A 57416-nucleotide genomic window follows, 5' to 3' on the forward strand; every position below is an offset into this window, starting at 1 on the left:
ATCATTAAAAAACAGGTCGATTCGCTCGCCCGGATTGGGCGATCGCATCGCTCGCGTGTCGACGCGCAGATGCACGCGGTAGAAAGTGAGGTCGCCGCCTTCGCGCTGCTCGGTCATCGTGTCCGGGCTGACGAAGATGACGCTGCCCTCGCCCGACCCATAGACCGCGCTGTCATAGGCGTCGAACTTCACCGACGCGAATTGGCCGGTGCGGATGAAGGCGATGTCGGCCGGCGGTACCTTCGCCTCGACGATCAGTTCGTCGTCGGTGGGCACGATCTGCATCGCCTCGTCGCCGGGGCGCAGCACGCCGCCCACGGTGGTGATGCGGACGTTCTTGACGATGCCTGCGGTCGGCGCACGCAGCTCGGTGTCGCCAAGTTGCGCGCCGCGCTGCGTGAGCTGCTGCTGCGCCGATGCCAGCTCCTCCTTGGCGCGAGTGTATTCGGCCTGAAGATCGCGCACATATTCGTTCTGCAGATTGGTGATCTGGCTCTCGATATCGCTAACGGCGCGCTCCATCCGGAGAATCTCCGAGCGCGCCACGTCGCCGGTCTTCACCAGCGGCAGGTTGAGCGAGAGTTCCTCGCGCGCCAGCCCGGCGGTCTGGCGAAGCGATGCGACCTGTGCGTTGAGCGCCGCACGCCGCCGCCCCAGCAACGCGGTTTCGTTGGCGACATATTCGGGATAGCTGCGCGTCACCGCACTGAAGCGAAGCGGCCGGTTGAACAGCTCGGCCTCGACGCGCGCGATCGTCGCCTCGAGGCTGGCGACGCGCGAGCGCGCCTCCTCCACCCCTGCCCCGACACGCACCGTCTCGAGCGTGATGAGCGACTGGCCGCGCTCGACGCGATCGCCCTCGCGGACATGGATACGCGCGATCTGGCCGCCATCGGTCGACTGGATGACCTGGACGCGGCCCGAGGGGATGACCTGCCCCGGCGCGCGCGTGATCTGGTCGAGCTCGGCCCAGAGCGACCAGGCGACGAAGCCGAACACGAACATGGCGGCGAGACCGACGACGATCGCCGCCGAACGATTCTTGGTACGACGCGCCATCTCAGGCGGCACCCCGGAAGCCGGCGCCGCCGGCGGTGATGCCGCCAGCGGTGATCCCGCTCGCACGCGGCGCCTGCACCGCCCCCGAAGGCGCCACGCGCGCAGCGCCCTGCGCCTGCAACCGGGCGATCACTTCGTCGCGCGGTCCATCGTCAAGCACGCGCCCGCCAGCCATCACGATCACCCGGTCCACCATCGACAACAACGCCATCTTGTGTGTGACGAGGACCAGCGTGCTCTCGGCGCTGAGCCGCGCGGCGAGCGCCTTCATCACCGCCGCCTCGGTGCCGGTATCTAGATTGGCGGTCGGCTCGTCGAGCAGCCACAGGCTCGGTTCGGCAAGCAGCATTCGCGTCAGCCCGGTGAGCGTGCGCTGCCCGCCCGACAGCCCCTTGCCGCCCTCTGCGATCATCAGATCGAGCCCCAGCGGATGCGCGGCGATAAGATCGTTGAGGCCGGTGCGGGCGGCGATCTTGAGCACGGTCTCGTCGCCCGGATCGGCGAGGCCCATCAGCAGATTGTCGCGCAGCGTGCCGTTCACCAGCCGTACGTCCTGCGGAAGATACGCAACATGCGCGCGCAGCACGTCCTCGGCCACCTGCCCCATGTCGAGCCCGCCGAGCGTGACGATGCCGCGCTGCGGCGCGTACAGGCCCGCCATCATCCGCAGCAGCGTCGACTTGCCCGATCCGATACCGCCGATCAGCCCCACGCGCTCGCCCGCCGAGATTTCCAGTGCGGGGATATGCAGCGTCTCCTTGATGCCGCCATAGGCAAAGTCGACGCGGTCGAACCGCAGTGCCGGCTTGAGATGGTCGGGACGCAGCCCCGCGCTGCCCGCCGGATGATCGAGCGGCGATTGCAGGATGCCGTCGAGCACCCGCAGCGACGAGCGCGCATAGCCCCATTGCACGATGAGCGAGGGCAGCTGGGCGATCAGCGGCCCGTTGACGCGCCCGGCGATGATCGCCACCGCCACCAGCCCGCCCGTCGTCAGGTCGCCTTCGGCGACGCGTACCGCGCCTAGCGCGATGATCGCGACATAGGCCATCTGCTGGAGCGTCGCGAACACTGACTGCGCGATCGCCGACCAGCGCCGGACCGGCTGCTCGCTCGCGAGCACGGCCTCGATCAGGCCGTTCCAGCGCGCCAGCATGTACCAGCCGCCGCGATTGGCCTTCACCGTCTCGGCAGCGTCGAAGCTCTCGACGAGCAGGCCGTTCTTGCGGTTGCCCGTCGCCTGCGCTGCCTCTGTCGCAGTACGGATGCCGCGCGCGAGGAAGAAGGCAAGCAGCAGCGATATCGGAAACAGGATGAGCGGCACCAGCACGACATAACCGCCGAGCAGATAGATCACGACGAGGAACAGCAGCGCAAAGGGTAGATCGGCGAGCAGGAACAGCGATGCCGACGAATAGAGCGCGCGCACCTGTTCGAGCCCGCGCATCTGCGCCGCCATCGTCCCCACGCCGCCCGGTCGCGCATCGAGCCTTACCGCCTGCGCGCGCGCGAAGAAGAACTCGCTCACCTCGGTGTCGATGTCGCCCGCCTCGCGCTCCATCAGCAGCGCGCGCGTCATGCGGAGCAGGAAGTCGAGCAGCAGCGCGAACAGCACGCCGACGGTGAGCACCCACAGCGTGGAAAAGCCCGCACGCGGGATCACGCGATCATAGACCTGCATCGAATAGAGCGAAGTTGCCAGCGCGATCAGGTTGACCACCGCGGTCGCGACGAGCGCCGTCGCGATCGCGCCGCGGCGTTGCAGCAGCGCATCGCGGAAGATGCGGCTGGCCGAACGCTCGTGCCCGCGGCGCATCGCATCGGGGAATTGCAGGCGGAAGAAGCGCATGCCCTCGTCCCAGGGCCGCGTTTCGACAGCCCCCGTCGCGCGGATGCGCAGCAGATCCGGGCCTTCCCAGCTTTCGGCGATGCCCCAGCCGCTGTCCTCGCTGTAGACGATCGCGGGCAGCGCATGCGCGCGCGGGCGCCGGTCGAGCACCTGCGGCGGTTCCCAGCCGAGATCGCCGCACATCCGCGCCAGCGCCTCGCGGTCGCTGCCGGTGGCGCCGCCCAGCCGGTCGCGCCAGCCCGGCGCGAGCTGCACGCCCAGCAGCCGCGCGAACTCGGCGACGATATCGGTCAGTCGTTCGGCCATTCGACCTGCCCTCCAAGCCGTCCCTGCGGCTGCCACTGGCATGTGCGCAGCAGCAGCCGCGCCGTCGACGCCATTGCCGAGATTTCGGCATCGGCCTCGCCGAGCCGCGCCTGCGCCGCCTCGCGCACGGCGTTCATCACGTCGAGCCACGTCCGCCGGCCCGCGACGAACTGGCGGTAGAAGCTCGCGGTCACCTGATCGGCGGTATCGGCGGCATCGGCGCTGGCGACGATGCGCGCGCGCGCCGCCTCGTTCTCGACGAGATCGGCACTCACCGCCTCGTTGATCTCGCGCACCGCGGTCTGCACGTCGAGCTGCGCGGCACCCGCGCGCAGCCGCGCGGCATCGGCGCGGCGCAGGTCGGACAGCCCGCCGCTCGTCTGCGCGGTAACGGCAAGGCCGGCACGCGTGCCCACGATGTCGTTGTACGAAAGCTGCGCCGACAATTGCGGGTAGATCGAAGCACGCGCAATGCGCGCATCCTCGCGTGCCACCAGCGCCTCGGCGCTCAGGCGATCGCGCTGCGGGCTGCACGTCGCCGCCGTCTCGACCGGATCCGTCAAATTGGGATGGTGCACGCGCGCGTCATATTCTGGCACGGTGCCGGGATCGTAGCTCGCATCGCCCACCAGCTGGCGGATGCGGGCGATCGCGGCACGCTGCTGGGCGCGCGTCTGCGCGACCTCCTGCTGCGTCTGCGCTGTGCGCGAGCGCGCGAGTGCGAGGTCGGTGGCCGGACTGATCTCGGCATCGACACGGTTCTCGATCGAACCGACCAGTGTCCCCAGATTCGTGAGATTGGCCTCGAGAATCTCGGCCCGCCGCGCGAGCCGCGCGATATCGTAATAGGCTTCGGTCACCTGCAACGCGATCTCGAACACCGTCTCGTCGACCTGCGCGGCGCGCGCGAGCCGCTCGGCGCGCGCACGGTCGATCGTCGCGCCCAACCGCCCGAAGGTATAGACGGGCTGGTCGGCGACAAGCTGCGCGCCGAGGCCGGGCCCCGTGCCGAGCGCCACGCCCTGCACGCCGAAGCTCGGCAGCCGCAGGTTGCGCGCGGCGCTCACCTCGGCATCGGCGGCGCGCACCGATGCGCGGCCGGCGCTCACCGCCGGATAGGTGTCGGTCGCGCGCTGGACCGAAGCGAACAGCGCCGGGCCGATGCCGGGCGGCCGCGGCAGCGCCACCTCGGCGACGGGCGCCTCGGTATCGGGCGGGCCGGCGGCTCCGCGCGGCGCATCCTGTGCGAGCGCGGCGCCGCCGGCCGTGACGAGGCCGGCGGCGAGCATCGCCCGCCGCAACGCAATCCTCATTCGCGGAAAGCCCGCTGTTGCAGCCGCGTGATCGGCGTCAGCACATAGGAAAGCACCGAACGCTTGTCACCGAGCAGGCTGACGTCGACGGTCATGCCTGATCCCAGATCGAGCGGCCGGCCATCGGGCCCGGTCAGCGTCTCCGAATTGGCGCGCACGCGCACGATGTAATGGCTCTCGCCCGTCCGCTCGTCGATCACCGCGTCGGGCGAGATCGTCTCGACCTCGCCGTCCATCGATCCGTAGATCGCCGAATCATAGGCCGAAACGTTGATCTTGGCGGGCTGGCGGATGCGTACGAAGCCGATGTCCTTGGGTGCCACCTGCGCCTCGACGAGCAGCTGGTCCTCGCTCGGCACCAGCTCGACCAGCGGCGCGCCGGGGGCGACGGTGCCACCCACCGTCGACACCAGCACGCGGTTGATGCGCCCGTCCATCGGCGCGGTAAGCGTCGAGCGGCGCACGGCATCGGCAAGCGCCGGCAGCACGCGGCGCTTGGCGGCCATTTCGGCCTGGGCGGCCGCCAGTTCGCTCGCGGCGCGCGCGCGCCAGTCCTGCCGCAGCTGGTTGAGCGACGACTGCGCCTCGGCGACGCCGGCCTGCGCGCGCGCGATCGCCGCCTGCGCGGCCGCCATGTCGCTGCGCGCGACGCTGGCGTTATTTTCGAGCTGCACCAGCGTGAGACGCGGCTCGATGCCGCGTTCGACCAGCGGGCGCATCAGATCGGCCTGCTGCTCGAGCGAGCGTAGCGACGATGCGCGCGATTCATACGCAGCCTGCGCCTCGCCCACCGCGCGCTGCGTCTGGGTGATGCGCGACTGCGCCGCGGCGGTCGAGCTCGCCAGATCGGCCATGCGCGACATGTGCAGCGAGCGTTCGATCGCGATCTGCTCGTTGACCGCGGCGTCCTGCGACACCGGGTAGCGCGGTGCGCGACCCTGCACCTCGGCCTCGAGCCGCGCGATCTTCGCGGTCAGCGCCGACACGCTGAGTTCGCTGCTGCCCAGCTCGGCGCCGGTGCGCGTGGGATCGAGGCGGATGAGCGGCTGGCCGCGCTTCACTTCCTCGCCCGCACGCGCGAGGATCGCCTCGACCACGCCGCCTTCGAGGTTCGATACCACCTGCAATCGCGAGCCGGGGATGATGCGCCCCGTCGCGCGCACGGTACGGTCGATCTCGGTCAGCGCCGCCCAAGCCACGAACGCCACGAAGAAGGCCGTGATGAGCCACAGCAGCAGGTTCGACGCCGCCTTGGGCTTGATCGGAACGGCATCCTCGATACGGCCCTGTTCGCGCGGGGCGATGGTGGTTTCCATGTTCATGCGATGCGAATCCTCAAGCCGCCGCGCGCGGGCGCTGGAGCTGCTGGAGCACCTGGTCGCGCGGGCCGTCGGCAATGATCTTGCCGCCCTCGACGATCACCACGCGGTCGGCCAGCCGCAGCAGCGCGGTGCGGTGCGTGATCATCACCAGCGTCCGCCCCTTCAGCTCTTCCTGCAGCCGGTCGATCAGCTGGTTCTCGGTCTGCGAGTCCATCGCGCTGGTCGGTTCGTCGAAGATCATGATCGGCGGGCTGCCCGCCAGCGCGCGCGCCAGCGTGATCGACTGGCGTTGGCCGCCTGACAGCCCCTCGCCGCGATCCGCCAGGATCAGGTCGTACCCGTTGGTGATGCGGCCCATGAAGCCGTGTGCGCCCGATAGCTCGGATGCGCGCAGCATCTCGGTATCGTCGATATGCGGCCGGTCGAGCGCGATGTTCTCGCGCACGCTGCCCGAAAGCAGCACCGTCTCCTGCAACGCCGTGCCGATATTGGCGCGCAGGCCGACGGTGTCGTACTGGCGGATGTCGGTGCCGTCGATCAGCACCAGCCCGTCCTGCGGCTCGTACAGCCCAAGCATCAGCCGCGCGACGGTCGACTTGCCCGATCCCACGCGACCGATCAGCGCGACGCGCTGCCCCGGCTCGATCGTGAGATTGAAATTGTCGAGCGTCTTCTCGCTGGCGCCGGGATATTTGAACGCGACGCTCTTGAGCTCGATCTTGCCATTGAAGCGGCCCGGAATCAGCGGCTGGCCCGCCGGCCCCTCCGACGGCACCTCCATCAGCCCGTTGAGCTGGCGATAGGCAGTGCGCGTCGCCGAGATGCGGCTCATCAGCTGCGCGATCTGCCCCAGTGGCTGCACCGCACGGCCGGCGAGGATCGAGCAGGCGACGAGCCCGCCGGTGGTCAGCTCGCGCTCGGCGATCAGGAACACGCCGGCGATCACGACGCCCATATACGCTGCTGAATTGGCCGAGGTGGCGATCGTCACCGCGATCGTCGAGATCAGCCGCTGCCGCATCGAGCTGTCGGCATGCTCCTCGATCGCCGCCAGCCAGCGCTTCTGCATCAGCCCGCCGGCGCCCGAGGTCTTGACCATCTCGAGGCTGCCGATCGATTCGACGAGCACCGACTGCTTGTAGAGCCCGCCACTCATCGACTTGGCCGACAGCCGGTCGAGCGCGGGCTGCGTGAGCAGCCCCGCCCCGATCACCAGCGGCACCAGCAGCAGCGGCACCCACACGATCGGCCCGCCGATGATGCCGATGAAGATGAGCGTGATGAAGATGAACGGCACATCGACCACAGCGGTGAGCGTGGCCGAGGCGAAGAAGTCGCGCAGCGTCTCGAGCTCGCGCATCAGGCCCGAAAGCTGGCCGACCGAGCCCTTCTTCATGTCGAGCCGGATGCGCATCAGCCGGTCGAACACGCTCGATCCGATTTCGCGGTCGATGTCGGCGCCGGCGATGTCGACGAAATAGGCGCGCAGGATGCGCAATGCGAAATCGAAGATGAGGACGATGCCGATGCCGATCGACAGCGCCGTCAGCGAATCGAACGCCAGATTGGGGACGACGCGATCATAGACCGTCATCGTGAACAGCGAGATGACGAGCCCGAACAGGTTTATCATCGCCGCCGCCAGCGCGACCTTCAGATACACGCTCTTGTTGCGGAACATCGGCTCGGCGAGCCAGCGCGCGAAACGGGGCGGACGGGCCTCGACCAGTTCTTTGTCGCTCATTTCGTTTCCACCCGTGCCGGCGCGATGCCGAAGCTGTCGAGGAGTTTGCCCGTTCGCGCGAGCAAAGCATAGCGCGCGATGTCGAGTTCGGTCACGGTCTCGATATAGCGCGTCGCGACGTTGAAATAGTTGGTCTCTGCGCCCAGCACGTCAAACAGCGTCCCGCGCGCGACGCGGAATCGCTCGACCAGCACGTCGCGCGACTGGCGCGTGGCGACGTAGTTGGCTTCGATCGCCTCGGCCGATTCGGCGAGCGCCTGCACGTCGGACCAGGCGATCGCGGCATCGCGCGCGGCTTCCTCGCGCACGCGCGAATAGGTCGCCTCGGCACCGCGCGCGCGCGCCGCCGACTGGTCGATCCGCTGCTTGGCGCCGCCGAAGAAGCGGTGGCTGAGCGTGACGCTGCCGCGCACGTCATAGTCGCCGCTATTCTCGAAAAAGCCGTAGCGGCCGGTATCGACGCCCACCGACACGCCGGGGAGCGAGTCGCCCTTGGCCGCCTTGAGATCGAACCGCGCCGCCTCGGCCTGGCGCCGCGCGGCTTCAACCGCGGGGATCGTCTCGGCATCGGCCATCGCGCGTTCGCGCGTGATCGCCGGCCCTTGCGCGGCGGGTGCGCGACCGAGCTGCGGCGGTGGCGGATTTCCGGTGATCTGCGTGAACTGCGCCTCGGCGGTGGCGAGGCTGCGCTTGAAGCCGGCAAGCTGCGTCTGCGCCGCGGCGATGTAGCTCTCGACCTGCGCCTTGTCGCCGGGCGCCGACACGCCCTGCGCGATGCGATCGTCGATCGCGGCGCGCAGATCGGTCTGGTTGGCGAGGAACGCCTCCGACAGTCCCACCAGCGCGCGGAAGCCGAACACCTGATACCATGCCTGCACGCCGCGCAGCGCGAGTTGCGCCGACACGTCGTCGATCGTGCTCGTCGCCGCCGCCAGCCGCTGGTTGCCTGCCTCGATGCGCGCGTTCGACGTGCCGAAGTCGAGAATCGGCTGCTGGATGCGCAGCAACTGGTCGGTGCGCTCGCGCGGCCGCGAACGCTCGAGCACGTTCTGCGGATCGTTCGAGAAGTTGCGGGTAAGGATGTTAAAATAGGTCATCGAGACATCGACGACCGGATATTGCAGCGTACGCGCCTCGTTGCGCGCGGCCAGCGCCTCGTCCTGCCGTGCCACGACCTCGTCGACCGAGGGATGCCGCGAGACCGCTGCCTGGATCGCCGCCTGGAAACCCGCAAGGTCGCCGCTCGCGCGCGCCAGCCGCAAAATCGGGTCGGCTTCGGGATCGATCGCCATCGGATCGTTGCTGGGAGCCGGCAGCACGCCGTCACGCGTGCGTGCGCCATCCTGGAAGCGCGGATCGACGGGCGCGTCGGGCAGTTCGCCACGCAGCGGCTGAATCGCGAGCGGTGCGGGACGCGGCACGGCAGGAGCCGATGGCGGAGCCACGGGCTGCACCGGCGTCGGCGCCGGCAACGCGCGTGGCGCGGGCGGCGGCGGCGTGGCGCCCGCCTGCGGATTGACGACGAGCGATCCCTGCGGCCCCGGCGCGACCTGCGCGGCGGCAGCCTCGGCGCGCATGGCAACCATCGGCAGCGCCATGGCGGAAGCGCCCAGCATCAACGACTGGCAGAGTGATCGAAAACGCAAACCCGCCCGCTCCCTCGGTCCCGCTTCCGCCCGGACCGGCCGACCTCGACACAGCCCGCCGCGTCGCCCGACAGTCCGGTACAGAAAAATGGCGCCTGCCGCGGCGTGCGGCCCCGTCGCCGCGCCACGACACCCCGCCCCCAGGGCCCGCCGCAACGCCGCGCCGCATTAACGATCGGGAAACAAGGTGTAAAGCGTGGTGGCCCGGCGCTGCGTGCGGCGATCAGGCGAATTCGAGGATGGCGGCATCGACCGCGAGGCTCGCGCCGGCCTCGAAATGCACCTTCTCGACCACGCCCGGCCGCTCGGCGCGCAGGATGTTCTCCATCTTCATCGCCTCGACGGTGGCGAGCGGTTGCCCCGCCTCGACGCGATCGCCCTCGCTCACATGCAGCGCGGTGAGCAGTCCCGGCATCGGGCACAGCAGCAGCTTCGAGGTATCGGGCGGCACCTTCTCGATCATGTGGCGCGCGAGCGGCGCGACATGCGCGGGCAGCACGCGCGCGACATGGCTCGCGCCGCGCGTGGTGATGCGCCAGCCGGCGCGCACCGGCCGCACCATTGCCGACAGCGGTTCGCCATCGATCTCGGCCTCGACGAGCGCGCGGCCGGGTGCGTAATCGTGGCGCAGCGCCATCGGCGCGCCATCGACGCGCACCTCGCCATCGGCCGCGATATCGATGGCGAAGGTCTCGCCGGCGATCGTCACCGACCAGCCGGCGGGCGCATCGAGCGGCTTGCCCAGTTGCCCGCCGATATGCCGCGCGCGCAGCCGTGGCGTGTCCGACGACCGCCGACAATGCCGCCAGCCGCCGAAGCAGCGCGGCATCGGCGGGCGCGCCGGCGAACCCCTCGGGATATTCCTCGGCGATGAAGCCGGTGGTCAGTTCCCCCGAGCGGAAGCGCGGATGCTGCATCAGCGCCGACAGGAAATCGATGTTGTTGCCGACGCCTTCGACCACGAAGCGATCGAGCGCCGCGATCTGGAGATCGGCCGCTTCGTCGCGCGTCGGCGCCCAGGTGACGAGCTTGGCGATCATCGGATCGTAGAACATGCTGACTTCGCCGCCCTCGGCGACGCCATCATCGACGCGGGTGTAGCTGTCCTTCGATACGCGGCCTTCGCCTTCGCTCAGTCCGCTACTCAGGACGAACGGGTCTCCCTCCCGCCGTTCGCCCTGAGTAGCCACTGAGCTTGTCGAAGCGGCGTATCGAAGGGTCGCGTATGGCGTTTCCTGCGACGCAGGCGGTGCATACCGCACCAGCCGCCCGGTCGACGGCAGGAAGCCGCGATAGGGGTCTTCGGCATAGACGCGGTTCTCGATCGCCCAGCCGTCGAGCCTGACATCATCCTGCGTGAACGCAAGGCGTTCGCCGGCGGCTACGCGGATCATCTGCTCGACCAGATCGATGCCGGTGATCGCCTCGGTCACCGGATGCTCGACCTGAAGCCGCGTGTTCATCTCGAGGAAGTAGAAGGCGTCGCCCGTGGTATCGGCGCCCGAGACGATCAACTCGACGGTGCCCGCCGAGTGATAGTCCACCGCACGCGCGAGCGCTACCGCCTGCTCGCCCATCTTCTTGCGCATCGCGGGGCTGACGAAGGGCGACGGCGCTTCCTCGACCACTTTCTGGTGACGACGCTGGATCGAGCATTCGCGCTCGCCGAGATAGACGATGTTGCCGTGCCGGTCGCCCAGCACCTGAATCTCGATATGGCGCGGGCTCTCGATGAACTTCTCGATGAACACGCGATCGTCGCCGAAGCTCGCCAGCCCCTCGCGCTTGGTCGCCTCGAACCCCTCGCGCACGTCCTGCTCGCTGTAGGCGAGGCGCATTCCCTTGCCGCCACCGCCGGCCGAGGCCTTCATCATCACCGGATAGCCGATGTCCGAGGCGATCCGCACCGCCTCGTCGGTGTCGGCGATCTCGCCGAGGAAGCCGGGCACGACGTTGACGCCCGCCGCCTTGGCTAGCTTCTTCGATTCGATCTTGTCGCCCATCGCCGCGATGGCGCCCGGCGGCGGACCGACGAAAGCGATGCCCGCCTCGGCGCACGCGCGCGCGAATCTCTCGCGCTCGGAGAGGAAGCCGTAGCCCGGATGGATGCAGTCGGCGCCCGTCTCCTTGGCGGCGAGCAGGATCAGGTCGGCCTTCAGATAACTTTCCGCCGCCGGCGCCGGGCCGAGGCGCACGGCCTCGTCCGCCATGAGGACGTGCGGGGAGCGCGCATCGGCATCCGAATAGACCGCGACGGTCTTCAGCCCCATGCGCTTGGCAGTGCGAAACACCCGGCACGCGATTTCGCCGCGATTGGCGACGAGGATTTTCTTGAACATCAATGCACTCCCGGCGCCGGCGCGCCGCGTAGCAGACCCTCGGTACTCAGGTCTTCGTCGATATCGGGCCAATGGATACCGTATCCAGCGCCCGCGCGCTCCCAATGGCTGCGTTCTTCGGCCGTGGCCGCAAGCAGCCGTGGATACCAGGCAAGCGGCGCGGCGATGGTGCGGCCATCCATCAGGTCTACGATGACGCTGGCGTCGTCGAACCGCACGTCGAGCACGCGCTCGTCGGTCACTCTAGCCGAAATATTCATGCCATGCCTCCAGCAACAGCGCGTGGTTCGCCTCGACCATCGCCAGCATTTCATTGATCTCGTGCGCGCGAAACCCCCGGCTCTTCGCGACTCCGACCGGCTCCAGCCAGACCTTGATCGTCGCCTCGCCGCGGTCGATATGGACGTGCGGCGGCTCGTTCGGCTCATGGCTGTAGAAGTAAAAACGGAACGCGCCAATCCGTAGCACCGTGGGCATCAGGCGGCCGCCATCGCCGTAAGCCCCAGCTTCGCGAACAGCGCGCTATCCGCATCATCGCCGGCATTGCCCGTCGTCAGCAGCTTGTCGCCGGTGAAGATCGAGTTCGCGCCGGCGAGGAAGCAGAGCGCCTGCGTCGCCTCGCTCATGCTCTCGCGGCCCGCGCTCAGGCGCACCATGCTCGACGGCATGGTGATGCGCGCTACCGCGACCGTCCGCACGAACTCGATATCGTCGATCTTGGCCATCGGCGTGTCCGCCAGCATGTCGCCCAGCGGCGTGCCCTTCACCGGCACCAGCGCGTTGACCGGCACGCTTTCGGGCGGCGTGGGCAGGTTGGCGAGCGCGTGGATGAAGCCCACGCGATCGCTGCGCGCCTCGCCCATCCCGACGATGCCACCCGAACAAACGTTGATCCCCGCCGCGCGCACCGCGTCGAGCGTATCGAGCCGGTCCCCGAACGTCCGGGTGGTGATGACTTTCGCGTAATGCTCGGGAGAGGTGTCGATATTGTGGTTGTAGTAATCTAGCCCCGCCTCGGCGAGCTGCTCCGCTTGGCGCGGCGTCAGCATGCCCAAGGTCATGCAGGTCTCCATGCCCATCTGGCGCACCCCCTGCACCATCTGGACGATCGCGGGCATGTCGCGGTCCTTGGGATTGCGCCACGCCGCGCCCATGCAGAAGCGCGTCGAGCCATTGTCCTTGGCCTCGGCCGCCGCCTGCATCACCGCGCGCACGTCCATCAGCTTGGTGGCCTTGAGGCCCGTCTCGGCACCGGCTGCCTGGTTGCAATATCCGCAATCCTCGGGGCAGCCGCCGGTCTTGATTGACAGCAGCGTCGAGCGCTGAACCTGATTGGCCGGGTGGTTCGCACGGTGCACCTCGGCGGCGCGGAACACGAGTTCGGTGAACGGCAGGTCGTACAGCTCGGCGATTGCCGCGCGCGGCCAGCGCTCGATCACCTGCGGCTCGATCGGCATCACCGTGTTCACTCGGCGGCCTCCTCGGCGGGCGGCATGTTGTGGCCGAGCAGGCGCAGCACTTCCTCGGCCGCTGCGATCAGGTTGGTGCCGGGGCCGAAGATCGCCTGCACGCCGGCATCGCGCAGGGTCTGATAGTCCTGCGCGGGGATCACGCCGCCGGCGATCACCTTGATGTCGGCGCGGCCGGCATCCTTTAGGTGGCCGATGAGCTCAGGAATCAGCGTCTTGTGCCCGGCGGCGAGGCTCGAGGCGCCGACCACGTCGACATCCCGCTCGACCGCGAGCTTTGCGGCTTCCTCGGGCGTCTGGAACAGCGGGCCGGGCACTACCTCGAACCCCAGATCGCCGAACATGCTCGATACCAGATTGGCGCCGCGATCATGGCCGTCCTGTCCCATCTTGGCGACGAGCATGCGCGGGCGGCGGCCGAGCCGGCGCTCGGTGGCGGCAACGCCCTCGGTCAGGCGGTCCCAGCGCGCGTCATCGGCATAGGCGCCGCCATAGATGCCGCTGACGGGCGTCGGCTGCGTGCCGTAGCGGCCGAACACCACCTCCATCGCCGCCGATATCTCGCCGAGCGTCGCGCGGGCACGCGCGCAATCCACTGCCAGCGCGAGGAGGTTGGCGTCGCCCGCAGCACCCTCGCGCAGCCGGCCGAGCGCCGCCTGGCATGCCGCCTCGTCGCGCGCGGCGCGCACGCGCTCGATCCGCGCGATCTGGCCCGCGCGGACCGCGTGATTGTCGATGTCGAGAATCTCGACGGGGTCCTCGTCCTTCAGCCGGTACTTGTTGACGCCGACGATCACGTCCTCGCCGCGATCGACGCGCGCGGCACGCGCGGCCGATGCCTGCTCGATCATCGCCTTGGGCCAGCCGGCGGCGACTGCGCTCGCCATGCCGCCCTCGGCATCGATGCGGTCGAGCAATTCGGTCGCGCGATCGACCAGCTCCTGCGTTAGCGCCTCGACATAATAGCTGCCGCCCAGCGGATCGACGACCTTGGTGATCCCCGTTTCCTCGGCGAGCACGATCTGCGTGTTGCGCGCGATGCGGGCGGAGAAATCGGTGGGTAGCGCGATCGCCTCGTCGAGCGCGTTGGTGTGCAGGCTTTGCGTGCCGCCGAGCACCGCCGCCATCGCTTCCACCGTGGTGCGGATGACGTTGTTGTAGGGGTCCTGCTCCTGCAACGACACGCCCGAGGTCTGGCAGTGCGTGCGCAGCATCTTCGAACGCTCGTCCTTCGCACCCAGATCGGTCATGGCGCGATGCCAAAGCGTGCGCGCGGCGCGGAGCTTCGCGACTTCCATGAAGAAGTTCATGCCGATCGCGAAGAAGAAGCTGAGCCGCCCGGCGAACCGGTCGATGTCGAGCCCCGTCGCCATTGCGGCCCGCGCATATTCCTTGCCGTCGGCGATGGTGAAGGCGAGCTCCTGCACCTGCGTCGCCCCGGCTTCCTGCATGTGATAGCCCGAGATCGAGATCGAGTTGAACCGGGGCATGTGCTCGGAGGTGTAGGCGATGATGTCCGCGATGATCCGCATCGAGGGTTCGGGCGGATAGATATAGGTGTTGCGGACCATGAACTCCTTGAGAATGTCGTTCTGGATCGTGCCGTCGAGCTGCGCCTGCGCGACACCCTGCTCCTCGCCCGCGACGATGAAGAAGGCGAGGATCGGGATCACCGCGCCGTTCATCGTCATGCTGACGCTCATCTGATCGAGCGGGATGCCGTCGAACAGGATCTTCATGTCCTCGACGGTGTCGATCGCGACGCCCGCCTTGCCGACATCGCCCGTCACGCGCGAATGATCGCTGTCATAGCCGCGATGCGTCGCGAGATCGAACGCGACTGACAGGCCCTTCTGCCCCGCCGCCAGATTACGGCGATAGAAGGCGTTCGATTCCTCGGCGGTCGAGAAGCCGGCATATTGCCGGATCGTCCACGGGCGGCCGGCATACATCGACGCGCGCACGCCACGCGTGAACGGCGCCAGGCCGGGCAGGCCGGGGTCCCAGCCTTCATTATCCTCGGCAGTATAGAGCGGCTTGACCGCAATGCCCTCGGGCGTCTGCCAGTTGAGGTCGCGGTCCTTCACTTCCTTGTCAGCGAGCGCGCGCCAGGCCTCCATCGTCGCTTGGCGCGGCGGTTCGGCCTGGGCGGCGGCGTCGCGCACCGTACCCGGATCCTCGCCCCTATTATTCTCGATCTCGGCCATCAAACGCCCCTGAACTGCGGCTTTCGCTTCTGGAGAAAGGCCATGCCGCCTTCCATCGAATCGCCGCTGCCGCGCGCATCGCGCTGCGCTTCGGCTTCGCGCTGCATCGCATCGGCATAGGAAAGCTCGAACGCGGCGTGCAGGTTGCGCCGCATCAGGCCAAGCGCCACCGTCGGCCCCGCCGCGAGCCGCTCGGCTAGCGCGAAGGCGGTGGCGTCGAGCGTCTCGTCGGCGACGACCTTGTGGATCATGCCCCAAGCCAGCGCCGTGTCGGCGAGCACGCGCTCGCCGAGCATCATCATCTCGGTCGCGCGCGCGCGACCGATGAGGCGCGGCAGCATCCACGACGCGCCGCCATCGGGGACGAGGCCGATATTGACGAACGCCTGGAGGAAATAGGCAGTGTCGCTGGCGACGCAGAAATCGGCGGCGAGCGCGAGGCTGCATCCGATCCCCGCCGCCGGCCCGCGCACCGCGCTGACGAGGGGCACCGGCAGGTCAGCGAGCGCCAGCAGCGCGCGATTGTAATGGCCGGTAAGTGCCGCGAACGTCGCCTCACCCGGATTGTCGCTGCCGAGTGCCCCGCCCGCAACATCGGCGCCCGAGCAGAAGCCGCGCCCCGCCCCGCCGATCAGCACCGCGCGCGCGCCGTCGAGCGTGTCGATCGCCGCACGCAACTCGTCGAACATCGCCGGCGGCGCGGCATTGAGGCGATCGGGCCGGTTGAGCGTAAGCACCAGCACGTCGCCGCGCCGTTCGGCCAGGATATGCTCGAACGCCATCAATGCGCCTCCTTCGGCGTTTCCATGATCTCGGTGAGCACGCCGCCCATGTCGCGCGGATGGACGAAGAAGATCGGCGTGCCGTGCGCACCGATCCGCGGCTCGCCGAGCACACGCGCGCCCTTGGCCTCGAACCAAGCCTTCGCTTCGTGGATGTCGGGCACCTCGTAGCAGACGTGATGCTGCCCGCCCGCCGGGCTCTTCGCGAGGAAGGCGCGGATCGGGGAGGTGTCGCCCAGCGGCTCGATCAGCTCGATCTGCGTATTGGGCGTGTCGACGAAGCACACGCGCACGCCCTGCGTGGGCAGGTCGAACGGCTCGCCGATCGCGGTCGCTCCCATCACGTCACGATAGAAGGCGATGCTGGCGTCGATCGACGGCGTGGCGACGCCGACATGGTTGAGGCGGCCGAGGATCATCCTTCGATCCGCGGGGTCTGCGCGCTGCGCTGGGTCATTTCGATCATCGTCTCGATCCGGATCACACGCTTGTCGAGCCCGAGCACGTCGCCCGTCAGCCGACCAAGCGCCTCGCTCTGCTTCTCGCCCACCTTTTCGAGCTGGCGCACCTGTTCCTGAAGCAGCAGCAATTGCTTGATGCCCTTCACCGCGTCACCGAGCGTACTCACTGGCGCAGCCCCGCTTCGCGAAGCCGGCGATCCGAATCCTCGATCGCCGACTCGATCATCGATGCCGTCCGCTCCAGCCGCGCCTTCATGTCCGGTATCGCCTCGACCAGTTCGCCGACGATCGCGGCAAGCTCGGCCGCGGCTTCGGCTTCGGCGGGATCGTCCGCCTCCACCTTGCTTCGGATATACTCACCGATCGACACCCCACCCGCCGCCGCACGGGCCGCGAGCGTCGCCTTGAGCGCTGGGGTCGCGAGGAAAGTCACACGCTCAGTATGCATAATTCGGCCCTTGTCATTGCAAGGACATTATAAGGCTACCCACGGCAGCTCACAACGGGATGTTGTCATGCTTCTTCCATGGATTCTCGAGCGCCTTCCCCCGCAGCTTGCGCAGGCCAAGCGCGATGCGCCGCCGTGTCGAATGTGGCTGGATCACCTCGTCAATGAAGCCCTTGCTCGCCGCCACGAACGGGTTGGCGAAGCGCGCCTCGTACTCCGCGGTCCGCTCGGCGATCTCCTCGGGCGTGCGGCCGCGGAAGATGATCTCGACCGCGCCCTTGGCGCCCATCACCGCGATCTCGGCGGTGGGCCAGGCATAGTTCAGGTCGCCGCGCAGATGCTTGCTCGCCATCACGTCGTACGCGCCGCCATAGGCCTTGCGCGTGATGACGGTGATCTTGGGCACCGTCGCCTCGCCATAGGCGAACAGCAGCTTGGCGCCGTGCTTGATGATGCCCGAATGCTCCTGCCCCACGCCCGGAAGGAAGCCCGGCACATCGACGAAGGTGACGATCGGAATCTCGAACGCATCGCAGAAGCGCACGAAGCGCGCGGCCTTTTTCGATGAATTGATGTCGAGCACGCCTGCCAGCACCATCGGCTGGTTGGCGACGATGCCTACGGTGCGCCCCTCGATCCGCCCGAAGCCGGTGAGGATGTTGCCGGCATGGGCGGGCTGCACTTCGAAGAAATCGCCCTCGTCGACCACTTTCGCGATCAGTTCGTGCATGTCGTACGGCATGTTCGCCGATGGCGGGATCAGCGTATCGAGGCTGGGCTCGATCCGGTCCCATGGATCGTCGCTCGGCCGCTCGGGCGGCGCCTCGCGGTTCGACAGCGGAAGGAAGTCCACGAAGTCGCGGGCGCCAAGCAGCGCCTCGATATCGTTTTCGAAGGCCAGATCGGCGACCCCCGACTTCGTGGTATGCGTCACCGCTCCACCCAGTTCCTCCTGCGTGACGATCTCGTTGGTAACGGTCTTCACTACATCCGGGCCGGTGACGAACATGTACGACGAATCCTTCACCATGAAGATGAAGTCGGTCATCGCGGGAGAATAGACCGCGCCGCCCGCGCACGGCCCCATGACGAGGCTCAATTGCGGCACCACGCCGCTCGCGAGCACGTTGCGCTGGAACACCTCGGCATAGCCGCCCAACGACGCCACGCCTTCCTGAATGCGCGCGCCGCCCGAATCGTTGAGGCCGATGACGGGCGCGCCGACCTTCATCGCCATGTCCATGATCTTGCAGATCTTCTGCGCGTGGCGCTCGGAGAGCGATCCGCCGAACACGGTGAAGTCCTGGCTGAACACGAAGACGAGGCGGCCGTTGATCGTGCCCGATCCGGTGACGACGCCGTCGCCGGGGACGATCTGATCCTGCATGCCGAAATCGGTGCAGTTATGCTCGACATACATGTCGAGCTCCTCGAACGAGCCCTGGTCGAGCAGCACGTCGAGCCGCTCGCGCGCGGTGAGCTTGCCCTTGGCATGCTGCGCGTCGATGCGCTTCTGTCCGCCGCCCAGTCGTGCGGCGGCGCGCTTGGTCTCGAGTTCGGCGATCGTCGAGGACATGGGCACTCCCGTCTTGCGCTGCCGGCGTCCTTCCACGCGCAGCGCCGAAAGGCAAATGTGATGTTGCAAACCGGCCGACCCTGTGTTTGCAAACTGCAATGCCCTCGCCTCGCCTGTTCGCCGGCCATCAGTTGCGCGCGTTGCGCCGCCGTCACGCGCTGACGCAGGCGGCAGCGGCCACCCGGCTGGGCATCTCGACGAGCTATCTGTCGCAGATCGAGAATGGCGACCGGCCGCTCACTGGCCTCGTGCAGGCGGCGCTCGCCCGCGCCTTTCCGCACGAATGGGGCGAGATTGGTGAGGATGCCGGGCTGACCGCCGCCGCGCTCGCCGCCGCGACCGATCCAGCGGTCGACGGCCCCGCCGCGCCCGATCCCGGCCTGCACAAGGCGCTGCGCCAGCAGCCGCAGCTCGCGCGCCGGCTGGTCGCGCTGCACGCCGCCTATGCCCGCGTCGAGGCGCAGGTGCGCGTGCTCGACGACCGTGTCGAATCGGGCGAGAGCCTGCGCCGCCAGCCCTGGGAAGCGGTGCGCGACTGGTTTCATCACGCCGGCAACTACATCGATCCGCTCGATCGCGCCGCCGAGGCGCTTGCCGCGCGCTTTCCCGCCGATGCTACGCCGCGCCGTGCGATCGCCGAGCGGCTGCAAGCACGTCACCGGGTCACGATCGAGGGTGGCGGCGGGCAGCATGGCAGGGCGCTTCGGCTCTATGATCCGCAGCGGCGCACGCTCACGATCGACCGGACGCTGCCGCCCGAAAGCGCGCTGTTCCAGCTGGCGCACCAGCTCGTACGCCTCGAGCTTGAAGCGGCGATCGAGGCGATCGTCACACAATCGGGCCTCGCCGACGAAGCGGCGCGCGCGCTACTTTCGGTAGGGCTCGCCAACTACGCCGCGGGCGCGCTGCTGATGCCCTATGCCGCGTTTCGCGATGCCGCGCGCGGCGTGCGGCACGATATCGATCGGCTGCGCCAGCAATTCGGCGTCAGCTTCGAGCAGGCCTGCCATCGCCTTTCCACGCTGCAACGGCCGGGCGCCGAGGGCATTCCCTTCTTCTTCTGCCGCGTCGACATGGCGGGCAACATCACCAAGCGCCATTCGGCGACGCCGCTCGAGTTCGCGCGCTTCGGCGGCGCGTGCCCCTTGTGGATCGTCCACGAGGCGGTCGCGATTCCCGATCGCATCCTGGTGCAGCGCGCCGAAACGCCCGATGGCGTGCGCTACGTCACCATGGCCAAGGGACTGGTGAAGCCATCGGGGAGCTTTGCGCGATCGCCGCGCCGCTATGCCGTGACGATCGGCTGCGAGACGCGCCACGCGGCCGATTTCGTATATGCCGACGAACTGCGCCCCGACGGTCCGGCAACGCCAATCGGCAGCTCGTGCCGCATCTGCCCGCGCACCGCCTGTGACCAGCGCGCCTTCCCGCCCGCCGCCTCGATCATCGAGATCGACCCGAACGCGCGCGCGATAGTGCCCTATGGCTTTCGCTGATCGCTAGCTGTTCAGCCAGCCGCGCAGCAGCATCGCCACCACCCCCAGCACGCCGACGCTCGCCCCCCAGATCGCCGCCATCCAGCCCAGCCGCTTCCACAAGGGCTGGCCTTCGGCGCGCTCGCCGGGGCGCATCAGTGATAGCCCTCGGTGCCCACCTTGCCGCGGAACACCCAATAGGCCCAGCCGGTGTAGACGAGGATCACCGGGATCAGCACCGATGCACCCACGAGCATGAACCACTGGCTGGAGGCGGGCGCTGCCGCCTGCCAGATCGTCACGCTGTCGGGCACGATATAGGGGAACATGCTGATGCCGAGGCCGATGAAGCTCATCAGGAACAAGGCGAGCGCCAGCAGAAAAGGGCGCAGCTCGCGCTTCTTCGCCAGCGACCGCCAGAAGGCGAAGGCGATGATCGCGGTGAGCAGCGGCACCTGCGACGTCAGGTAGATCGCAGGCGCGTTGAGCCACTTGGCGCGATATTCATAGTCGAGCCCGAGCGTCGCCAGGCTGACGAGGCCGATCGCGAGCAATGTGGCGATGCCGAAGCGGCCCGCTAGCCGATAGGCATGCGCCTGCGTGCCGCCCTCGGTCTTCCAGATGAGCCAGGTAGCCCCGAGCAGCGCATAGCCCGCCACCACCGCCAGCCCGCACAGTATGCTGAACGCGCTCAGCCAGTCGAGCCAGGCGCCGCCATAGGCGCGACCGTCGACGGTAATGCCCTGCAACAGCGCGCCGAGCGTCACGCCCTGCGCGAACGCAGCGGTGAACGAGCCCAGCGTGAACGCCAGATCCCACCAGCGCCGGTGCCCCGGATCGCGCCAGCGCGCCTCGAACGCCACCCCGCGGAACACCAGCCCCAGCAGCATCGCGATAATCGGCGGGTAGAGCGCCGGGAGGATGATGGCATAGGCAAGCGGAAACGCCGCGAACAGCCCGCCGCCGCCCAGCACCAGCCACGTCTCGTTGCCGTCCCATACGGGCGCGATCGCGTTCATCGCCTGATCGCGCTCCTCGCCCACGTCGAAGATCGGAAACAGGATGCCGATGCCGAGATCGAAGCCGTCCATCACCACATAGGCGAACACCGCAAAGGCGATGATGAATGCCCAGACGGTAGTGAGATCAAGGTCGACGCCGCTCATTCGGCGGGACTCAGCACGGGCGCCTGGCCTTTGGCCTGTTGCGCGGGGCCGGGCGTGATGCCCGCCGAGCGGATCGGCGCCTCGTCGTCGATCCCGTGCTCGCCCACCAGCACGCCCTTCGACATCAGCCGCAGGATGTACCAGGTGCCGAAACCGAACACGATGAAATAGACGATGACGAATGCCATCAGCGATGCTCCCACCGCGGGTGCGGCGAGCGGCGAGGCGCTTTCGGCGGTGCGCATGAGGTTGTAGACGGTGAAGGGCTGGCGCCCCACTTCGGTCGTGATCCATCCGGCGATCACCGCGATGAAGCCCGACGGCCCCATGCCGATCGCCGCACGGTGCAGCCACGGCCAGTCGTACAGCTGGCGGCGCCAGCGCGCGACGAGGCTCCACAGCCCCAGCCCCAGCATCGCAAAGCCGATGCCCACCATGATGCGGAACGACCAGAACAGGATGGTGACGGGCGGCTCGCGATCGTCGGGCACGCTGTCGAGCCCGGCGAGCGGCGCGTTGGGATCGTGCTTTAGGATCAGCGACGACGCCTTGGGTATCTCGATCGCATAGTCGACGCGCTTTTCCGCAGGGTTCGGAACGCCGAACAGGATGAGCGGCGCGCCGTCGGGATGGCTGTCGTAATGGCCTTCCATCGCCATCACCTTGGCGGGCTGATGCTCGAGCGTGTTGAGGCCGTGGAAATCGCCCGCGACGATCTGGATCGGCGCAACGATCGCGGCCATCCACATCGCCATCGAGAACATCTTGCGTGCCGCCGCGGTCGAGCGAGCGACGCCGGCATCGTCGCCCGCCTCGGCGGGATCGCCGTCATCGGCATCGACATGCCGGTCTCCACCGCGCGCCTTGAGCAGCTGGAACGCGCCGACCGCGCCCACCACAAGCGCGGTCGTGAGATAGGCGGCGATGACGGTGTGCACTAGTCGATAAGGAAAGCTGGGGTTGAACACGATCGCCCACCACGAGCCCGCCGGCACGAACTGCCCCGCTTCGTTGATCGCGAAGCCCGTGGGCGTCTGCATCCAGCTGTTGACGCTCAGGATCCAGAATGCCGAGATGAAGGTGCCGAGCGCCACCATGCAGGTGGCGGTGAAGTGCAGCTTGCGCCCTACCCGGTCCATGCCGAACAGCATGACACCCAGGAAACCGGCTTCGAGGAAGAAGGCGGTCAGCACCTCATAGGCCATCAACGGCCCCAGGATCGGCCCCGTACGGTCCGAAAAGACCGACCAGTTGGTGCCGAACTGGTACGACATCACGATGCCCGAGACGACGCCCATCGCGAAGGCGACGGCGAAGATCTTGACCCAGAACTGGAATAGGTCGTGATACACGTCGCGGCCCGTCTTGAGCCACAGCCCTTCGAGCACCGCCAGGTAGCTCGCCAGCCCGATCGAGAAGGCGGGAAAGATGAAATGGAAGCTGACGGTGAAGGCGAATTGGATGCGCGCGAGCAACAGCGCGTCGGCCTGATCGAACACGGGGTGCGGACTCCGGTTGCTTGACGGGTGCAACGTCGCTGCGCCCGGCAGGGTCCGACCTTTTCTTCCGCGCTATCGATCGCGCCCCGCGTACGGTCCCGCGCGGCTCCTATAGTCGCGCGATCATGCGAGGTTCAAGCGCGTCGTCGGCCCACCCGATTGCACGGGGTGCAACCACAATGCAGCTGTCCGCGGTTACTCGCCCGCGGGCGGTGCCGGCGGTGCGCCGGGGGCGCCGGGTGCGCCCTGCATCATCATTTGCTGCTGCTGCATCTGCCGCACCACCGCCTCGGGCACGAAATCGATCATCTCGACGTCGAAGATCAGCAGCGAATCGGCCGGGATCACCTCGGCGCCAGTGCGCGGATCGGTACGCGCCTCGGCACCGTACGCGAGCTCGGGCTTGATCCAGAAGCGGTACTTGGCGCCCTTGGGCATCAGCTTGAGCCCCTCGCCGAAGCCCGGGACGACACCGGTGGGCGACATCGGCGTGGGCTGCTCGCTCTCGTCAAAGGTTTCGCCGCTGCGCATCTTGCCGACATAGTTGACGAGCACGAGGTCGGTGTCGGTCGGCGTCGGGCCCTCGCCGGCCTCGAGCACGCGATATTGCAGGCCGCTCGCGGTCTGCACCACGCCCGGCTGACTGGCGTTGTAGGCAAGGAACTCGGCATTGCCGCCGGTCTGCGCCACCACCTGCGCCGTGCCCTTCCACGCCAGCAGGCCCGATGCCAGCACCGCGACGGCGATGCCGATGACGAGCCACAGCACATAGCCGCGCTTCACGGGACGAATCGGTACGGCGGTGTTCGACATCGAAGCGTTTCCGGTAAGGGTATGAGAGGCGATCCGCCCGCCCCGGCCGCACGTTAAAGCGCGAACCGGGCGAGCCGATCAGCCGAAACGGCGACGGTCAGGCACCAGAGGTGCCGGCCGGCTTACCGCGCGCCGTCGCGCTCCATGCGCTTGCGCTCGAGCTTGCGGGCGCGGCGCACAGCGGCGGCACGCTCGCGCGCGCGCTTCTCGCTCGGCTTCTCGTAGTGCCGGCGCAGCTTCATCTCGCGATACACGCCTTCCCGCTGCAGCTTCTTCTTGAGCGCCCGCAAAGCCTGGTCGACGTTGTTGTCGCGAACGATGATCTGCATAAAGTCCGTAGCTCCGATCAATAGAATCAGGTTCGCCGGAAACGCGGTTTCCGGGCGTTGGGCGGGCCTCTACGCCGAATGCCCACCGATTTCAAGGCAATTGCGGCGCTTGATGCAGCGCCGCCGATGCGCCACGCCATGACGATGCACAGCGACACCCCCGCGCCGCTCACGCGCGAACGGCTGCGATCGATCCTCGGCGGATCGGCGGGCAATCTGGTCGAATGGTACGACTGGTATGCCTATGCCGCGTTCACGCTCTATTTCGCGCCGCGATTCTTTCCCGGCGACGATCCGACGGTCGAGTTGCTCCAGGCCGCCGCCGTATTCGCGCTCGGCTTCTTCATGCGGCCGATCGGCGGCTGGCTGATGGGCGTCTATTCGGACCGCCATGGGCGCAAGGCGGGGCTGACGCTGTCGGTCACGCTGATGTGCGCCGGCTCGCTGCTGATCGCGGTGACGCCCAGCTATGCGAGCATCGGCGTTGCCGCGCCTGCGCTGCTGCTCACCGCGCGGCTGATGCAGGGGCTTTCGGTAGGCGGCGAATATGGCGCGAGCGCCACCTATCTCTCCGAAATCGCCGGCCGCAACCGCCGCGGCTTCTTCGCGAGCTTCCAATATGTCACGCTGATCGGCGGGCAGTTGCTGGCGCTGGGCGTGCTGCTGGCATTGCAGGCGACGATGAGCGAAGCGGCGCTCGAGGCATGGGGCTGGCGCATTCCCTTCGCGATCGGCGGGGTGCTCGCGGTCAGCGTGTTCTGGCTGCGGCGCGGCCTCCTCGAAACCGAGAGCTTCGAGAACGCCCGTACTGCCGATCGCCGATCAGGTCTGTGGGCGCTGTGTCGCGAGCATCCGCGCGAGAGCCTGACGGTGCTGGCGCTGACCGCGGGCGGCACGCTCGCCTTCTATGCCTATTCGATCTACATGCAGAAGTTCCTCGTCAACACCTCGGGTTTCGATCGCGAGACGGCATCGGCGATCAACGCCGCCAGCCTGTTCGGCTTCATGCTGCTGCAACCGCTGGTGGGCGCGCTTTCGGATCGCGTCGGCCGCAAGCCGCTGATGGTGGGGTTCGGCGTGCTGGGCGTCGCGTTCACCTACCCCATCTTCACGACGCTGGAGGATGTGCGCGACCCGTGGACGGCGTTCGCCATCTGCTTCGGCGCACTCGCGATCGTTTCGGGCTACAGCGCGATCTCGGGCGTGGTGAAGGCCGAGATGTATCCCGCGCACATCCGCACGCTGGGCGTGGCGCTGCCTTATGCGCTGGCAAATGCCGTGTTCGGCGGCACCGCCGAATATATCGCGCTGTGGTTCAAGAATGCCGGCATCGAGCGCGGCTTCTACTGGTATGTGACGGCGATGATCGGCGTATCGCTGGTGACCTATCTGCGCATGCGCGACACGCGGCGGCACAGCTTGATCCTCGAAGATTGACGCCAGAACATGCGGCGGCCTTCGGCCGCACCACTCCACCATCCTGCGGATGGTCCCCCTCCCCGTGCCGGGGAGGTGCCGCAGGATCGCAACCCCGATCCTAGAGCAGCATCCCGCCTTCGTCGGACTTGCGCGCGAAGATGCGTCCGATGGCGTCGAACAGCGCGTCCATCGCGACGGGCTTAAACAGCACCTCGTCGGCGCCGGCACTCAGGCAGCGCTCGGTGAGGCCCGGCGCGGTGTCGGCGGTCACGACGATGATCGGTATCGCCGCCTTGGCATCGTCGCGCGCGCGGATGCGCTCGATCGCCTCGAACCCGTCCATTCCCGGCATGCGCAGATCGACCAGCACGATATCGAATGCCTCGGCATCAATGCGGCGCAACCCCTCCTCGGCGCGATCGGCCTCGGCCATCGTCGCGCCCGCCACGTCGAGCATATCGCGGACGACCCTGCGGTTCATGGGATCGTCTTCAATGAAGAGAATGTTCACCGCCGGTGTTCCGACTGATGCACTGAAGTTGGTTTCGCGACCATATCGAAATGCTATCTGCTCATGCGGCATTCGAAACAAGTGAAGTTTCACTCGTTTCACCGAAGAGTTTCGCCAGCAGCGCGGCACCTGCGACGGGCTTTGCCACCACCATCGTCGCGCCCGCGGCTTCGATCGCCGCGCAGACCGCGGCGTCGGGGGCGCGCCAGAGCACGGTCAGGCTGGCGCCATGCGCGCCGGCAGCCCCAGTGATGCGGGCCAGCGTTGCAATGCGCGCATCATCATCGTCCCCTGCGAGCGACGCATCATCGACGAGCACGCAATGCGGATGATCGCTCGCGATGGCTGCGATCGCCGCATCGGCATCGCCTGCGAACGCGACGCCCGCGACATGCGGCGCCACCAGCGTGCGCAGCATCGCGCGGGTGATGGGATTGCGATCGACGATCAGCATGTCGCTGCACGCCCCCTGTTCGACAATGGCGGGCGCGCTCGCTTCGATCAGCGGCAGGTCGACGGTGAAGGTGGAGCCCTCGCCTACCACGCTCTCGACGCGCACGTCGCCGCCCAGCGCGCGGGCAAGATTGCGGCATATCGCCAGGCCGAGCCCGGTGCCGCCATATTCGCGTGTCGTGGTCGAATCGGCCTGACGGAACGTCTCGAACACCTCCTCGATACGATCGGCCGGAATGCCGATGCCCGAATCGCGTATCGAGATCAGCAACCGGCCCTTCGCCGCGTCGGCGCGTGCCGAGAGGCACACGCCGCCCGATGCGGTGAACTTGATCGCGTTCGACAGCAGGTTCGACACGATCTGGCGCAGGCGGCCGGCATCGGTTTCGATCCAGCCCGGCGCGGCATCGAAATCGGCCTTGAACCCCAGACCCTTTGCGCGCGCCTGATCGCCCCACATGCGTGACAGCTCTTCAAGCGCGGGCAGGAGATCGACCGGCGCCGGCGCGATCTCCAGATGGCCTGTCTCCATCTTGGCCACATCGAGAATGTCGTCGACCAGCGCGCGCATCGCGACGCCCGCGTCGTGCACCACCGATACGCGGTCGCGATGTGCCGGCGGCAGATCACGCGCGGCGAGCATTACCTGCGCCATGCCCAAGATGCCGTTGAGCGGGGTGCGGATCTCGTGGCTCGTCGTCGCCAGGAATTCGGTCTTGGCAGCGAGCGCCTTGCCCAATGCGACGTTGGTCGTCGCCAGCTCGGCATTGGCGTCGCGCACCTGATTGCGGCTGCGGCGGATGGTGAACAGCCCGATGCTCAGCAGCAGGACGATCACCAGCGCGCCGCCGCCCAGCCCGGTAAACAGCGTCTGCTGGAAGCGCGCATTCGATCGCTCGAGCGCGATGCCCGCACGCAGTTCGTCGGCCTTGAGCCGCGCGATGCGCAGTTCCTGGTTGGCGAAATCGAACCGCGCCGCCATCAGCGCGGTGTTGGTCGATGCCGCCAGCCGCGTTTCCTCGTCGGTCAGCCGCCGCAGCGCGGTGAGGTGTGCCAGCGCAAGCGGTGCGTCGCCGAGCGCCTCGTAGATATTGTAGGCCGCGACATGCGCGTCGCGATAGGGCAGCGTCGTCGTTTCGATCTCGACGCCTTCGAAGGCGCGGTCGATCAGCCGGCGCGCCTCGTCCATGCGCCCGCCGGCGAACCGCGCCTCGGCCTCGATCACGTCGATATGCGGCCGGAAGCTCGCTGCCTCGGGACTGGCAGTGATGGCACGCGCCTGCGCGATGCGGATGTCGGCAGCCGCAAGCCTGCCCGCCTCGACATCGGCCTTGGCGAGATTGTGCAGGATGCGCGCTGTGAACGGCTCGCTTTCAAGCTCGCGCGCGATCGCCAGCGCCTTGCGATATTCGGCAATCGCCGCGTCGAACCGGTCGAGCGCGAGCAGGCTGGTGGCGCGGTTGTTGGAAAGCGTGAGCGACAGGATGGGATCGCCCGAGAATACCTCTTCGGACTGGCGATAGTAGCGATCGGCCGTCGCGTGATCGCCACCCATCACGTACAGTCCGGCAATGCCCTGCAAGGCAATCGCCTGGCCGCGCGGATGACCAGCTGCACGATAGCTCTCGAACGCCTGCTGATAGCTTTGCAGCGCATCGGCGGCGCGCAACGTATCGGATTCGGCATTGGCCTTCGTGAGCAGCACGTCGCCCAGAAGGCGCGCGTCGCCCGCTGATCGCGCCAGCGCCACCGCGCTTGCGATGAGCGGTGCTGCCCGATCCGACCGATCGATGCGCACCAGCGCCTCGGCCGCGAGACCGCGTGTGTTGGCAAGCGTTGCGCGCTTGCCCGGCGGCGCCATCGTCACCGCGCGCCGCTCGAGCGCCATGGCGAGACGGAAGGCAGCGGCGGGATCGGTGAGCATCGCCTCGCGAACGCGCTTGATGTCGGCGTCATACTGATGCGGGATAGGCTCATCGGGTGCCGCCAGCGCCGGCATGGCGCAGACGCCAAGCATCAGCACGGCGACCAGGCTGGTGCCCCAATTTACGCGATCAGGCACGCTTCCAGAAGCTTTCCGGCCGCCCGAAGCTCGGTCGTGCCGCGTTGGTGACCGCGAGATGGCGTTGCTCGGCAACGAACTGGCGCAGCGCGCCGATGGCGATCGGCCGGCTGATGAGGAAGCCCTGCGCCATGTCACAGCCCATCACGCTCAAGAGCGCCAGCGCCGCCGGCGTCTCCACGCCCTCGGCGGTCACTTCCATGTCGAGCGCGTGCGCCAAGTCGATGGTCGAGCGCACGATCAGCGGATCGCGGTTGCTGCTCGTCAATTCGAGCACGAACATCTTGTCGATCTTGAGCTCGGATGCCGGCATCTGCTTGAGATAGGCGAGCGACGAGAGCCCGGCGCCGTAATCGTCGATCGCCAGTGCCACCCCGATATCGGCGAATTGCCGCAAATGCCGGATCGCGCTTTCGGGATCGCGAATGACGGCAGTCTCGGTGATCTCGAAGCCGATCCGCGCGGGCACGCCGCGCACCATGGTGCAGACCTGCTCGACGAACGCCGAATCGGCGAGCAGCACGCCCGAGATGTTGACGAAGATCGGGATGTCATGGCCATCGGCAGCGAGCATTTGCTGGTCGGCGATGACCTGCCGGATCGTCCACAGCGTCAGCGCGCCGATCTTGCCGCATTCCTCGGCGAGCTGGATGAAATCGCCGGGAAAGATCAGCCCACGCTCGGGATGCTGCCAGCGCACCAGCGCTTCGGCACTGACGATCTCCTGCCGGCGAAGATGCACCTTGGGCTGATATTGCAGGAACATCTGCCCCTCGCTCACCGCCGAGCCGAGATCGCGGATGAGCGCCAGACGATCATAGGCATGTTCGATGCGCGTGAGATCGCGCACGACGTCGCGCTGGTCGGCATGTGCCTGCGCAAGCGCCGATTCGGCCGCCTCGACCAGCCGCACGTCGTCATCGTCGTGCACCGGCATTGCCGCGCCGGCGAACAGCATCTCGAGCGTGTGCAGTTCGCCATCGATGTCGAAAGGTTGCGCGAAACGCGTGCGCAGCCGCGCGATCACTTGATCGGCTTCGGTAGGGACGGAGCCTTCGAAACAGACTTCCACCGCCGCGCGGCCCACTGGCGCGATGCGCGCACCGGGCAGGACTTTGGCGATCTCGGCCGCGATCTCCGCGATGAGTCGCTCGGCGCGAAGCCGGCCAAGCAGCCTTCGCAGCGTGCTGAAGTTGCCAACTTCGGCAAGGATCAGCATCCGCCAGGCCAGCCCGGCGACCGTCGCCAGACCGGGATCACAGGCCGCCGGTGCCGCAGCGCCGCCATCGTCAAGGGGACGGGGATCAGACATCTCCTCCGGCATCTAGGCCGCGCGCCTTGCCATCCCGTTAACTTGCGGTCCCGCAGTGGCACATTGGGCGCGGCGGACCAAGCTTGCCTGCCTTGTGCGAAGCTTAACTTTCGATTAAGTATTTTCTCGCGTGCACGTCGCAACGCTGGGAGATACGGCATGTTCGATCTGTTTTTTGGTGAGAAGTACGGCCACCTGCTTCGGCCGTTCTGATTGAATTTTGTCGGGCCGGGGGCGCGGATCGCGCATCTCGGCCCGATCGACTGAAGGTTGCCGCGTCCAGCGGCGAGGTTCGGCTCCTTGCGGAGCCTTTTTTTATGCCGTTAACAAAGCGCCACGCCGTATCGCGACGATACGCGCCGGCGCATCGGCGGCGATGCGCGTTGACCGTACCGCCCGATCTTGGCAAGCGCGCGCATGCAAGCGCAGCGCATCGAAGCTCAGCTCCGCGCCGCACCATTATTCGGGAGTAGATCGGCGCCATGCGCATCGTGATGATCGGATCGGGCTATGTCGGCCTAGTCTCGGGGGCGTGCTTCGCCGACTTCGGCCACGACGTCGTCTGCGTCGACAAGGACGCGGCCAAGATCGAGAAGCTCAACGCCGGCGGAATTCCCATCTTCGAGCCGGGCCTTGATGCGCTGGTGGCGAAGAACGTCGCTGCCGGCCGGCTTTCGTTCACCACCGACCTTGCCGGCCCGGTCGGCGAAGCCGAGGTCGTGTTCATCGGCGTCGGCACGCCGACGCGGCGCGGCGATGGCCATGCCGACCTCTCCTACGTCCACGGCGCCGCGCGCGAGATCGCGGCCGCGATCCGCGGTTTCACCGTCATCGTCACCAAATCGACCGTGCCCGTGGGCACCGGCGACGAAGTCGAGCGGATCATCCGCGAGACCAATCCGCAAGCCGATTTCGCCGTTGCCTCGAACCCCGAATTCCTGCGCGAGGGCGCCGCGATCGAGGATTTCAAGCGCCCTGACCGCATCGTCGTCGGCATCGAGGACGAGCGCGCGCGCGCGCCGATGGAGCAGGTCTATCGCCCGCTTTATCTCAACAAGTCGCCGATTCTGTTCACGCGCCGGCGCACCAGCGAACTCATCAAATACGCCGCCAACGCCTTCCTCGCGATGAAGATCACCTTCATCAACGAGATCGCCGACCTGTGCGAGAAGGTGGGCGCCGACGTGCAGGAAGTGTCGCGCGGCATCGGGCTCGACAATCGCATCGGGTCGAAGTTCCTGCACGCCGGCCCCGGCTATGGCGGATCGTGCTTCCCCAAGGACACGCTGGCACTGGTCAAGACCGCGCAGGACCATGACAGCCCGCTCCGGCTGATCGAGACGACCGTGGCGATCAACGACACGCGCAAGCGCGCGATGGCGCGCAAGGTGATCGCGGCGATGGGCGGCGACGTGCGCGGGCGCACCGTCGCGATCCTAGGCCTCACCTTCAAGCCCAATACCGACGACATGCGCGAGGCGCCTTCGATCTCGATCATCCAGGCGTTGCAGGATGCCGGCGCGACGATCCGCGCCTACGACCCCGAAGGCATCGATGCGGCGCGCCCGCTGCTCGATGAAGTGACCTACGCCACTTCGGCCTATGACGCAGCGCAGGGCGCGGCGGCGACGGTGATCGTCACCGAATGGGACGCGTTCCGCGCGCTCGACCTTGGCCGCCTGCGCGATGTGATGGCAGCACCGGTGCTGGTCGATCTGCGCAACATCTATGTTCCGGCCGATGTCGAGGCGGCGGGGCTGCGCTATGCCGGTATCGGCCGGGCGAGCGAGCGCGACCCGGCGGACGTGCGCGAAGCTGCCGAATGACCAGCGGACGCGGCCGCCGGCTATTCTTGCCGGCTGCCGCGCGCGACGTGCAGATCGACGTCGAGCGCCTCGCTCCCGGCGCCGAGACGCGAGCCGGCCACCGGCGCGGCATCATGCGCATCGAGACCGACGCACATGCGCACATGGCGTTCGTCGGCCGTCCCGCCGCGCGACGGGTCGATGGCGATCCAACCCGCGCCGGCGCGCGATGCGATCTCGACCCAGCCGTGCGGCGCGCCATGGTTCTCCTCGCCGAGCAGATAGCCGCTGACATAGCGCGCGGGCGTGCCGAGCGAGCGCATCGCCGCGATCATCACCTGTGCCGCCTCGCGCACGCTCGGGTCGCCCGCGGCGAACGCCTCCGCCGCATCGCGCAGCGTCTCGCCCGATCCGTCAGCCGGCCGGGCCATCACGCCAAGCGCGCCGGCAATCGCCAGCGGATCGCCATGCTCCCGTGCGAAGGCGGCGATCGCGGCGTCGGCGCGCGTCGCCGGCGTATCGCGCGCGTAGAAGGCCGCGGGCAGCGTCTCGATCACGCCGCTGACGTGCCCGTCGCGCATGCTGGTCAGCACTTCGCCCTGCACGCTGATCTCGATCGCGTCGATCGGACCATCGGCATAGAGCATCGTCACCTGATTCCCCAACCCGTCGCGATGCCGCCGCAATCGCGCATCGCAATCGACGTCGATGCGCCAGTCGACCACCGTCTGGCTGTCGCTGTCGTCGGGCCATAACCGCAACAACTGCACGATGCGCGACTGCGGTTCGGAAAACACGTAGCGAGTGCGGTGATCGACCGAGATGCGCATCAGATGAACCGGAACTGCCGGGCGATCGCCGCATCGAGCGCGGCATTGTCGCCGATGAACCCGTCGAGCCATTCGTGCAGGCCCTTGACGATGACCTCGTGCGTACGCGTGCGGTGCATCCGCGACATGCGCGCGCGCGCCAGCCGGTCGGCCTCGCCCTGCAATCCCGTGCGCCGGCCGAGCAGGCTGAGCATCTCGACCGTTTCCTCGGCGCAGGCGGCAAGGCTGCGTGGAAGTTCGGGGCGCGCCAGCAGCAGGTCGATGACCAGATTGGGCCGCAGCCCTTCGCTGTAGAGCCAGCGGTAGGCCGTGACCGCCGATACGGTCTGGAGGATCGTCGTCCACTGGTCGCGGTCGACGACGCCGCCCACTTGCTCGCCCTCGGGCAGCAGCAGGTGATATTTCACGTCGATCAGCCGCGCGGTGTTGTCGGCGCGCTCGATCGCGGCGCCCAGCCTGATGAACCACACCGCCTCGTTGCGCATCATGCGCATCACCGCGCCTTCGAAGCCGCGCGTCTCGGCCTTGACCGCCTCGACGAGGCCGAGCGCCGACATCGCATCGCCCGGCCGCAGCCTGCCGTTGAAGATCAGCCATGCCCGGTTGATCGCCGTCCACGATTCGCGCGTGAGCGCGGTGCGAACGGCACGTGCATTGTTGCGCGCCATATCGAGGCAGCGCACGACCGATCCGGCATGGTCGGTATCGACGGTTAGGAAGCGCACGACACTGGCCTGATCGATCGCGCGGCCGGTCTCGGCAAAGGCGTCGGCGCCGTAGGTGACGCTCAGCGCACTGCCCCATGCCGCCTCGCCCGCCGGCGTGGGCGACAGCGCATCGAGCCGCACCGTCGCCTCCACCAGCCGCGCGATGAAGTCGGCGCGCTCGACATAGCGACCCAGCCAGTAGAGCGAGGCGGCGGTGCGCGAGAGCATCAGCATGGACGCGGCTCCCTCACAGCCCCAGTTCCTGCTGCTGCACCATGTCTCCCATCGTCTGCGATTGGGCGAGCGTGCGCGCATCGGGCATCAGCACGAAACTGTCCTTGGTGCCGCCGCCCTGGCTCGAATTGACGACGAGCGAGCCTTCGCGCAGCGCCACGCGCGTGAGCCCGCCGGGCACCACCTGCACGCCGCCGCTGCCCGAGAGCACGAAGGGGCGGAAATCGACATGCCGGGGCGCCAGCCCCGCCTCCGCCAGTGTCGGCACCGTCGACAAGGCGAGCGTTGGCTGCGCGATATAGCGATGCGGCTCGGCGACCAGCGCGGCGCGAAACGCCTCGATCTCGGCGCTGCTCGCGGTCGGCCCCACCAGCATCCCGTAGCCGCCCGATCCGTCGACGAGCTTGACCACCAGCTCGGGCAGGTGATCGAGAACATATTTGAGCGCCTGCGGCTCGCGGCAGCGCCATGTCTCGACATTGGGCAGCCGCGCCTCGCCGCCCGAATAGAAGCGCACGATCTCGGGCATGTAACTGTAGATCGCCTTGTCGTCGGCGATGCCGTTGCCCGGCGCGTTGATGAGCGCGACATTGCCCGCGCGGTACGCCGCCATGATGCCGGGCACGCCGAGCAGCGAATCAGGGCGGAACACGATGGGATCGAGAAAATCGTCGTCGATGCGGCGATAGATGACGTCGACCTTCACGCGGCCGGCGATCGTCTGCATCCAGACGACATCGTCGTCGACGACCAGATCAGCGGGCTCGACGAGTTCGATGCCCATCGAATCGGCGAGAAAGCTGTGCTCGTAATAGGCGCTGTTGAAATGCCCCGGCGTCAGCACGACGCACACGGGGCGGCTGCCAGCACCGGTGGGGGCGACCGAGCGCATCGTCTCGAGCAGCCGGTCGGGATAGCTGTCGACCGCCGCCACGCGAAACTTGCGGAACAGCTCGGGACACAGGCGGATCATCGCCTCGCGATTCTCGAGCATGTACGACACGCCCGAGGGCGTGCGCGCATTGTCCTCAAGCACGAAGAAATCATCGGGCCCGGTGCGCACCAGATCGATACCGCAGATATGTGCCCAGATGCCGTGCGGCGGCGCGATGCCCACGACCTCGTGGCGGAATTGCGGGTTGCCGAGGATCAGCTCGGGCGGCAGCACACCTTCGGCGAGGATGCGCTGCTCGCCATAGATGTCGTTCAGAAAAGCATTGATCGCGTCGACGCGCTGAATGAGCCCTTCGGAAAGCCGTGCCCATTCGTCGGCCAAGAAAACGCGCGGCACGATATCGAAGGGGATGATGCGTTCGGACGCCTCGCTCTCGCCATAGACGGCGAAGGTGATGCCGAGTTGCCGGAACGTCGCCTCGGCGGCTTCGGAACGGCGCGCAAGATCGTCGGAAGGGGTCTCGTCGATCCAGCGGGCGAGCTCGGTCAGCGCGGCACGCGGCCTGGCGGGGCCGTCATGCCCCCATATCTCGTCGAACGCGCGGCGATCCCCCATCTACCCTCAAAGCCCGAAGCGACAATTCGTTGCATCGTGTCAGGCTTTGTTGCACCGCACAAGGGCCGGGCGATCGCCGCGCCGCGCGTCAGGCCACTTCGGGATATTTGACCGAGCAGCCATAGGGCCGCGTTTCGGCCTGCGAGACGGGACGGCCCGCCTTTAGCTCGCCCAGCGCCGCGGTCACGTGATTGCGTGCCGATGCGATGTCGGCGACGTTGGCGGTGGGCTTGTCGTCGATGCCGCCCTGATAGACGAGCGTGCCCTGGGGATCGATGACGTAGAGGTGCGGCGTCGTCTTGGCGCCATAGCCCTTGCCGACGACGCCCTTCGGGTCGAGCAGATAGTTGGTCGACCTGAGCTTCTGCTCGGCAAACAGGCTTCGCGCTTCGGCTGGCGCCATATGCCCCTGCTTGCCCGGAGCGCCCGAATTGATCGTCAGCCAGACCGCGCCGCCCGCCACCGCGGCAGCCTGCGTTTTCTGCATGTTGCCGCTGTCATAATGCTTCTTGACGAACGGACAGCCCGGATTGTGCCATTCGAGCACAACCGTCTTGCCCTTGAAGTCGGAGAGGCGGACGGTGCGGCCGTTCATGTCGGTGAGCGCGAAATTGCCCGCCTTCTGTCCCGTCGTCTGCTGCGCCGCGAGCGGCACGGTAGCAGGCAGCGCGAAGGCGGCGATCGCCGCGAGGCCGGGGAGCATCCAGTGCTTGGCTTTCATGACATCTCTCCTCTTCATCCGCCCACTGCCGCCGCTTGCGGCGCGGGCAATCGGGTCAGCATCGATGTGGTGAGCAGTTGCGGCAGCACCTGCGGCGTTGCGCTGCCCGGCGCATACCAAAGATAGAGCGGTACGCCGGCGCGATTGTGCTTCTCGATGAAGCGGCCGAGTTCGGGATTGCCATCGGTCCAGTCGCCCACCAGCACCTGCACCCCGCCGCTCTTGAACGCCTCGGCGACGGCGGCGGTCTCGATCGCGGTCTTTTCGTTGACCTTGCAGGTCACGCACCAGTCGGCGGTAAAATAGGCGAATACGGGTCGCCCCTCGCCCTGCATCCGCGCCAGCGTCGCCTCGGTGAAGGGCTGCGCGCCGAGTGCAGCGACGCGCGGTGCCGCATCGGCAGGTGCGCGCTCGACCAGCACGATCGCGGCGAGCGCCAGCGCGCCGGCCGCCGCGCCCGGCACCCAGGCGCGCGATGAACCGCGCGTCTGCCGGCTACCCGTCCACCACAAGGCGAGCGCGAGCAGCAGCGCCGCCGCCAGTCCCAGCGTCATGCCGTCGACGCCGGCCTGCCGGCCGAGCACCCAGGCGAGCGCCAGCGCGGTCAGGAACATCGGCACCGACAGGATATGGCGGAAGCGCTCCATCCACGGCCCCGGTCGCGGCAGCCGTCGGCGCAGCGCGGGCGAGAGGCCGATGGCGAGGAAGGGCAGCGCCAGCCCGAGCCCCAGCCCCGCGAACACCAGCATCGCCGCCCACCAGGGCAGCACCAGCGCGGTGCCGAGTGCAGCGCCCATGAACGGCCCGGTGCACGGCGTCGCGACGAACGCCGCGAGCGCGCCCGTGGCGAACGCGCCGCCGCTGCCGCGCGCGCTCAGCCGATTGACCGCGCCGGGCGCCGGCAGCTCGAACACGCCCGCCAGATTGAGCGCGATCGCCGTCACCAGCAGCAGCAGGACGAGGATGATGCGCGGATCGGTGAGCTGGAACGCCCAGCCCACCGCCTCGCCGCCCGCGCGCAGCAGCAGCAGCACGCCGCCCAGCGCCGCGCAGGCGAGGATGGCGCCGGCGGTATAGGCCAGCCCTTCGGCGCGCGCGGCGCCCGCGTCTTCGCCCGCGCGCGCGAGGCTCAGCGCCTTGAGGCTCAGGATCGGGAATACGCAGGGCATGATGTTGAGCAGCAGCCCGCCGAGCACCGCGCCGGCGAACGCCGTCAGCGCCAGCGCGACATCGAAGCCCGCAGTTTGCGGCGCATCGCCTGCCGGCACCGCGCCCGGCATGGCGGTCAGCGCAAAGCCGTTGCCGTCGCCGACCGAGAGCACGCCCTCGATACGCGGCGGCCCGGCGCCCTGCGCACTGGTTTCGAGGATCAGCAGGTCGCCCGCGCGCCGCACCGTCTGCGGCGCCGAGAAGCTTGGGCCGCTCGCGGCAAGCGGGAAGAAATAGGGGTCGGCAGCGGCGGCATCGGCAGGCCAGGGTATCGCGATGCGGAACATGCCATCGGCCACCGCATAGCGCGCGGGCGAGCCGAGAGGCTTGGGCATCGCCGCGCGCCAGCGGTCGAAATCGGCACGGCGCGCAGGGTCGATCGCGCCGTCGCCCACCGTCAACCGCGTCTCGAGCTCGCGCGTCTCAGGCACGCAGATCTCGTTGGTGCAGACCAGATAGTCGGCGCGCACCTTGATCGGCAGCGCCGTGCCCGGCGCAAGACCGGCGGGAATGCCGAGCGTGACGAACTGTGTGAAGGGGCCTTGATACACATAGTTCATCAGTCCGCCGATGAGCAGGCGGTGCGGCACGGGATATTCGAGCGGCCCCGCTGTGACGCCGGCGGGGAGCGTCCAAGCAAGCGTGGTCTCGATCCCCGCGTCGCCGGGGTTCTTCCAATAGCCATGCCAGCCGGCATCGGGCTTCGACACCAAGGCGAGCGTCACCTCACTGCCGGGGGCGGGCCGATCGCTCTCGGCGACGAGGTCGATGGCGATATGGCGCTCGCCGGCGGGCGCGAGCTGCGCCGACGCCACAGGCGCGAGCAGCGCGGCCGTCAACAACGCCAGCAGGAGTCGAACCAACGTCATGCTCCGGTGATATCGGAACGGCTGACGCGATGCACTCAAATACTACACCCCATCAATCGCGCGGCGACAGGCCCAGCATGTTGATGATGCCCGAGAAATCGCGCCCCGCGCCGCCCTCGTCGGAGAAGCGCTGGTAGAGCTCGGCGGCGCGCGCGCCCATCGGCGTGTCGGCCGACACGCCCGATGCCGCCTCCATCGCGAGGCGGAGATCCTTGAGCATCAGCGCCGCGGCGAAACCGCCCTGCCAGTCGCGATCGGCGGGCGTCTCGGGGCCGACGCCGGGCACCGGGCAATAGCTCGTCATCGACCAGCTCTGGCCCGACGACACGCTGGCGATATCGTAGAAGCGCGAGAGATCGAGCCCCAGCTTCTCCGCCAGCACGAACGCCTCGCAGGTCGCGATCATCGTCGCCCCTAGCAGCATGTTGTTGCAGATCTTGGCGCCCTGCCCCGCACCGCTGGCACCGGCATGGATCACCGCCTTGCCCATGTCGGCGAGGAAGGGCTCGGCGCGGCGGAACGCCTCGTCGCTGCCGCCGACCATGAAGGTCAGCGTGCCCGCATTGGCCGCCGCGATGCCGCCCGATACCGGCGCGTCAACGAGCGTCAGGCCACGCGCGGCAGCGTCGGCGGCAACGCGGCGCGCGGTTTCGACGTCGATCGTCGAGCAGTCCATCAGGATCGCATTGGCGGGTACGGTATCGAATACCGCGCCGGCGTAGACTTCCTCGACATGCCGGCCCGCGGGCAGCATCGTCACCACCGCCTCGGCTTCGGCACAAGCGGCGGCGGCGCTTTCCGCCGGCAGGCATCCGGCGTCCTTCGCGCGCGCCAGCGCCTCGTCGGAAAGGTCGAAGGCACGCACGTCATGCCCGTTCTTCGCCAGGTTGGCGGCCATGCCGCCGCCCATATTGCCCAGCCCGATGAATGCGATGCGTGCCATGGTCAGCGCCCCTTCCAGTCGCCGGCGCGCTTCTCGACGAACGCCGCCATGCCTTCCTTCTGATCCTCGCTGCCGAAGATGCCGTTGAACAGCCGGCGCTCGAACTGCACGCCCTGCGCCAGCGGCATCTCGAACGCGGCGTTGACCATCTCCTTGTTCGCCAGCACCGCGAGCGGCGCCATGCCGGCGATCGTCGCGGCGGTCTTCATCGCATCGTCGAGCAGGTCGGCGGCGGGTACGATGCGCGCCACCAGCCCCGCGCGCTCGGCTTCCTCGGCATCCATCATCCGGCCGGTCAGGCACATCTCCATCGCCTTGGCCTTGCCCACGGCATGCGCGAGCCGCTGCGATCCGCCCATGCCCGGCGTCACCGCCAGCTTGATCTCGGGCTGGCCGAACTTCGCGCTATCGGCGGCGAGGATGAAATCACACATCATCGCCAGCTCGCAGCCGCCGCCCAACGCATAGCCCGCCACCGCCGCGATCACGGGCTTGCGCGTGCGCGCGAACACTTCCCAGCCGGCGAAATGATTAGTGCCGTACATATCGGCAAAGCCCATCGCCTGCATTTCCTTGATGTCGGCGCCGGCGGCGAACGCCTTTTCGCTGCCGGTGACGACCGCGCAGCCCTGCCCCGCATCGGCATCGAACGCCGCCATCGCGGCATTGAGATCGGCGAGCACCTGCGCGTTCAGCGCGTTGAGCGCCTTGGGCCGGTTGAGCGTGACCAAAGTCACGCGGCCACGCTGCTCGACGAGGATGGTTTCGTAGGTCATGCTTCCCTCAGTTCGTCACCCCAGCGCAGGCTGGGGTCTCGGGCCACCGGCGGACCCCTGGCAAAAGTCCCCAGCCTTCGCTGGGGCGACGGCTATTGCGGCGACCATTCGTGATCGGCGGGCAGCGGCGCGAAGATCTGGTCGATCAGATGTTCGGTCACGTCCTCGCCGCGTTCGGGCTGCCAGCGCGGCGTATTGTCCTTGTCGACGATCAGCGCGCGCACGCCTTCGATGAAATCGGCGCGCTGCACGACATGGCAGGCGACGGCATATTCCTGGCGCATCTCGTCCTCGAAGGTCGGCATCGTGCGCCCGTCGAGCAGCAGCTTGAGGCTGACCTTCATCGCCTGTGGCGACTTGGTAGCGAGCGTCGCGAGCGTGCCGCGCGCCCACTCGCTGCCATCACCAGCAAGCGCCGCCTCGATCTCCGCCAGCCGGTCGCTCGCGAACAGCCGGTCGATCGCGCCCCGGTGCGCTAGGATGCGCGCATCGGGCGCGGGCGTCGCCACCGCATCCAGAATGGCCTCGATCGCCTGCGGATCGCTGGCGATGCGGCGCTTGGCCTCCTCAAGCGCGTCGGCGGGGAGGTAGTGCGTCGCCAGCCCCAGCGCGACGCACTCGGCGCCGTCGAGCCGGTGGCCCGTCAGCGCCAGATACTGCCCCATGCGCCCCGGCAGGCGCGAGAGATACCAGCCCGCGCCGACATCGGGGAACAGCCCGATCCCCGTCTCGGGCATCGCGAACTTCGTGTTCTCGGTCGCCACGCGGTAGCGCGCGGGCTGCGAGATGCCGACACCGCCACCCATCGTGATCCCGTCCATGAACGCGGCGATCGGCTTGGTGAAGGTGAACAGCCGGTGGTTCATGCGATATTCGGTGCGGAAGAAGGCGCGTGCCTCGGCACCGTCGCCCGCACCGCTCACCGCGAGCATGCGAATGTCGCCGCCCGCGCAGAAGCCACGCCCCTCGAGATGGTCGAGCAGCACCGCCTCGATCGCCGGATCGGCCGCCCAGCCGTCGAGCGCGTCGATGACGGCCGCGCACATCGGCTCGGTCAGCGCATGGATCGCCTTGGGGCGATTGAGCCGGATGCGACCGATACGGCCGGCAGTCTCGATCAGCACATGGTCGGTCATCGCGTTCAGCCCTGTCGCACCAGATCGCGCCCGACGATCATCCGCATGACCTGGTTGGTGCCCTCGAGGATCGAATGGACGCGCAGGTCGCGCCAGAAGCGCTCGATCGGATAGTCCATCAGATAGCCATAGCCGCCGTGCAGCTGCAGCGCATCGTTGACGATCTTCGATCCCGAATCGGTCGCCAGCCGCTTCGCCATCGCCGCGAAGCGCGTCTTGTCGGGCGCGTTCGCCGTCACCTTGGCGGCGGCGACATAAAGGAGCGCGCGTGCCGCCTCGAGGTCGGTCGCCATGTCGGCGAGCATGAACTGCGTGTTCTGGAACTCGGCGATTGGCTGGCCAAATTGCTGGCGGTCCTTCACATAGGCGATGCTCTCGTCGAGGCAGCGCTGCGCACCGCCCAAGGAGCATGCGCCGATGTTGAGGCGCCCGCCGTCCAACCCCATCATCGCGATGCGGAAGCCCTCACCCTCGCCGCCCACCAGATTGCCCGCGGGCACGCGCACATCCTCGAGGATGAGCTGGCGCGTCGGCTGCGAATGCCAGCCGAGCTTGCGCTCGTTGGCGCCGAAGCTGACGCCGGGCATGTCCTTCTCGATCGCCAGGCACGAGATGCCCTTCGGCCCGTCCTCGCCGGTGCGCACCATCACCAGATACAGCTCGTTCTCGCCCGCGCCCGAGATGAACTGCTTGCTGCCGTTGACGACATAATGATCGCCGTCCCGTACAGCGCGCGTCTTGAGCGCGGCGGCATCGGAGCCCGAGGAAGGCTCGGTGAGTGCGTAGGAGGCGATCCAGTCCATTCCGGTCAGCTTCGGCAGATAGCGCTCTTTCAGCTCGGCGCTGCCGAAGCGGTCGAGCATCCATGCCGCCATGTTGTGGATGCTGATGAACGCACTGGTCGACGGGCAGCCATAGGCCATCGCTTCCATGATGAGCGCCGCCTCGAGCCGGCCGAGCCCGATGCCGCCGGCTTCCTCGCTGACATAGATCGCGCCGAAGCCGAGCTCGGCCGCCGCCTTGATCGTGTCGCGCGGGAAGATGTGCTTCTCGTCCCACTCGCCGGCGAAGGGCGTGATGCGATCGGCGGTGAACTTGCGCGCCAGATCCTGGATTTCGCGCTGGTCGTCGGTGAGCGAGAACTGGTCGGTCATAGATCCTCTTCGGTATCGCACCGCGAATATGCGAGCGTGCCGCGCTCGTGGCGGCGTTGCAGCGTGCGGTTGTCTTCGCCGAGCGTGAGCGTCTGGCGTTCGCGCCAGACCTCGCCCTCGCCCGAGAGTTCGAGCTCGACGTCGATCGCGCGGCCGGCCGCGCGCGTGATCGCGATCGGCCTGGCGAAGCTCTCGTAGAAGGTCAGGCCATTGGCGGCGACTTCGAGCCGCAGGTCCGACGAACGGGCGCAGCGTGTGCCGTCGCCCGCCCAGACACCGTGAAAGGCGACGGGAATTTCGGCAAGCCGTGCGCCGGGACTGCCTGGCAACGCCGTCACGGGCTCGGGGCTTGCCGAGGGGCCGGGCGAAGGCATGGGGCTCGGTTGCGGCGTCGCGACAGGCGCGGGCTGTGGCATCGTAGCGGTCGGTGCAATGTCGCCGCGATTGGTGGCCGGCACTTCGGCGGCACGCTCGGGCTCGCCGCCGCACGCTGCCAGCATCGTCAGTGCCGCGAGCATCGCGGCCTTGCGCGTCGTCGTCATCATCGCCCGACCAACGCGCCGTCACCGCTCGACGATCCAAGCTCGGCTTCGGCCTCGATCTCGACGCGCCATTCGGGGCGCAGCAGCGCCTGCACCGCCACCATCGTCGAGGCGGGGCGGATGGCGGCGAACACACGGCCATGCGCGCGACCCACCGCTTCGCCATCGGCAGGATCGATCAGCAGCATCCGCGTGCGCACCACGTCGCGCGCGCTGCCGCCTAGCGCCTCGATCGCCGCGACGATGATCGCGAGGCAGCGGTCGGCCTGCGCCTCGGCATCGCCGGGCGTGGATGTGCCGTCCTCCTCGACCGGCGCGGTGCCCGACACGAGGATGCGTGTCCCGACGCGCACCGCGCGCGCAAAGCCGATCGTCGCCTCATAGGGCGAGCCCGACTGCACCGAGCGGCGAGCACCGGGATCGGCGGCCGTCATCGGCTCACCCCATCGTCGGGATGACGAAGGCGTTGCCGCCGTCGGGCGAGCTGTCGGGCCAGCGCTGCGTCACCGTCTTGACGCGCGTCCAGAAACGCAGGCCTTCCATGCCGTGCTGATTGTGGTCGCCGAAGCCGGAGCGCTTCCAGCCGCCGAAGCTGTGATAGGCCACGGGCACGGGAATCGGCACGTTGATGCCCACCATGCCCACCTGCACGCGTGCGGCGAATTCGCGCGCCGCATGGCCGTTGCGCGTGAAAATCGCGACGCCGTTGCCGTACTGGTGCTCGCTGGGCAGCCGCAGCGCGGTCTCGAAATCGGGCGCACGCACCATCTGGAGCACCGGACCGAATATCTCCTCCTTATAGGCCTGCATGTCGGGCGTCACGTGATCGAACAGGCTGGGGCCGATGAAGAAGCCCTGCTCATGGCCCTGAAGACTAAACCCGCGCCCGTCGACCACTAGCTCGGCGCCCTCGTCGACACCGGTCTGGATCCAGTTCTCGACACGCTGCTTGTGCGCGGCGTTCACTACCGGGCCGTAATGCGCCTCGGCATCGGTCGATACGCCGACGCGCAGCGCGGCGATCGCGGGAAGGAGCTTCTCGCGCAGCCGGTCGGCGGTGTCGTCGCCCACCGGCACCACCACCGGCAGCGCCATGCAGCGCTCGCCCGCCGAACCGAAGGCGGCACCCGACAGATCGTTGACCACCTGGTCGAGATCGGCGTCGGGCATGACGATGCCGTGGTTCTTGGCGCCGCCCATCGCCTGCACGCGCTTGCCCGCCGCGACGCCGCGCGAATAGACATACTGCGCGATGTCCGACGAGCCGACGAAGCTCACCGCGCCGATCGCGGGATGATCGAGGATCGCATCGACCATCGCCTTGTCGCCATGCACCACCTGGAGGATGCCCTCGGGCAGCCCCGCTTCGCGGAACAGCTCGGCGAGCCGCACGGGCACCGAGGGATCGCGCTCGCTGGGCTTGAGGATGAAGGCGTTGCCGCACGCGATCGCCACGCCCGACATCCACAAGGGGATCATCGCGGGGAAGTTGAACGGCGTGATGCCCGCGCCGATGCCGAGCGGCACGCGCATCGAATAGACGTCGATCCCGGGCCCCGCGCCCTGCGTATATTCGCCCTTCAGCGCGTGCGGGATGCCACAGGCGAACTCGATGACCTCGAGCCCGCGCTGGATGTCGCCCTTGGCGTCGGCGATCACCTTGCCGTGCTCGGAACTTAGCAGCTGCGCCAGCTCGTCCATATGCGCCTCGACGAGTTCCTTGAAGCGGAACATCACGCGCGCGCGGCGCTGCGGATTGGTCGCGGCCCAGGCGGGCTGGGCGGCCTGTGCGGCGGCGACCGCATGATCGAGCAGCGCCACATCGCCCAGCGCCACCTGCGCCTGCACCGCGCCGCTATTGGGATCGAACACGTCGCCATGGCGCGGCTGCTGCGGAGCCGACGCGCCGCCGGCCACCACATGATCGATCATCCGCATCATCACTCTCCTGCATATCGCTTTGCGGCTGCCCTTTTCATGCATCGCCGTGCGTTGCAACCGCGGGCGTCGCGCACCGGGGCAAGTCGAGCGCCTTTGGCCGGCGAGTGGCCGCACGAAAAAAAGGCCGCCCGCGCAGTGCGCGGACGGCCCCTTGATGGCGACGCCCCGTCGGGGAGGGGGGCTGACAGGGGCGTCGCTGCGTAGGCTCAGCCGCTGGCGGCGCTGCTGCGGATGTTGCCGTTGACGCCGGCGGGGAAGAAGCCGCCCATCGTCGCCGCCGCTGGATTGAGATAGACGATGTTGAGCACCTGGCCGGGCGTGCGCGAGAAGGCGATGCCACTCGCATCCGTGGGCACGATGTTCGACACGTTGCCGTTCGGCCGCACGCCCTGATCGAGATCGGAGGCGCCATCGAGGCTGTCACGCGCGGTCGAGATCGCCTCGGTCGCGTCGATCAGGCTCGGCGTGGTCAGGCCCTTGCGATACAGCACCGTGCGGACGAGACCAGCGTGATAGGCTTCGGCGGCATGAATGCCCGCCGCGGCCTCGAGGAACGTCTTGTTGTTGATGAAGCGAACGGCACCCTTGTACGCCGTCACGCCGACATCCTCGAACAGGAAGGCGCCGAGCAGGAAGTTCTCGTCATTGGCATAGGGATCGAACGACGCACCGTCGCCGATCAGCCCCGCCGCGCGTGCCGCCGCCGAGAAGGCGCTGTTGGGCCCCGAGCCGATGTCGATCGCGGGTTGCGCCACGCGCGCATTGCCCAGCGCGTTGCGCAGGAAGTTGACGTGCTCGCGCTCGTCATTGGCGATCTCGCGCGCATAGGCCGCCACCAGCGGATCGGTGAAGGTCACGCGCCGGCCGCCGCTCACCGCGCCCTGCGTTCCCGTACCCGTCAGCTGGCTGGCGGGCAGGCCCGATCCGGTGGCGGCGAACAGATAGAATTGCGCCTCGAGATATTCGAGGTTGAGCGCGAAGTTGAGCACATCGGCATCGGTCGGCGCCGCGCCCTGCGTGGGGGTAGGCGTAGGCGTCGGTGTCGGCGTGGGGGTAGGCGTCGGTGCCGGCGTGGGCGTCGGCGTGACGGTGATGTCGTCGTCGTCGTCGCACGCTGCGAGCATCGATGCGCCGGCCATCGCGACGCCGGCGGTCCCTGCCATCTTGAGCAGGCGGCGGCGGCTTTCCCGACGTTCCTCGCCCGAGGCGAGAATGTCGAGGATGAGATTCTGGTCCTTCATGATATCCTCCCTCGCCTCAGTTTGCCGCGCTCATGCGGATGGTGCCGTTGACGCCGTTCGGGAAGAACCCGCCGCCGGTCACCGCCATGTTGTTGAGGTAGACGATGTTGAGCGTCTGCCCCGCCGAGCGCGAATAGGCGATGCCATTGGGGTCGAGCGGCGCAATGTTCGACAACTGGCCGATCGGGCGGACGCCCTGATCGATGTCATCGGCACCGTCGAGGCTGTCACGCGCATCGGAGATCGCCTCGGTCGCCGCGATGAGCGACGGCGTGGCGATGCCCTTGGCGTACAGCGTCGTCCGCACGATCGCGGCGTGATACGCCTCGACCGCGAGGATGCCGGCGGCCGCCTCGAGAAAGTTCTTGTCGGTAATGAGCGGCGAAGCGCCCTTGTAGGCCGTGACGCCCACATCCTCGAAGATGAACGCGCCGAGCAGGAAATTCTCGTCATTGGCGTAGGGATCGAAGGTCTGGCCCGCGCCGATGAGGCCGGCCGCACGCGCGGCTGCCGAGAATGCGGTGTTGGGTCCCACACCCACGTCGATCGTGGGCTGCGCGACGGCCGCGTTGCCCAAAGCGGTGCGCAGGAACTCGACATGCGCGCGCTCGTCGGCCGCGATCTCGCGGGCATAGGCTGCAACCGCAGGATCGGTGAAGTTTACCTGGCGTCCGCCGTTGACGGCACCCTGAGTACCCGTACCGCCGAGCAGGCTGGCCGGCAGGCCCGCACCCGTCGCCGCATAGACGTAGAACTGCGCCTCGAGATATTCGAGGTTGAGCGCGAAGTTGAGGATATCGGCATCGGTCAGCGCCGGAGCCGACTGCGCGTTCACCGGTGCCGTCTTCGACACCAGCGTAATACCACCGGCCATCACTGCCGCAGCGCCGAATGCGCGGAAGAAGTCGCGCCGCCCCTCGCGCCGCTTAGCGCGCTCGTCGAAAGCCTCGACCAGCCGTTCGCTGTCCATCATGCCATCCTCCCTACTTCACTGTCAGAGATCGGGCAGCGGGTGAGCGAACCGAGGGTTCCATTTAAGTTGTTAACCGTACGGCAACGTACGCATGGATGATTTTTTTCAAGGCGGCGTGCATCCATATCGCCCGACAACTCGAAGCTTGTGCAGAGATTGTCGTATCGAAGAGCGATTATATTGCTGCGCCAGATCGAACCGTCCGTCGCCCGCCTGGCTAGGCGCGCGGGAAACCAGCTGATCGACCTTCTGGGGCGCGACGAACGCGATGCGCTCGCCGGATCGCTGCGCCGCATGACGATCCGAAGCGGCGAGGATGCCGATGCGCTTGCGGGCGAGCCGTGCTTCTGGCTGCCCGAAACCGCGATTCTGAGCTTCGGCGTCCTGCTCGATGCTCGGCAGGTCGAATGCGGCATCGTCGGGCGCGAGGGTGCGCTTGGATGGGAGCCGCTGCTGGGGCTCGGCGTCCGCGAACAGCGGATCGCCGCGCTGACCGGCGGGACGCTGCTCGGCGCGCCGGTCGGCGTGCTGGCTGCGTTCGCGCAGACGCATGGATCGCTTGCCGCAACGCTGCTGCGGTTCCGCGAGGCGCTCGACGCGCAGATGCGCTGGACGATCGCGGCGCGACTGCAGTGTGGTCCCGAGGCGCGGCTCGCGCGGTGGCTGTGCATGCTGCACGATCGCGTCGACGGCGACACGCTCGATATCACGCATCTGCGGCTGGCGGCATTCCTCAACGCGCGCCGCGCGAGCATTACCGACGCGCTGCACATCCTCGAGGGTAATCACGTGCTGCGCTGCACGCGCGGCCGCATCACCGTGCGTGATCGCGGCGCGCTCGAAGCGGCGGCAGCGGGGTCCTACGGCGCGCCCGAGGCGCTGTATCGGCAGCTTTTCACACGGTCGCGCGCACTGCGCGGCTGACGATCAGAGTTGCGTCAGGCGCGTGGTGGCGAGGATGTCGCCGCTGGGCGCGGCATGCGGAGCGCCGCTCGCGGGTTCGAGCGTGAGCGCCAGCGTATTACCGTCGCGCAGCAGCCGGCCGAGATCACCGCCAAGCCGTACCGACGTCTCGCCGTCGCGCGCGACCAGCCCCAGCGAGCGCGGCGCCCCGCCATCGGGGATCACCCACAATTCGGGCTCGCCGGCACCGTCGGGAATGGCAGTGGCGCGCACGAGCAGCCGCTCGCCGACCGGATCGAGCCGCAGCGCGAGGATCGAGGCGCCGTCGCTGCCCTGCAACTGCGCGACGATCACGTCGTCGGGCGTCTGGATGACGACGCGCGGTGGGGCGGGCGGCGGCGGTTCGGGTTGCAGCACCAACGCCAGCGCCAGCCCGGCAGCGAGCGACCCGAATGCGCCGGTGGCGATCTTCCATTTGCGGGCCGGATCGTGCGCCGGCATGTCGTCATTGGCCGGTGGTGCCGGAACGGCGGCGGGCGCGATGCGTGCATCGATGCGCTCCCACACCGATGCGCCGGGCACGGCTTCCTCCACCTCGTCGAACAACATCGCCAGGCGCTGTTCCCAGCGTGCGTGATCGCGCGCGAATGCAGCGTCGCCGGCGATCAGCGCTTCGGCGTCGGCGCGTTCGTCGCTGTCGAGAAGCCCGAGCGCAAGCTCGGCAGCGAGCAGATCGCGATCGTCGGGACCGGCGGGATCAGCCATGATCGAGACACTTTCGCAGCCGCTCGAGTCCCCGCCGTATCCAGCTTTTCATCGTCGCCAACGGCACTGCGGCGCGATCGGCGAGCTCGGCATAGGTATAACCGTCGAAAAACGCCGAGCGGATCGACGCGTGCTGCCGCTCGTCAAGCTGGTCCATGCACTGGCGTAGCAAAATGTCGGCATCGGTATCGCCGCCCACCTGTGGCGTACCGTCGTGCAACGCTGCTGCATGGACGGCGCCGCGTTCGCTGCCGCGCCGCCAGTCGATCGCGGTGTTGCGCGCCACCGCGCACATCCAGGTGATCGGGCTCGCCCGTTCGCGATCGAACGCGCGCGCGTGGTGCCACACCTTCAGATACACTTCCTGCAACGCGTCCTCGGCGGCTTCGCGATCGTGCAGCACGCGCAGGCAAATGCCGAACAGCTTGCCCGAGGTGCGATCGTACACCCGCTTCATCGCCGCGCAGTCGCCCGCACCGACCCGCGCGAGTTCGTCGCTCAGTTCGTGACGCGCGGCGTCGGCGTGCTGCATGGGCTCTCCCTACCGCCCTGACGGCGCGCAAGGGTAAGCAACCGAGGGTGGCAAAGGTTCCCCTGCGGTGCAGCGCCTAGCGTGGTGCGCTCGCGATCGCGGGCGCGGCGGGGCGCGCGCGATCGGTGCGATAGCGGTCGAACCAGGCGAGGATCGCCGCTGCCTTGGCTGCGGATTGGCTCGGCCGCGCGGTGAAGCCGCCATGGCTTGCACCCGGCACCTTGACGAGCGCCGTCGGCACGCCGCGAATCTGGAGCGCCGCGTAATATTGCTCGCTCTCGCTCACCGGCGTGCGATAATCCTCGGCGCCGACCACCACCAGCGTCGGCGTCTTGACGTTGCCGACGAGGCTGAGCGGCGAGCGGTTCCAGTAGCTCATCGGGTCTTCCCAGGGCTGCTTGGCGAACCAGTAGCGCGAGGTGAAGCCGGTGCCGTCCATCGTCAGCGCCTCGCTGATCCAGTTGATGACGGGCTTCTGCGTCGCCGCCGCCTTGAAGCGATCGGTCTTGCCGACGATCCAGCTTGTCAGCACGCCGCCGCCCGATCCGCCGGTGACGAACAGATTGTCGGGATCGGCGACGCCTGCAGCGATCGCGGCGTCCACCGCGGCGATCAGGTCGTCATAATCCTCGCTCGGGTAATTCTTGTCGATCAGGTTGGCGAATTCGCTGCCGTACGAGGTACTGCCGCGCGGATTGGTGTAGAGCACCGCATAGCCGGCCGCGGCATAGAGCTGGTTGTCGGTCGCGAATACGGGGCCATAGGCGGTGTGCGGACCGCCATGGATTTCGAGGATCAACGGCACGCGCGTGCCGGGCTGGTGGCCGGGCGGCAGCACCAGCCACGAGGCGATCTTGCGCCCGTCCTTCGCCGTCACGTCGAGCGGCTCGACGCGGCCCATCGTCTTGGCCGCCATCAGCGTGTCGTTGAGCCGCGTCACCTGCCGCCCCCCGACGAACAGGTCGGCGGGGCGCATGCCGCCGCTCGCATCGCCGGTATAGGCGATCGTGCCGCCGTCCGACACGCTGAACGCGCCGCCGGTATAGGGCCGGTCGAGCCCGCCACCGGCAAGATTCTCGTGTAGCACGGTGCGCCGCCCGTCGAGGCCGATGCGCGCGACCTTCTTGCGCGCATCGTCGTCGTAGGAGACATAGAGGCTGCGGCCGTCATCGGCCCATTCGACGGTATCGATGCCGCGATCGAGATCGGCGGTAAGCGGGCGGACGTTCGACCCGTCGCGGTCCATCACATAGAGCTGCGACGGCGTGTAGCTCACATATTTGTCGTCGAAGCCCAGATACGCGATCTTGGATCCATCGGGCGAAAGCACCGGCGCCTCGTCGGGACCGTAGCGGCTGGTGAGCTTGGTGAGCGAGCCGCTGGCGATGTCGACGGCATAGACGTCGCTGTCATTGGGTTCGCGCTCCCAGTCGGGCCGGCGATTGGCCGAGAGGACGAGCGTGCGGCCGTCGCGCGACCAGGAAAGCGGGCCGCCATGGTTGAACTTGCCGAACGTCACCTGCCGCGGCGCGCCGCCATCGGCCGAAACCACGAACACATGGTCGAAACCGGGCTTCAGATAGCCCGCGCCATCGGCGCGATAGGTCACACGATCGATGATCTCGAGCGGCTCGGCCCATTTGGCGCCTTCGGGCTTCTTGGGGGCTTCGCCGAGCTTCATCGGCTCGCCGGGCACGCGCATCACATAGGCGATCTGGCGGCCATCGGGCGACCATGCCACTGCCGAAGGGCTGTCGGGCAAGCCGGTGATGCGCGCGGTCTCGCCCGATGCCATCCAGCGGACATGGAGCTGCGGCGACTGGCCCTCGACCGCCGATACATAGGTTAGCCGGCTGCCGTCGGGCGACCAGCGCGGGCTCAAGTGTGATCCGGGCGTCGCGGCGAGCGGGCTCTGCTGGCCGGTTCGAACATCGACGAGCCAGATCGCCGAGCGCATGCGATCGGTCATCACGTCGCCCGAGCGGCGGACATAGGCGACGCGGCTGCCATCGGGGCTGATCTGCGGATCGGCGGCCTGTTCGAGCCCGAACAGATCGGCGCCGGTGAAGCGCCGGTCGGGCGCCTCCATCTGCTGCGCAAACGCGATCGGCGCGGCAATCGGCAGCGCGGCAGCGCAGAGCAGCGCGGCGACGGTGGTGCGGAACATCGGCATCTTCTCCCCTTCGGATGCCGGTTTGTGCCACGATCTGCGGGCGTCGCAAGCAGGAACCGTCAGCGCACGGCGCGCAGTTCGTCGGTGGCGGCAGCCATATTGGCTTTGATGCCCGCATGTTGCGGCGCGATACGCGCCGCCTTTGCGAACAGCTGCGCCGCGCCGGCCAAGTCGCCGCCCGCGCGCCGCGCCTGCCCATAGGCATCGCCGATCGCCGCGTTCTGCGGCGCCAGCGCATAGGCCGCCGCGCCAAGCCGAACCGCCCGATCGGCCTCGTCGACCGCGACATAGGCGATGGCCAGTTCGGCCAGCAGCGCCGCATCGCGGTTGCCCAGCCGCAGCCGCAACCGCTCGAGCGCGTCGATCGCCGCGTCATACTCCCCCGCGGCAAGCTGCCAGCGTGCGCTGAGGCGGAGCGCGACGACATCCTCGGGGTTCTGCGAAAGATAGGTGGCGAGTACCTGTGCGGCCTGCGCGCGATTGCCGGCAGCCTCGAGCGCCTCGACCAGCCGGAGCATCACCGGCTGATCGTAGCGCAGGTTCGCAGCGCGGGCATAGACGATGGCGGCGTCGGCGGGCCGCCGGCCGATCATCAGCACGTCGCCTACCAAGAGATGCGCGGCAGGCACGCCCGGATGCGCCGCTGCGAGCGCATCGGCCTCGCGATAGGCGCGTTGCAGATCGCCCGCCTGTGCCAGCCCGCGGATGAACGCGATGATGCGGTCGGGCGCGCCGCCGCTCGTCGCGGCCTCGGCCTGCAACGACGCGAGCGAGCGGCCGCCCATGAAGGCCGGCGCCGCCGCGCGCGCAGGTATCGCCGCGCGGTCGATCAGCTCGGCGGCGGGGCCGCGCTCGCCGATGCGCTCGTGCCCGCGCGCGGCGAGCAGCAGCGACAGCGTGTCGGCATCGCCTCGCCGCACGACGGGCTGCAACGCGCGCACGCCCTCGCGCGCGGCCCCCGATCGCAGATAGGCGGTGGCGAGAAGCTGCCGCGCCTCGCGGTTCATCGGCTGCGCGCCGACGATATCGCCGAACGCCGCGATCGCCTGTTCGTGCCCGCCCGACTCCATCGCGAGGATGCCGCCGAGCAGTTGCGCGCCGGGCAGCCCGGCTAGCGAGCCGCCGGCGCGCTGGAGAATGCTGCGCGCGAGGCCGAAACGCTGCGCTCGCGCTGCCAGCACCGCCTGCAGATAGAGCGCGCGCGGGCTGTTGCGGCGCATTTCGGTCGCGCGGCGCACCGCCGCCAGCATCGCGCGCGGGCGGCCGGCATCGCCCAGCGTCGCGGCATAGTCGATCAGCGCATCGTGATGGCGTGGATCGCGCTTGAGCGCCTCCTCGAACCACGGAAGCGCGGCGACAAGGCCATATTGGCCGCGCACCAGCTGCGCGCGCAGCAGCAGCGCGTCGACGGGCCGACGATCGAGCGAAAGCGCGCGGTCGCTCGCGGCGATCGCGCGGGCGACGTCGCCATTGTCGGCATGAAAGCTCGCCAGCGCCTGCCATGCGGCGGCATCGCGCGGATATTGCTCGACGAGCATGGCGAACTGGCGCTCGGCACCCGCATAGTCGCCGCGCTGCGCGAACAACTGCGCGCGCACGCGCTCGACATAGGGGCGGTAGCGCTGGCTCGCGCCATCGAGCGCAAGCGATGCGCGACGCGTCTCGCGCTGGAGCAGCAGTGCTTCCGCACGCAGGTGCTGGACGCGCGCCATGTCGAGCCCCGCTGCCGCCGCGCGCGCGAGCGAGGCGTCGGCCCCTACCCCGTCGCCCAACGCGATCTGCATGCGAGCCAGCACCGCATGGCCGATCGCAAGCGTGTGATCGGCGGTCGTCGCCGCCTGCGCGGCATCGCGCGCTGCCGAGACATTGCCCGCCTCGAACAGCGCGAGCGCGCGCGCGGTCTCGGTGCGTGCGGTATCGCGGTCGGCGAAGTCGGGAAGCAGCGCGCGAAGCCCCAGAAACGCCACCACCAGCCCGGCAAGCGCCATCGCCGCCACGACGATCGTACGGCGCACGCGCCGCCGTCGCCGCCTTCTGCCCGGCACGGGCAAGGCCGGAAGCGCGGCGTCAGGGCTGGAGGTCATAATTCTTCATCAGGTCGTAGAGCGTCGGCCGGCTGATGCCGAGCAGCCGCGCGGTGCCCGAGATGTTGCCCTCGGCGCGCGCGAGCGCCTGGCGGATCGCGGAGCGATCGGCCGCCTCGCGCACCGCGCGCAGATTTATCGGCAGCTCGGCTTCGGCGGGCCCGAGATCGAGATCGGCAGCGGTCACGCGCGCGCCATCGGCCATGATCGCGGCACGCTTCACGCGGTTTTCAAGCTCGCGCACATTGCCCGGCCAGTGCCACGCATCGATCGCCGCCAGCGCATCGGGCGCGAAGCCCTTGGCCGCCGACTGCATTGCGGCGCCGTGCCGGCGCAGGAAGTGGCGCGCAAGCAGCGCCGCATCGCCCGGCCGCTCGGCGAGCGAGGGGATGCGCACGACGATCTCGGCGAGACGGTAATAGAGATCGTCGCGGAAGCTGCCATCGGCGACCATCGCATCGATATCGCGGTGCGTGGCGCACACCACACGCGTATCGACCGCAATCGGCCGGCGCCCGCCGATCCGCTCGATCACGCGCTCCTGCAAGAAGCGCAGCAGCTTGACCTGGAGCGGCAGCGGCACATCGCCGATCTCGTCGAGGAACAGCGTGCCGCCGGCGGCCTGCTCGATCTTGCCCTCGGTCGTCTTGACCGCGCCGGTGAAGGCGCCTTTTTCGTGCCCGAACAGCTCGCTTTCGAGCAGTGTCTCGGGAATCGCTGCGCAGTTGATCGCCACGAACGCGCCGCCCTTGCGCGGGCTCGCATCGTGCAGGCCGCGCGCAAGCAGTTCCTTGCCGGTGCCGCTGGCGCCGAGCAGCATCACCGACACATCGGCATTGGCGACACGCTCGATCATGCGCGTCACGCGCAGCATCTCGGGCGCGGCGGTGACGAGGCCGCCGAGCACCGACGCCCCGCCCGCCTCGGCGCGCGCCGCGAGTCGGCGATTCTCGGCTTCGAGCGCATGGACATGGAAAGCCCGCGCCACGATCAGCCCCAATGCGTCGATATCGATGGGCTTGGCGTAGAAATCCCACGCACCCTCGGCGATCGCGCGCAACGCGCTTTCGTGCGCGCCGTGCCCCGATGCGACGATGACCTTGAGGTCGGGCGAAAGCGCCAGCATCTCGGCCAGGGTGGCGAAGCCCTCGGTCACGCCGTCGGGATCGGGCGGCAGGCCCAGATCGAGCGTGACGACGGCCGGCTCCTCGGCGCGCAGCAGCGCCAGCGCCTGCGCGCGATCACCCGCCACCAGCACGTCATAGCCGTCATAGGCCCAGCGCAACTGGCGTTGCAGCCCGGCATCGTCCTCGACGATCAAGAGCTTGCGCCGCGTGTCGCTCATGCCGCCTTCCCCATGTCATCCTCGGCACGACATGCGGCGGGCAGCACCAGCCGGAAACGCGTGCCTTCCCCCTCGCGGCTGGTTACGTCGAGCGTGCCGCCCATCGCCAGCGCGTGCTGCCGTGCCTCGAACGCGCCGATGCCGAAGCCCGTCGCCTTGGTCGACACGAAGGGGCGAAACAGCTGGTCGCGCATGAAGCCCGGCGACATGCCGCAGCCCTTGTCGATCACCTCGATCGCGACGCCGGCGTCGCACGCGTCGACCTGTACGAGCACGGGCTCGCCGGCGGGGCTGGCGTCGATCGCGTTCTGGATCAGATGCCGCAGGATCTGCTCGAGCCGCGCGGGATCGGCAAGCGCGACCGCCTCGCTGCCGGCGCGAACGATGACGGGATGGACCAGCCGGCGCTCGGCGGCCAGCGCATCTACGATGCCACGCACTGCGACGGCACGCGGAGGCTCGGCGCGCGCGGGACGCGCCTGGCTCAGCCGCGCGACAAGCTCGGTCATGCGACCGGCCGATTCGTTTAGCGTCGCCACCATGTCGGCGCGGAACGCGGGATTGTCGGCGTGGCGCTCGGCGTTGCGCGCGACAAGGCTCAGCTGGCTGACGAGGTTCTTGATGTCGTGCAGGATGAAGGCGAAGCGGCGATTGAACTCCTCGAACCGCTCGGCCTCGGCCAGCCGGGTCTGCGCCCGCGCTTCGGCGAGATAGCTTGCGACCTGCCGTCCGGCGACCTTGAGCAGGTCGAAATCCTCCCAGTCGAGCGCGCGCTCGATGGGCGGCCGTGCCAGCAGGATTGCGCCCGCGAGCGCTCCCAGATGCGGCAGCGGGACGATTACCCATGCGGCATCGAGCGACAGCATCCACGCCGGGACGGCATCGATATCGCCCGCCTCGGTGTTGCCGGCACGCACCGCGTCGAGCTCGATCACGCGATTGGTGGCGCCAAGATGCCGCGCCAGCGCGCCTGCGGTGACCGCGGCGGGCAGATCGCCCGGCGGCCAGTTCCAGTGCGTGCCGACGACGAGCCCCTCCGCCTCGGGGAGCAGCAGCACGCCGGCGGGTGACAAGGTAAGATCGGCCACCGCCTTGACGACGCGTTCGTCGAGCGGCGCGGCGCCTTCGGCACTGCCGAGCGTATCGGTAAAGCGCATCCATTCGGCGCGGTAGTCGTAGCGGTGCCTGAACAGGTGTTTGGCGAGCTTGACGCGCGCCCAGGCGCGCAGCGGCGCGGTGGACAGGATGGTAAGCAATGCCGCGGTCGATCCGAAGATGAACGCCGTCTGGAACACGCGCGCCTGCTCGCCCGCCAAGTGACCGACCGCCGCAGTGGCAAGCGCCAGCGCCGCAAAATAGGCGAGCACCGCAAGCAGCGACAACGACTGGAACGCGACTGCGCGCGACCATTCGACGCGGTGCTCACCGCCGCGCTGGAGAAGCGCCGCCAGGATCGTCGCGAGCGCGAGAAATGCGGCACCGCGCGCGGCGAGCAGAACCGGTGGCCATTCGCCCGTCGCCCATGCCAGCGTCAGCAGATTGGCATCGATCACCCATATCGCGGCAGCGGCAAGCGCGAGGCCGCGCACGATACCCGGCGGCGCCTGCCGATAGGCGTGGAGCACCAGCACCAGCGCGCCGAGCACCGCAAGCAGCCGCAGCGCGATCCCGCTTGCGGCAAACGCGCTCATGCCTTGCGCCGCGGATGGGTCGGCCGCTCCCGCCGCACCCAGGAGCCCGCCGCCGACGAACACGCAGGCGATGATGCCGGTCGCTGCCAGCAGCGATGCCCGCCGCCGCTCCGCGACCGGCAGCAGCCGATGCACCAGCAGCAGCCAGCCGAGATTGCGCAGGATGCCCGCCAGCGTCGTCGCGGTTTCGACGCTGCCGATGCCGGCCACGGCGAGCGCCCACAGCGCGGTTCCCGCGAGCGCCGCCACCATCGCTCCGCGCGGTGCGCCGATCGTCCGCGCCCGCACGCTCCACAGCGCGAGTGCCGCGAACAGCAGCGCCGCGAGCGCGTGGCTCCAGAGGATCAGCACCGCCGCCATCGCGTCAGCGCGCGCCTTCGGGCCACAGCACGACGCGCACCGTCTGCAACAGGATCAGGATATCGAGGAAGGGCGAATAGTTCTTGGCGTAATAGAGATCGTATTCGAGCTTCTGGCGCGCATCCTCGATCGAGGCGCCATAGGGATAGTTGATCTGCGCCCAGCCGGTGATGCCCGGCTTCACCATGTGCCGCTCGGCATAATAAGGCAGCTTCTGCTCGAGATCGTCGACGAATTGCGGGCGTTCGGGCCGTGGGCCGACAAAGCTCATCTCGCCCTTGAGCACGCTCCAGCATTGCGGCAGCTCGTCGACGCGCGTCTTGCGCAGCAGCCGGCCGATGCGCGTGATTCGCGGATCGTCCTTCTCGGCCCAGACCGCCTGCCCCGCCAGCTCGGCATCGGTGCGCATCGAGCGCAGCTTCACGATGTCGAAGCCCTGATTGTAAAGCCCTACGCGGCGCTGGCGGTAGAAGGCCGGGCCACGGCTGTCGAGCTTCACCGCGATGGCGGCGATCAGGATGACGGGCGCCATCAGCACCAGCAGCAGCGTGCTGGCGGTCACGTCGAACAGCCGCTTGAACATGCTCGAGAACATGCGTCCCGACGAGAAGCCGTCGGAAAAGATGAGCCAGCTGGGATTGACACTGTCGAGATCGACGCGGCCCGTCTCGCGCTCGAGGAAGGTCGATATCTCGTTGACGTGGACGCCCGTGGTCTTGATGCGCACGAGATCCTTCAGCGGCAGCGCATTGCGCCGTTCCTCGAGCGCTAGCACCACTTCGGACGCATTGAGGAGCACGACGTGATCGGCCAGATTGTAGATCGCATCGCGCGCGATCGCCTCGGGAATCACGCGATTGGCCTCGCTCATCGAGACATAGCCGACGACGACGAAGCCCGAGCCCGGCGTCTGCGCGAGCGACTTGAGGCGCGCGGCGCGCGGCCCCGCGCCGAGCACCACCACGCGGCGCTTGAACACCTGCCCGCCCAGCGTCTTGCCTACCAGCAGCCGCAGCAGGAACAGCCCGACGATCGCCGCGGCCATCGCGTAGAGCAGGTTCGATCGCCAGAAGGTGATCGCCGGCACGAGAAAGAAGAGGACGCTCAGGAAGATGGTGCCCAGCGACACTGCGACGATCAGACGCGCGGCGGCGAAACGCAGCGAGGTGAGCGCGCTGGCGCTGTAAACGCCCACCGCCACCATCGCGAGCAGCATCGACGCCGCGAAGCTCAGCAGTTGCGGCACCCGCGTCGCGATCGGCTCAACCTCGATCCCGACCTCGTGCAGCCGGTATTGCCAGCCGAACTCGGCCGCGGCGACGAGGCATAGGAAATCGAGCAGGCCGAGCAGCAGCACGGCGTTGGGGACATAGTGCTTGAACAACCGGATCATCGCGCACGTCCCGAAACTG

The 57416-nt window shown here is 68.3% G+C and carries 47 protein-coding genes and 2 pseudogenes; 4 read left to right on the forward strand and 45 right to left on the reverse strand.

Going from position 1 to position 57416, the window contains the following annotated elements:
• The 16 genes and pseudogenes from FBR43_RS10945 to FBR43_RS11020 all read right to left on the reverse strand — a co-directional run.
• On the reverse strand, positions 1–1059 hold a 1059-nt coding region (locus tag FBR43_RS10945; RefSeq protein ID WP_212611919.1), incomplete at its 3' end, for an HlyD family efflux transporter periplasmic adaptor subunit.
• Between the two features lies 1 nt (position 1060).
• Complete coding sequence (locus FBR43_RS10950) at positions 1061–3214, reverse strand: ATP-binding cassette domain-containing protein (protein WP_169542579.1); 2154 nt, start codon at positions 3212–3214, stop codon at positions 1061–1063.
• On the reverse strand, positions 3199–4527 hold the full coding sequence (locus FBR43_RS10955) for a TolC family protein (protein ID WP_136943163.1): 1329 nt from the start codon (positions 4525–4527) through the stop codon (positions 3199–3201). Before FBR43_RS10955 ends, FBR43_RS10950 begins: the two co-directional genes overlap by 16 nt.
• Positions 4524–5843: an HlyD family type I secretion periplasmic adaptor subunit gene (locus FBR43_RS10960; protein ID WP_136944167.1), complete on the reverse strand. Its 1320-nt coding sequence runs from the start codon at positions 5841–5843 to the stop codon at positions 4524–4526. The genes FBR43_RS10955 and FBR43_RS10960 overlap by 4 nt, the downstream gene beginning before the upstream one ends.
• A 19-nt stretch (positions 5844–5862) precedes the next feature.
• Positions 5863–7593, reverse strand: coding sequence for a type I secretion system permease/ATPase (locus FBR43_RS10965; protein WP_136943164.1), 1731 nt, complete (start codon positions 7591–7593; stop codon positions 5863–5865).
• Positions 7590–9209 carry a TolC family protein gene (locus tag FBR43_RS10970; protein WP_136943165.1) on the reverse strand — a complete coding sequence of 540 codons (1620 nt, stop codon included), beginning with the start codon at positions 9207–9209 and terminating at the stop codon, positions 7590–7592. The genes FBR43_RS10965 and FBR43_RS10970 overlap by 4 nt, the downstream gene beginning before the upstream one ends.
• Before the next feature lie 253 nt (positions 9210–9462).
• A pseudogene (locus tag FBR43_RS10975) lies at positions 9463–11578 on the reverse strand (ATP-binding protein).
• Positions 11578–11838, reverse strand: a complete 261-nt coding sequence (locus tag FBR43_RS10980; protein WP_136943166.1) for a DUF2442 domain-containing protein — start codon at positions 11836–11838, stop codon at positions 11578–11580. The pseudogene FBR43_RS10975 and the gene FBR43_RS10980 overlap by 1 nt, the downstream one beginning before the upstream one ends.
• Positions 11822–12055, reverse strand: a complete 234-nt coding sequence (locus FBR43_RS10985; RefSeq protein ID WP_136943167.1) for a DUF4160 domain-containing protein — start codon at positions 12053–12055, stop codon at positions 11822–11824. Before FBR43_RS10985 ends, FBR43_RS10980 begins: the two co-directional genes overlap by 17 nt.
• The gene (gene bioB, locus FBR43_RS10990) at positions 12055–13035 is read right to left on the reverse strand and encodes a biotin synthase BioB (RefSeq protein ID WP_136944168.1); all 981 of its coding nucleotides are present in this window, start codon (positions 13033–13035) and stop codon (positions 12055–12057) included. The genes FBR43_RS10985 and bioB overlap by 1 nt, the downstream gene beginning before the upstream one ends.
• Positions 13036–13043: 8 nt before the next feature.
• Positions 13044–15167 (reverse strand): methylmalonyl-CoA mutase, encoded by a 2124-nt coding sequence (gene scpA, locus FBR43_RS10995; protein ID WP_249276668.1) that lies wholly within the window; start codon positions 15165–15167, stop codon positions 13044–13046.
• An 86-nt stretch (positions 15168–15253) separates the two neighbouring features.
• Positions 15254–16036, reverse strand: a complete 783-nt coding sequence (locus FBR43_RS11000) for an enoyl-CoA hydratase-related protein (RefSeq protein WP_136943169.1) — start codon at positions 16034–16036, stop codon at positions 15254–15256.
• Complete coding sequence (mce, locus tag FBR43_RS11005; RefSeq protein WP_136943170.1) at positions 16036–16455, reverse strand: methylmalonyl-CoA epimerase; 420 nt, start codon at positions 16453–16455, stop codon at positions 16036–16038. The genes FBR43_RS11000 and mce overlap by 1 nt, the downstream gene beginning before the upstream one ends.
• A complete protein-coding gene (locus FBR43_RS11010) occupies positions 16452–16664 on the reverse strand; it encodes a hypothetical protein (RefSeq protein WP_136943171.1) in 213 nt (70 codons plus the stop codon). Before FBR43_RS11010 ends, mce begins: the two co-directional genes overlap by 4 nt.
• Positions 16661–16945, reverse strand: coding sequence for a hypothetical protein (locus FBR43_RS11015; protein WP_136943172.1), 285 nt, complete (start codon positions 16943–16945; stop codon positions 16661–16663). The genes FBR43_RS11010 and FBR43_RS11015 overlap by 4 nt, the downstream gene beginning before the upstream one ends.
• A gap of 49 nt (positions 16946–16994) precedes the next feature.
• A complete protein-coding gene (locus tag FBR43_RS11020) occupies positions 16995–18521 on the reverse strand; it encodes an acyl-CoA carboxylase subunit beta (RefSeq protein WP_136943173.1) in 1527 nt (508 codons plus the stop codon).
• A gap of 98 nt (positions 18522–18619) precedes the next feature.
• On the opposite strand from FBR43_RS11020, the gene FBR43_RS11025 reads away from it, so the two are divergent.
• Positions 18620–20017 carry a helix-turn-helix domain-containing protein gene (locus FBR43_RS11025; protein WP_136943174.1) on the forward strand — a complete coding sequence of 466 codons (1398 nt, stop codon included), beginning with the start codon at positions 18620–18622 and terminating at the stop codon, positions 20015–20017.
• 3 nt (positions 20018–20020) lie between these two features.
• Here the strand turns inward: FBR43_RS11025 and FBR43_RS11030 are convergent, their stop codons facing one another.
• The 5 genes from FBR43_RS11030 to rpsU all read right to left on the reverse strand — a co-directional run bounded on the left by FBR43_RS11030 (position 20021) and on the right by rpsU (position 23803).
• Complete coding sequence (locus FBR43_RS11030; protein ID WP_136943175.1) at positions 20021–20152, reverse strand: DUF2474 domain-containing protein; 132 nt, start codon at positions 20150–20152, stop codon at positions 20021–20023.
• Positions 20152–21162 carry a cytochrome d ubiquinol oxidase subunit II gene (gene cydB / locus FBR43_RS11035; protein ID WP_136943176.1) on the reverse strand — a complete coding sequence of 337 codons (1011 nt, stop codon included), beginning with the start codon at positions 21160–21162 and terminating at the stop codon, positions 20152–20154. Before cydB ends, FBR43_RS11030 begins: the two co-directional genes overlap by 1 nt.
• Positions 21159–22661: a cytochrome ubiquinol oxidase subunit I gene (locus FBR43_RS11040; protein WP_136943177.1), complete on the reverse strand. Its 1503-nt coding sequence runs from the start codon at positions 22659–22661 to the stop codon at positions 21159–21161. The genes cydB and FBR43_RS11040 overlap by 4 nt, the downstream gene beginning before the upstream one ends.
• Positions 22662–22856: 195 nt before the next feature.
• Positions 22857–23474 carry an FKBP-type peptidyl-prolyl cis-trans isomerase gene (locus tag FBR43_RS11045; RefSeq protein ID WP_136943178.1) on the reverse strand — a complete coding sequence of 206 codons (618 nt, stop codon included), beginning with the start codon at positions 23472–23474 and terminating at the stop codon, positions 22857–22859.
• Between the two features lie 122 nt (positions 23475–23596).
• Positions 23597–23803 carry a 30S ribosomal protein S21 gene (rpsU, locus tag FBR43_RS11050; RefSeq protein ID WP_010162663.1) on the reverse strand — a complete coding sequence of 69 codons (207 nt, stop codon included), beginning with the start codon at positions 23801–23803 and terminating at the stop codon, positions 23597–23599.
• Positions 23804–23941: 138 nt separating this feature from the next.
• Here rpsU and FBR43_RS11055 point away from each other — a divergent pair, with 138 nt between their 5' ends.
• A complete protein-coding gene (locus FBR43_RS11055; RefSeq protein WP_136944169.1) occupies positions 23942–25240 on the forward strand; it encodes an MFS transporter in 1299 nt (432 codons plus the stop codon).
• A 100-nt stretch (positions 25241–25340) separates the two neighbouring features.
• On the opposite strand, the gene FBR43_RS11060 is transcribed toward FBR43_RS11055, so the two are convergent.
• The 3 genes from FBR43_RS11060 to FBR43_RS11070 all read right to left on the reverse strand — a co-directional run bounded on the left by FBR43_RS11060 (position 25341) and on the right by FBR43_RS11070 (position 29560).
• On the reverse strand, positions 25341–25733 hold the full coding sequence (locus FBR43_RS11060) for a response regulator (RefSeq protein WP_136943179.1): 393 nt from the start codon (positions 25731–25733) through the stop codon (positions 25341–25343).
• Positions 25734–25794: 61 nt separating this feature from the next.
• Positions 25795–28248 (reverse strand): ATP-binding protein, encoded by a 2454-nt coding sequence (locus FBR43_RS11065; RefSeq protein ID WP_136943180.1) that lies wholly within the window; start codon positions 28246–28248, stop codon positions 25795–25797.
• Positions 28241–29560 (reverse strand): putative bifunctional diguanylate cyclase/phosphodiesterase, encoded by a 1320-nt coding sequence (locus tag FBR43_RS11070; RefSeq protein WP_249276550.1) that lies wholly within the window; start codon positions 29558–29560, stop codon positions 28241–28243. Before FBR43_RS11070 ends, FBR43_RS11065 begins: the two co-directional genes overlap by 8 nt.
• 482 nt (positions 29561–30042) lie before the next feature.
• On the opposite strand from FBR43_RS11070, the gene FBR43_RS11075 reads away from it, so the two are divergent.
• Positions 30043–31386, forward strand: a complete 1344-nt coding sequence (locus FBR43_RS11075) for a UDP-glucose dehydrogenase family protein (RefSeq protein WP_136943181.1) — start codon at positions 30043–30045, stop codon at positions 31384–31386.
• 20 nt (positions 31387–31406) lie between these two features.
• Here the strand turns inward: FBR43_RS11075 and FBR43_RS11080 are convergent, their stop codons facing one another.
• The 14 genes and pseudogenes from FBR43_RS11080 to FBR43_RS11145 all read right to left on the reverse strand — a co-directional run bounded on the left by FBR43_RS11080 (position 31407) and on the right by FBR43_RS11145 (position 46151).
• Positions 31407–32195 (reverse strand): transglutaminase family protein, encoded by a 789-nt coding sequence (locus FBR43_RS11080; protein WP_136943182.1) that lies wholly within the window; start codon positions 32193–32195, stop codon positions 31407–31409.
• Entirely contained in the window at positions 32195–33130 is a 936-nt protein-coding gene (locus tag FBR43_RS11085; protein WP_169542671.1) for an alpha-E domain-containing protein, read from the reverse strand. The genes FBR43_RS11080 and FBR43_RS11085 overlap by 1 nt, the downstream gene beginning before the upstream one ends.
• A gap of 19 nt (positions 33131–33149) precedes the next feature.
• Positions 33150–34646 (reverse strand): circularly permuted type 2 ATP-grasp protein, encoded by a 1497-nt coding sequence (locus tag FBR43_RS11090; RefSeq protein ID WP_136943184.1) that lies wholly within the window; start codon positions 34644–34646, stop codon positions 33150–33152.
• Between the two features lie 88 nt (positions 34647–34734).
• On the reverse strand, positions 34735–35367 hold the full coding sequence (locus FBR43_RS11095; RefSeq protein WP_249276551.1) for a redoxin domain-containing protein: 633 nt from the start codon (positions 35365–35367) through the stop codon (positions 34735–34737).
• A gap of 14 nt (positions 35368–35381) precedes the next feature.
• A complete protein-coding gene (locus FBR43_RS11100) occupies positions 35382–37445 on the reverse strand; it encodes a protein-disulfide reductase DsbD family protein (RefSeq protein WP_136943185.1) in 2064 nt (687 codons plus the stop codon).
• Positions 37446–37497: 52 nt separating this feature from the next.
• Positions 37498–38415: pseudogene (gene mmsB, locus FBR43_RS11105) on the reverse strand (3-hydroxyisobutyrate dehydrogenase); the annotation flags it as partial.
• Positions 38391–39164, reverse strand: a complete 774-nt coding sequence (locus FBR43_RS11110; protein WP_136943187.1) for an enoyl-CoA hydratase — start codon at positions 39162–39164, stop codon at positions 38391–38393. The pseudogene mmsB and the gene FBR43_RS11110, both read right to left, overlap by 25 nt.
• 92 nt (positions 39165–39256) lie before the next feature.
• Entirely contained in the window at positions 39257–40300 is a 1044-nt protein-coding gene (locus tag FBR43_RS11115) for an enoyl-CoA hydratase/isomerase family protein (RefSeq protein WP_136943188.1), read from the reverse strand.
• 5 nt (positions 40301–40305) lie between these two features.
• On the reverse strand, positions 40306–41454 hold the full coding sequence (locus tag FBR43_RS11120) for an acyl-CoA dehydrogenase family protein (protein WP_136943189.1): 1149 nt from the start codon (positions 41452–41454) through the stop codon (positions 40306–40308).
• Positions 41451–41999 carry a hypothetical protein gene (locus FBR43_RS11125; RefSeq protein WP_136943190.1) on the reverse strand — a complete coding sequence of 183 codons (549 nt, stop codon included), beginning with the start codon at positions 41997–41999 and terminating at the stop codon, positions 41451–41453. The genes FBR43_RS11120 and FBR43_RS11125 overlap by 4 nt, the downstream gene beginning before the upstream one ends.
• Positions 41996–42430, reverse strand: coding sequence for a RidA family protein (locus FBR43_RS11130; RefSeq protein WP_136943191.1), 435 nt, complete (start codon positions 42428–42430; stop codon positions 41996–41998). Before FBR43_RS11130 ends, FBR43_RS11125 begins: the two co-directional genes overlap by 4 nt.
• 4 nt (positions 42431–42434) lie before the next feature.
• Positions 42435–43934, reverse strand: a complete 1500-nt coding sequence (locus tag FBR43_RS11135) for a CoA-acylating methylmalonate-semialdehyde dehydrogenase (protein ID WP_136944172.1) — start codon at positions 43932–43934, stop codon at positions 42435–42437.
• Between the two features lie 209 nt (positions 43935–44143).
• Positions 44144–45178, reverse strand: coding sequence for a ferritin-like domain-containing protein (locus tag FBR43_RS11140; RefSeq protein ID WP_136943192.1), 1035 nt, complete (start codon positions 45176–45178; stop codon positions 44144–44146).
• A 16-nt stretch (positions 45179–45194) separates the two neighbouring features.
• Complete coding sequence (locus FBR43_RS11145; RefSeq protein WP_136943193.1) at positions 45195–46151, reverse strand: ferritin-like domain-containing protein; 957 nt, start codon at positions 46149–46151, stop codon at positions 45195–45197.
• 294 nt (positions 46152–46445) lie between these two features.
• On the opposite strand from FBR43_RS11145, the gene FBR43_RS11150 reads away from it, so the two are divergent.
• A complete protein-coding gene (locus tag FBR43_RS11150) occupies positions 46446–47075 on the forward strand; it encodes a Crp/Fnr family transcriptional regulator (RefSeq protein ID WP_136943194.1) in 630 nt (209 codons plus the stop codon).
• 3 nt (positions 47076–47078) lie between these two features.
• Here the strand turns inward: FBR43_RS11150 and FBR43_RS11155 are convergent, their stop codons facing one another.
• The 7 genes from FBR43_RS11155 to FBR43_RS11185 all read right to left on the reverse strand — a co-directional run bounded on the left by FBR43_RS11155 (position 47079) and on the right by FBR43_RS11185 (position 57397).
• Positions 47079–47819 carry an anti-sigma factor gene (locus FBR43_RS11155; RefSeq protein ID WP_136943195.1) on the reverse strand — a complete coding sequence of 247 codons (741 nt, stop codon included), beginning with the start codon at positions 47817–47819 and terminating at the stop codon, positions 47079–47081.
• Complete coding sequence (locus FBR43_RS11160) at positions 47812–48351, reverse strand: sigma-70 family RNA polymerase sigma factor (protein WP_136943196.1); 540 nt, start codon at positions 48349–48351, stop codon at positions 47812–47814. Before FBR43_RS11160 ends, FBR43_RS11155 begins: the two co-directional genes overlap by 8 nt.
• Positions 48352–48427: 76 nt before the next feature.
• On the reverse strand, positions 48428–50518 hold the full coding sequence (locus FBR43_RS11165) for an alpha/beta hydrolase family protein (protein WP_136944173.1): 2091 nt from the start codon (positions 50516–50518) through the stop codon (positions 48428–48430).
• Positions 50519–50583: 65 nt separating this feature from the next.
• Positions 50584–52539, reverse strand: a complete 1956-nt coding sequence (locus FBR43_RS11170) for a tetratricopeptide repeat protein (RefSeq protein WP_169542582.1) — start codon at positions 52537–52539, stop codon at positions 50584–50586.
• A gap of 52 nt (positions 52540–52591) precedes the next feature.
• On the reverse strand, positions 52592–53953 hold the full coding sequence (gene prsR / locus FBR43_RS11175; RefSeq protein WP_136943198.1) for a PEP-CTERM-box response regulator transcription factor: 1362 nt from the start codon (positions 53951–53953) through the stop codon (positions 52592–52594).
• Complete coding sequence (gene prsK / locus FBR43_RS11180; protein ID WP_136943199.1) at positions 53950–56004, reverse strand: XrtA/PEP-CTERM system histidine kinase PrsK; 2055 nt, start codon at positions 56002–56004, stop codon at positions 53950–53952. The genes prsR and prsK overlap by 4 nt, the downstream gene beginning before the upstream one ends.
• Positions 56005–56008: 4 nt before the next feature.
• Positions 56009–57397 (reverse strand): TIGR03013 family XrtA/PEP-CTERM system glycosyltransferase, encoded by a 1389-nt coding sequence (locus tag FBR43_RS11185; RefSeq protein WP_136943200.1) that lies wholly within the window; start codon positions 57395–57397, stop codon positions 56009–56011.
• Between the last annotated feature and the right edge of the window lie 19 nt (positions 57398–57416).

Origin of the sequence: Sphingomonas baiyangensis (assembly GCF_005144715.1) — a bacterium.
Taxonomy (GTDB): domain Bacteria; phylum Pseudomonadota; class Alphaproteobacteria; order Sphingomonadales; family Sphingomonadaceae; genus Sphingomonas; species Sphingomonas baiyangensis.

What these genes read in the sequence shown, in the direction of transcription:
- FBR43_RS10950 (WP_169542579.1), bottom strand. Translation starts at nt 3,214, where the DNA reads ATGGCCGAACGACTGACCGATATCGTCGCCGAGTTCGCGCGGCTGCTG.
- FBR43_RS10955 (WP_136943163.1), bottom strand. Translation starts at nt 4,527, where the DNA reads ATGAGGATTGCGTTGCGGCGGGCGATGCTCGCCGCCGGCCTCGTCACG.
- FBR43_RS10960 (WP_136944167.1), bottom strand. Translation starts at nt 5,843, where the DNA reads ATGGAAACCACCATCGCCCCGCGCGAACAGGGCCGTATCGAGGATGCC.
- FBR43_RS10965 (WP_136943164.1), bottom strand. Translation starts at nt 7,593, where the DNA reads ATGAGCGACAAAGAACTGGTCGAGGCCCGTCCGCCCCGTTTCGCGCGC.
- FBR43_RS10970 (WP_136943165.1), bottom strand. Translation starts at nt 9,209, where the DNA reads ATGCTGGGCGCTTCCGCCATGGCGCTGCCGATGGTTGCCATGCGCGCC.
- FBR43_RS10980 (WP_136943166.1), bottom strand. Translation starts at nt 11,838, where the DNA reads ATGAATATTTCGGCTAGAGTGACCGACGAGCGCGTGCTCGACGTGCGG.
- FBR43_RS10985 (WP_136943167.1), bottom strand. Translation starts at nt 12,055, where the DNA reads ATGCCCACGGTGCTACGGATTGGCGCGTTCCGTTTTTACTTCTACAGC.
- bioB (WP_136944168.1), bottom strand. Translation starts at nt 13,035, where the DNA reads ATGCCGATCGAGCCGCAGGTGATCGAGCGCTGGCCGCGCGCGGCAATC.
- scpA (WP_249276668.1), bottom strand. Translation starts at nt 15,167, where the DNA reads ATGGAGGCCTGGCGCGCGCTCGCTGACAAGGAAGTGAAGGACCGCGAC.
- FBR43_RS11000 (WP_136943169.1), bottom strand. Translation starts at nt 16,036, where the DNA reads ATGGCGTTCGAGCATATCCTGGCCGAACGGCGCGGCGACGTGCTGGTG.
- mce (WP_136943170.1), bottom strand. Translation starts at nt 16,455, where the DNA reads ATGATCCTCGGCCGCCTCAACCATGTCGGCGTCGCCACGCCGTCGATC.
- FBR43_RS11015 (WP_136943172.1), bottom strand. Translation starts at nt 16,945, where the DNA reads ATGCATACTGAGCGTGTGACTTTCCTCGCGACCCCAGCGCTCAAGGCG.
- FBR43_RS11020 (WP_136943173.1), bottom strand. Translation starts at nt 18,521, where the DNA reads ATGTCCTCGACGATCGCCGAACTCGAGACCAAGCGCGCCGCCGCACGA.
- FBR43_RS11025 (WP_136943174.1), top strand. Translation starts at nt 18,620, where the DNA reads ATGCCCTCGCCTCGCCTGTTCGCCGGCCATCAGTTGCGCGCGTTGCGC.
- FBR43_RS11030 (WP_136943175.1), bottom strand. Translation starts at nt 20,152, where the DNA reads ATGCGCCCCGGCGAGCGCGCCGAAGGCCAGCCCTTGTGGAAGCGGCTG.
- cydB (WP_136943176.1), bottom strand. Translation starts at nt 21,162, where the DNA reads ATGAGCGGCGTCGACCTTGATCTCACTACCGTCTGGGCATTCATCATC.
- FBR43_RS11045 (WP_136943178.1), bottom strand. Translation starts at nt 23,474, where the DNA reads ATGTCGAACACCGCCGTACCGATTCGTCCCGTGAAGCGCGGCTATGTG.
- rpsU (WP_010162663.1), bottom strand. Translation starts at nt 23,803, where the DNA reads ATGCAGATCATCGTTCGCGACAACAACGTCGACCAGGCTTTGCGGGCG.
- FBR43_RS11055 (WP_136944169.1), top strand. Translation starts at nt 23,942, where the DNA reads ATGACGATGCACAGCGACACCCCCGCGCCGCTCACGCGCGAACGGCTG.
- FBR43_RS11070 (WP_249276550.1), bottom strand. Translation starts at nt 29,560, where the DNA reads ATGTCTGATCCCCGTCCCCTTGACGATGGCGGCGCTGCGGCACCGGCG.
- FBR43_RS11075 (WP_136943181.1), top strand. Translation starts at nt 30,043, where the DNA reads ATGCGCATCGTGATGATCGGATCGGGCTATGTCGGCCTAGTCTCGGGG.
- FBR43_RS11080 (WP_136943182.1), bottom strand. Translation starts at nt 32,195, where the DNA reads ATGCGCATCTCGGTCGATCACCGCACTCGCTACGTGTTTTCCGAACCG.
- FBR43_RS11085 (WP_169542671.1), bottom strand. Translation starts at nt 33,130, where the DNA reads ATGCTCTCGCGCACCGCCGCCTCGCTCTACTGGCTGGGTCGCTATGTC.
- FBR43_RS11090 (WP_136943184.1), bottom strand. Translation starts at nt 34,646, where the DNA reads ATGGGGGATCGCCGCGCGTTCGACGAGATATGGGGGCATGACGGCCCC.
- FBR43_RS11095 (WP_249276551.1), bottom strand. Translation starts at nt 35,367, where the DNA reads ATGAAAGCCAAGCACTGGATGCTCCCCGGCCTCGCGGCGATCGCCGCC.
- FBR43_RS11100 (WP_136943185.1), bottom strand. Translation starts at nt 37,445, where the DNA reads ATGACGTTGGTTCGACTCCTGCTGGCGTTGTTGACGGCCGCGCTGCTC.
- FBR43_RS11110 (WP_136943187.1), bottom strand. Translation starts at nt 39,164, where the DNA reads ATGACCTACGAAACCATCCTCGTCGAGCAGCGTGGCCGCGTGACTTTG.
- FBR43_RS11115 (WP_136943188.1), bottom strand. Translation starts at nt 40,300, where the DNA reads ATGACCGACCATGTGCTGATCGAGACTGCCGGCCGTATCGGTCGCATC.
- FBR43_RS11120 (WP_136943189.1), bottom strand. Translation starts at nt 41,454, where the DNA reads ATGACCGACCAGTTCTCGCTCACCGACGACCAGCGCGAAATCCAGGAT.
- FBR43_RS11125 (WP_136943190.1), bottom strand. Translation starts at nt 41,999, where the DNA reads ATGATGACGACGACGCGCAAGGCCGCGATGCTCGCGGCACTGACGATG.
- FBR43_RS11130 (WP_136943191.1), bottom strand. Translation starts at nt 42,430, where the DNA reads ATGACGGCCGCCGATCCCGGTGCTCGCCGCTCGGTGCAGTCGGGCTCG.
- FBR43_RS11135 (WP_136944172.1), bottom strand. Translation starts at nt 43,934, where the DNA reads ATGCGGATGATCGATCATGTGGTGGCCGGCGGCGCGTCGGCTCCGCAG.
- FBR43_RS11140 (WP_136943192.1), bottom strand. Translation starts at nt 45,178, where the DNA reads ATGAAGGACCAGAATCTCATCCTCGACATTCTCGCCTCGGGCGAGGAA.
- FBR43_RS11145 (WP_136943193.1), bottom strand. Translation starts at nt 46,151, where the DNA reads ATGATGGACAGCGAACGGCTGGTCGAGGCTTTCGACGAGCGCGCTAAG.
- FBR43_RS11150 (WP_136943194.1), top strand. Translation starts at nt 46,446, where the DNA reads ATGACGATCCGAAGCGGCGAGGATGCCGATGCGCTTGCGGGCGAGCCG.
- FBR43_RS11155 (WP_136943195.1), bottom strand. Translation starts at nt 47,819, where the DNA reads ATGGCTGATCCCGCCGGTCCCGACGATCGCGATCTGCTCGCTGCCGAG.
- FBR43_RS11160 (WP_136943196.1), bottom strand. Translation starts at nt 48,351, where the DNA reads ATGCAGCACGCCGACGCCGCGCGTCACGAACTGAGCGACGAACTCGCG.
- FBR43_RS11165 (WP_136944173.1), bottom strand. Translation starts at nt 50,518, where the DNA reads ATGTTCCGCACCACCGTCGCCGCGCTGCTCTGCGCTGCCGCGCTGCCG.
- prsR (WP_136943198.1), bottom strand. Translation starts at nt 53,953, where the DNA reads ATGAGCGACACGCGGCGCAAGCTCTTGATCGTCGAGGACGATGCCGGG.
- prsK (WP_136943199.1), bottom strand. Translation starts at nt 56,004, where the DNA reads ATGGCGGCGGTGCTGATCCTCTGGAGCCACGCGCTCGCGGCGCTGCTG.
- FBR43_RS11185 (WP_136943200.1), bottom strand. Translation starts at nt 57,397, where the DNA reads ATGATCCGGTTGTTCAAGCACTATGTCCCCAACGCCGTGCTGCTGCTC.